The sequence below is a fragment of the Paenibacillus sp. FSL P2-0322 genome, from assembly GCF_037975315.1.
Taxonomy (GTDB): domain Bacteria; phylum Bacillota; class Bacilli; order Paenibacillales; family Paenibacillaceae; genus Paenibacillus; species Paenibacillus polymyxa_B.
Map to the genome: position 1 here is coordinate 245686 of NZ_CP150243.1, position 57671 is coordinate 303356.

43 protein-coding genes and 1 pseudogene (2 of these 44 only partly in view) are annotated in these 57671 nt (G+C 44.8%); 25 read left to right on the forward strand and 19 right to left on the reverse strand.

The window, feature by feature from the left end:
• Positions 1-1114: the 3' portion of an alpha-L-arabinofuranosidase C-terminal domain-containing protein gene (locus tag MKY24_RS01095; RefSeq protein ID WP_339201249.1), read on the forward strand. Its footprint begins 2636 nt before the window's first position; the window shows 1114 of its 3750 coding nt (coding positions 2637-3750); its start codon lies off the left edge, out of view; the stop codon is at positions 1112-1114.
• Positions 1115-1216: 102 nt separating this feature from the next.
• On the opposite strand, the gene MKY24_RS01100 is transcribed toward MKY24_RS01095, so the two are convergent.
• Together MKY24_RS01100 and MKY24_RS01105 are read right to left on the reverse strand one after the other, a co-directional pair.
• Entirely contained in the window at positions 1217-2614 is a 1398-nt protein-coding gene (locus tag MKY24_RS01100; protein ID WP_053324393.1) for a phytase, read from the reverse strand.
• 110 nt (positions 2615-2724) lie between these two features.
• Complete coding sequence (locus MKY24_RS01105; protein WP_339201250.1) at positions 2725-3600, reverse strand: helix-turn-helix transcriptional regulator; 876 nt, start codon at positions 3598-3600, stop codon at positions 2725-2727.
• A 192-nt stretch (positions 3601-3792) separates the two neighbouring features.
• On the opposite strand from MKY24_RS01105, the gene MKY24_RS01110 reads away from it, so the two are divergent.
• The 3 genes from MKY24_RS01110 (at position 3793) to MKY24_RS01120 (ending at position 8801) form a co-directional block, all read left to right on the forward strand.
• Entirely contained in the window at positions 3793-5736 is a 1944-nt protein-coding gene (locus MKY24_RS01110) for a beta-L-arabinofuranosidase domain-containing protein (protein ID WP_053324394.1), read from the forward strand.
• A gap of 27 nt (positions 5737-5763) precedes the next feature.
• On the forward strand, positions 5764-7134 hold the full coding sequence (locus tag MKY24_RS01115) for an MFS transporter (RefSeq protein WP_023986522.1): 1371 nt from the start codon (positions 5764-5766) through the stop codon (positions 7132-7134).
• Between the two features lie 275 nt (positions 7135-7409).
• Positions 7410-8801, forward strand: a complete 1392-nt coding sequence (locus MKY24_RS01120; RefSeq protein WP_053324395.1) for an MATE family efflux transporter — start codon at positions 7410-7412, stop codon at positions 8799-8801.
• A gap of 88 nt (positions 8802-8889) precedes the next feature.
• Here MKY24_RS01120 and MKY24_RS01125 read toward each other — a convergent pair whose 3' ends face one another.
• Complete coding sequence (locus tag MKY24_RS01125) at positions 8890-9879, reverse strand: zinc-binding dehydrogenase (protein ID WP_254349142.1); 990 nt, start codon at positions 9877-9879, stop codon at positions 8890-8892.
• Between the two features lie 135 nt (positions 9880-10014).
• Here MKY24_RS01125 and MKY24_RS01130 point away from each other — a divergent pair, with 135 nt between their 5' ends.
• Together MKY24_RS01130 and MKY24_RS01135 are read left to right on the forward strand one after the other, a co-directional pair.
• On the forward strand, positions 10015-10887 hold the full coding sequence (locus tag MKY24_RS01130; RefSeq protein ID WP_053326520.1) for a LysR family transcriptional regulator: 873 nt from the start codon (positions 10015-10017) through the stop codon (positions 10885-10887).
• The gene (locus MKY24_RS01135; RefSeq protein WP_053324397.1) at positions 10865-12013 is read left to right on the forward strand and encodes an RDD family protein; all 1149 of its coding nucleotides are present in this window, start codon (positions 10865-10867) and stop codon (positions 12011-12013) included. The genes MKY24_RS01130 and MKY24_RS01135 overlap by 23 nt, the downstream gene beginning before the upstream one ends.
• A gap of 160 nt (positions 12014-12173) precedes the next feature.
• Here MKY24_RS01135 and MKY24_RS01140 read toward each other — a convergent pair whose 3' ends face one another.
• The gene (locus MKY24_RS01140) at positions 12174-14432 is read right to left on the reverse strand and encodes a beta-L-arabinofuranosidase domain-containing protein (RefSeq protein ID WP_339201253.1); all 2259 of its coding nucleotides are present in this window, start codon (positions 14430-14432) and stop codon (positions 12174-12176) included.
• A 130-nt stretch (positions 14433-14562) separates the two neighbouring features.
• On the opposite strand from MKY24_RS01140, the gene MKY24_RS01145 reads away from it, so the two are divergent.
• The 7 genes from MKY24_RS01145 to MKY24_RS01175 all read left to right on the forward strand — a co-directional run bounded on the left by MKY24_RS01145 (position 14563) and on the right by MKY24_RS01175 (position 22291).
• Positions 14563-15456: an AraC family transcriptional regulator gene (locus tag MKY24_RS01145; protein ID WP_028541895.1), complete on the forward strand. Its 894-nt coding sequence runs from the start codon at positions 14563-14565 to the stop codon at positions 15454-15456.
• A 112-nt stretch (positions 15457-15568) separates the two neighbouring features.
• Complete coding sequence (locus MKY24_RS01150) at positions 15569-16024, forward strand: PTS sugar transporter subunit IIA (protein ID WP_025718799.1); 456 nt, start codon at positions 15569-15571, stop codon at positions 16022-16024.
• Positions 16024-16341: a fructose PTS transporter subunit IIB gene (locus MKY24_RS01155; protein WP_339201255.1), complete on the forward strand. Its 318-nt coding sequence runs from the start codon at positions 16024-16026 to the stop codon at positions 16339-16341. The genes MKY24_RS01150 and MKY24_RS01155 overlap by 1 nt, the downstream gene beginning before the upstream one ends.
• 99 nt (positions 16342-16440) lie before the next feature.
• Entirely contained in the window at positions 16441-17556 is a 1116-nt protein-coding gene (locus tag MKY24_RS01160) for a PTS fructose transporter subunit IIC (RefSeq protein ID WP_023986531.1), read from the forward strand.
• A gap of 44 nt (positions 17557-17600) precedes the next feature.
• Entirely contained in the window at positions 17601-20276 is a 2676-nt protein-coding gene (gene mngB, locus MKY24_RS01165) for a mannosylglycerate hydrolase (RefSeq protein ID WP_339201256.1), read from the forward strand.
• Between the two features lie 46 nt (positions 20277-20322).
• On the forward strand, positions 20323-21945 hold the full coding sequence (locus tag MKY24_RS01170) for a transcription antiterminator (RefSeq protein ID WP_339201257.1): 1623 nt from the start codon (positions 20323-20325) through the stop codon (positions 21943-21945).
• A gap of 7 nt (positions 21946-21952) precedes the next feature.
• Positions 21953-22291: a PTS sugar transporter subunit IIA gene (locus MKY24_RS01175; RefSeq protein WP_339201258.1), complete on the forward strand. Its 339-nt coding sequence runs from the start codon at positions 21953-21955 to the stop codon at positions 22289-22291.
• 38 nt (positions 22292-22329) lie between these two features.
• On the opposite strand, the gene MKY24_RS01180 is transcribed toward MKY24_RS01175, so the two are convergent.
• Positions 22330-22734, reverse strand: coding sequence for a type II toxin-antitoxin system death-on-curing family toxin (locus MKY24_RS01180; protein WP_023986534.1), 405 nt, complete (start codon positions 22732-22734; stop codon positions 22330-22332).
• Positions 22731-22994 (reverse strand): AbrB family transcriptional regulator, encoded by a 264-nt coding sequence (locus tag MKY24_RS01185; protein WP_013308294.1) that lies wholly within the window; start codon positions 22992-22994, stop codon positions 22731-22733. Before MKY24_RS01185 ends, MKY24_RS01180 begins: the two co-directional genes overlap by 4 nt.
• Positions 22995-23189: 195 nt before the next feature.
• Between MKY24_RS01185 and MKY24_RS01190 the strand changes: the two genes are divergently transcribed.
• Positions 23190-24128 (forward strand): DUF1963 domain-containing protein, encoded by a 939-nt coding sequence (locus MKY24_RS01190; RefSeq protein WP_339201259.1) that lies wholly within the window; start codon positions 23190-23192, stop codon positions 24126-24128.
• Positions 24129-24357: 229 nt separating this feature from the next.
• Positions 24358-25176 carry an alpha/beta hydrolase gene (locus MKY24_RS01195; protein WP_264454293.1) on the forward strand — a complete coding sequence of 273 codons (819 nt, stop codon included), beginning with the start codon at positions 24358-24360 and terminating at the stop codon, positions 25174-25176.
• Positions 25177-25368: 192 nt separating this feature from the next.
• Here MKY24_RS01195 and MKY24_RS01200 read toward each other — a convergent pair whose 3' ends face one another.
• From MKY24_RS01200 to MKY24_RS01235, 8 genes are all read right to left on the reverse strand, one after another.
• Entirely contained in the window at positions 25369-28413 is a 3045-nt protein-coding gene (locus MKY24_RS01200) for a glycoside hydrolase family 2 TIM barrel-domain containing protein (protein WP_339201260.1), read from the reverse strand.
• A 52-nt stretch (positions 28414-28465) separates the two neighbouring features.
• Positions 28466-29290 carry a carbohydrate ABC transporter permease gene (locus tag MKY24_RS01205; protein ID WP_028541902.1) on the reverse strand — a complete coding sequence of 275 codons (825 nt, stop codon included), beginning with the start codon at positions 29288-29290 and terminating at the stop codon, positions 28466-28468.
• On the reverse strand, positions 29287-30183 hold the full coding sequence (locus MKY24_RS01210) for a sugar ABC transporter permease (RefSeq protein WP_013308301.1): 897 nt from the start codon (positions 30181-30183) through the stop codon (positions 29287-29289). The genes MKY24_RS01205 and MKY24_RS01210 overlap by 4 nt, the downstream gene beginning before the upstream one ends.
• A gap of 101 nt (positions 30184-30284) precedes the next feature.
• Positions 30285-31574, reverse strand: coding sequence for an extracellular solute-binding protein (locus MKY24_RS01215; RefSeq protein ID WP_053324404.1), 1290 nt, complete (start codon positions 31572-31574; stop codon positions 30285-30287).
• A gap of 232 nt (positions 31575-31806) precedes the next feature.
• Entirely contained in the window at positions 31807-33627 is a 1821-nt protein-coding gene (locus tag MKY24_RS01220; RefSeq protein WP_028541903.1) for a sensor histidine kinase, read from the reverse strand.
• A 38-nt stretch (positions 33628-33665) separates the two neighbouring features.
• Entirely contained in the window at positions 33666-35225 is a 1560-nt protein-coding gene (locus MKY24_RS01225) for a response regulator transcription factor (protein WP_053324405.1), read from the reverse strand.
• A 260-nt stretch (positions 35226-35485) separates the two neighbouring features.
• Positions 35486-36121, reverse strand: coding sequence for a uridine kinase (udk, locus tag MKY24_RS01230; RefSeq protein WP_013308305.1), 636 nt, complete (start codon positions 36119-36121; stop codon positions 35486-35488).
• Positions 36122-36196: 75 nt separating this feature from the next.
• Positions 36197-36718 carry a ClbS/DfsB family four-helix bundle protein gene (locus tag MKY24_RS01235; RefSeq protein ID WP_071639122.1) on the reverse strand — a complete coding sequence of 174 codons (522 nt, stop codon included), beginning with the start codon at positions 36716-36718 and terminating at the stop codon, positions 36197-36199.
• 617 nt (positions 36719-37335) lie between these two features.
• Here MKY24_RS01235 and MKY24_RS01240 point away from each other — a divergent pair.
• Complete coding sequence (locus MKY24_RS01240) at positions 37336-37986, forward strand: Vat family streptogramin A O-acetyltransferase (RefSeq protein WP_339201263.1); 651 nt, start codon at positions 37336-37338, stop codon at positions 37984-37986.
• A 319-nt stretch (positions 37987-38305) separates the two neighbouring features.
• Here the strand turns inward: MKY24_RS01240 and MKY24_RS01245 are convergent, their stop codons facing one another.
• A complete protein-coding gene (locus tag MKY24_RS01245; RefSeq protein WP_339201264.1) occupies positions 38306-38767 on the reverse strand; it encodes a hypothetical protein in 462 nt (153 codons plus the stop codon).
• Between the two features lie 277 nt (positions 38768-39044).
• Between MKY24_RS01245 and MKY24_RS01250 the strand changes: the two genes are divergently transcribed.
• The 7 genes and pseudogenes from MKY24_RS01250 (at position 39045) to MKY24_RS01280 (ending at position 49040) form a co-directional block, all read left to right on the forward strand.
• Positions 39045-40586 (forward strand): TIGR02677 family protein, encoded by a 1542-nt coding sequence (locus tag MKY24_RS01250; RefSeq protein WP_339201265.1) that lies wholly within the window; start codon positions 39045-39047, stop codon positions 40584-40586.
• Positions 40587-40618: 32 nt separating this feature from the next.
• Entirely contained in the window at positions 40619-41848 is a 1230-nt protein-coding gene (locus MKY24_RS01255) for a TIGR02678 family protein (protein WP_339201266.1), read from the forward strand.
• A 12-nt stretch (positions 41849-41860) separates the two neighbouring features.
• The gene (locus MKY24_RS01260) at positions 41861-45964 is read left to right on the forward strand and encodes a TIGR02680 family protein (protein ID WP_339201267.1); all 4104 of its coding nucleotides are present in this window, start codon (positions 41861-41863) and stop codon (positions 45962-45964) included.
• A gap of 31 nt (positions 45965-45995) precedes the next feature.
• Positions 45996-47414, forward strand: a complete 1419-nt coding sequence (locus MKY24_RS01265; protein ID WP_339201268.1) for a TIGR02679 domain-containing protein — start codon at positions 45996-45998, stop codon at positions 47412-47414.
• Between the two features lie 13 nt (positions 47415-47427).
• Positions 47428-47949, forward strand: a complete 522-nt coding sequence (locus MKY24_RS01270; RefSeq protein WP_339201269.1) for a hypothetical protein — start codon at positions 47428-47430, stop codon at positions 47947-47949.
• A 13-nt stretch (positions 47950-47962) separates the two neighbouring features.
• Complete coding sequence (locus MKY24_RS01275) at positions 47963-48232, forward strand: hypothetical protein (protein WP_339201270.1); 270 nt, start codon at positions 47963-47965, stop codon at positions 48230-48232.
• A gap of 87 nt (positions 48233-48319) precedes the next feature.
• A pseudogene (locus tag MKY24_RS01280) lies at positions 48320-49040 on the forward strand (IS3 family transposase).
• On the opposite strand, the gene MKY24_RS01285 reads toward MKY24_RS01280, so the two are convergent.
• Positions 48961-49239, reverse strand: coding sequence for a hypothetical protein (locus tag MKY24_RS01285; RefSeq protein WP_339202427.1), 279 nt, complete (start codon positions 49237-49239; stop codon positions 48961-48963). The pseudogene MKY24_RS01280 and the gene MKY24_RS01285 sit on opposite strands and share 80 nt — an antisense overlap.
• A 375-nt stretch (positions 49240-49614) precedes the next feature.
• On the opposite strand from MKY24_RS01285, the gene MKY24_RS01290 reads away from it, so the two are divergent.
• Positions 49615-51708 carry a family 16 glycoside hydrolase gene (locus MKY24_RS01290; protein WP_339201271.1) on the forward strand — a complete coding sequence of 698 codons (2094 nt, stop codon included), beginning with the start codon at positions 49615-49617 and terminating at the stop codon, positions 51706-51708.
• Between the two features lie 91 nt (positions 51709-51799).
• On the opposite strand, the gene MKY24_RS01295 is transcribed toward MKY24_RS01290, so the two are convergent.
• The 3 genes from MKY24_RS01295 to MKY24_RS01305 form a co-directional block, all read right to left on the reverse strand.
• On the reverse strand, positions 51800-52144 hold the full coding sequence (locus MKY24_RS01295; protein ID WP_023986544.1) for a hypothetical protein: 345 nt from the start codon (positions 52142-52144) through the stop codon (positions 51800-51802).
• Between the two features lie 147 nt (positions 52145-52291).
• The gene (locus tag MKY24_RS01300) at positions 52292-55252 is read right to left on the reverse strand and encodes a DEAD/DEAH box helicase (protein WP_339201272.1); all 2961 of its coding nucleotides are present in this window, start codon (positions 55250-55252) and stop codon (positions 52292-52294) included.
• Positions 55249-56913 (reverse strand): SWIM zinc finger family protein, encoded by a 1665-nt coding sequence (locus MKY24_RS01305; protein ID WP_339201273.1) that lies wholly within the window; start codon positions 56911-56913, stop codon positions 55249-55251. The genes MKY24_RS01300 and MKY24_RS01305 overlap by 4 nt, the downstream gene beginning before the upstream one ends.
• A 270-nt stretch (positions 56914-57183) precedes the next feature.
• Between MKY24_RS01305 and MKY24_RS01310 the strand changes: the two genes are divergently transcribed.
• Positions 57184-57671, forward strand: the 5' portion of a protein-coding gene (locus MKY24_RS01310; RefSeq protein ID WP_339201274.1) for an alpha/beta hydrolase-fold protein. 169 nt of this gene lie beyond the right edge of the window; 488 of the gene's 657 nt are visible here — the first part of the coding sequence; its start codon is at positions 57184-57186; the stop codon falls past the right edge of the window.

Genomic DNA, 57671 nt, shown 5'->3' on the forward strand with positions numbered 1-57671 from the left:
GTTGGCTGCCTATGCACCGCTGTTTAACAAGGTGCTGACAGATGGAACCTACAGATGGACACCAGACTGCATCTGGTTCGATGACGAAACGGTGTGGTTTACGCCGAACTACTATGTACAGCAAATGTATGCTAAATATTTGGGGAATAAAGTATTGAGCACTTCTTTCTCTACTTACAAAAACGGCAAGCCAACGGATCTCATTCCTCAGGGTGGAATTGAAATCGCGACAGGCAACGCCGAAGTTATGATTAAGCGTGTGACTGTTACTTCCAACCAGGACGGCAGTGTTTTGCTGGATCAAGACTTTACCCAGGAATTGAATTCGGCCTGGCAGGTCATTCCCGGTTCCGGGGGCTCTACAGTGGAGGAAGGCAAGGGGCTTGTCCTCAAAGCTCAGGATAGCGGTTTGAATGGTCTGTACATCTTGAACGACAGCTGGAGCAATTACAAGGTAGAGGTGGTCGCTTCCCGTATTTCCGGCACGGACGGTTTTTATGTGGGTGCGGGTCTCACGGATATTTCTGCGGAGAAAAAGGACGTTGTCGAATACGCGATCGGTTATGGCGGCAAGGCTACCGGCGTGAAGGTTTACAAGCAAGGCATAGAAGGCTACACATTGGGTGACTACTCTTCCAGTACAGCGGTAGGTAACTTGAGAGCAGCTAGCTATGAAGAGTTGGCTGACAACACGGACTACACCATAACAGTGAACTACGGCGGTGAAACGGGCAGTAATCTGATTTGCTCATACACCGACGGCGAAACAACCAGCAAAGTGCTGGACTACAAGCTGGAGGCTTACAACAGAGACGTGTTCAACTCGGTAACCCAAGATGCTGAGCATGTATACGTGAAGCTGGTGAATGCTGACAACGTAGATAAGGTAATACAGCTGAATCTACAAGATTTGAGTGTTGAGTCCATCGCTAAGCTGGTTACACTAACCGGCGATTCCTCGCTTGTTCATGTACCTAACGTGAACAAGAAGAATGACGAGAAGGTAGTGCCTACCGAACAGCAGATCACGCTTGATACGAATTCTGTCCTTTTGTACTTACCAGCTAACTCGGTGAATGTGCTGGTGCTGGATCTTAAACCTTTTCCTGCTTAAAAACAAAAAGGGGTGTCCCAAGCAGCCGTTTTATGGCTTTTGGAACACCCCTTTTTTTCTATGAATAGAGTCGGAATGTTGAGTTGATTTCCCCGAAGGGCATTACTGCGTGCTTCTGTTTACTAATTCACGCGGGTTGATGCCATCGTCTATCGTTAGCGGAGTAGGGGCTCCCGTAGCGATTCGCTCCCAAGGCACCATTTTAAAGTTCTGATTTAACTTTTTGCCGTTTTGAAGATTTTCGTCATCTTGTGCAACGAAGATACCATGAGGGAAATTCTTGCCTAATCCGTAGCCAAGAACATCAATACCGTCTGTGACAGACGTACCGTCAACGGTAGGGCTCGCGCTGATCGTAAAGTTGCTTATATATGCATTGTCGCCTTGTCGTTCATAGATCGCATAGCTGCTGTTTCCTTGACTGGAGGCCATGAGATACCCCTTGCCATCTTTACCGTAATACAATGTAAGTCCTTCTATGTCATCGTGGAGTCTACGCCCATCTGCAATATCAACACGTCGCAGCGGCTCGGATGAACCGTCTGGCTCGGCACTATACTTCCAAATGGCGTAATCCTCTTCAGCGATGTAGATCGTACCATATTCATCATCAGCAACCATGCCCTCAGATTGCGTATCTAGCTTGAACTGGCGGACAAGCTTACCTGCAATTTTGCCACTTCCGTCATCAGTCAGCTCATATTGTTCAAATTCACCCTCTTTGCCCAACACGAGCGCGTAAAATTTATCTGTCTTGAGGCTATGGTATAAGCTGAATCCGTACACTTCTTTCATAGATGCTTTAATGGGTTTGCCAACCACGTTGGTCAGCTTTCCTGATGCACCGTCAATGGCAAAGATATCGATCGTGTTGTTGGTTCGATTGGTTGCCCCTGCGATATCAATTTTTTTGCCGCCCAACGTGAAACCGTAACGAAGATCCACGTTATTCATTTTTCCGACCTTCATGTTTTGCAGTTGCTTGCCTTCCAGATCATAGACTAAAATCCCGCCGCCTTTATTGGTTGCTAAAATTCTACTTTTCTCCGGATCGACCGGGTTGAGCCAGATTGCAGGGTCGTCGGCTGCGTCTTCTCCATCTTCCACAGCTTCTGTTTCGGCAGAGGGGATTACTTTATAGGTGGGAACTGCGTCCTTAGGATCTGCATATTTGCTGTTCTCTGCTTCAAGCGCTGTAAGAAGTTTTGTAGGAAGATATACATTTCCATTCACTATTTTAATTTCCCGGTCCGCTTTTCCGGTTAGTCCAGCTAGACGATATTGCTTCTCACCCACTGTAAAGGTCCCGACAATGCCATTTTTCAGTTTGACCAAAACAGACTGGTCATCACTGTCCCATGTAATTGTCGCCCCCATTTTATCTGCCTGTGCTCGTAGTGGTGCATACCCGGATGGCTGAATGTCTGCCGCATGGGTCAGTTCTGGTGATACCAGAATCCCTGTTAAAATGGCTAATAATGCGAGTTTAGTTGACTTCATATGTATGCCCCTTTTCTGAAGTGAAAATGATATAACCGACTCAGTATAAAGCGAGAATATCAAAAGGATACAATGAAAATGTAAAAGGAATGTAAAGGCGGTGTAAGCATTCAATGGACTGGCTTCCAGTATTGTTGTCTGTAATTCTTTGGAGACATTCCGAACTTTTCTTTAAAGCATTTGGAGAAATAGCTTGCTTGGGAGAATCCTGTTTCCTCGGTAATTTGTTGGACAGACCAGTCGGTTTGCAGCAAAAGACTGCGTCCTTGATCCAGGCGATAATCCATTAAATACTCAAGCGGTGTGCGCTGGAAGGCGACCTTCATACATCTGGCGAGATAGTTCTGATGTACGTGAAAATGGGTCTCCAAATCTTTATTAGTGATTGTATTTTTGTAATTCTGTTTTAGGTATATTTCGATCTGTTCCGCCAACTTAGAGGAGCTGTCTTTATTATTCTGATCATACTCCAAACTCTGAAAAACATTCACAAACGTCTGTTGGGCCTCCCATAGTGCCAGCTTTCTAGGTTTTAAAGTAGAGGCTAGTAAATAGTCTAATTTCGAAAATAGCTCATGCGGATTCACCACTTTTTGAATTTTGGGCAAATGAATGGTCGTATGTTCTGAATGAAAATGCAGCTCGGGAATGGGGGTGCTGGGTATAATAGGATTGTGCGAGGATTGTGCGCACCACATGCTATTGGTTTGAAAATGGAACCAGTAAAAGGAGGTTTGTTCTGTACATGCCTCAATGGGAAAATGATGTTTATCCGGTTCAAGAATGAGAGCGTAATTTTCAGTTACCTTCCACACTTCGTCCTCTTCGCCAATGTGCAGCAATCCTTCTTTAATGATTATTACGTCAAAATAACCCAGATTATACCTATTCGGGTGCCAATCCCCTTTTTGATATGTAGTAAAATTCCCCTCAATGAAATAAGGCAGCGGAGGGACAAGGAATGATAGAAAGTCTGTTTTGCTCATGGAAGCCAGCTCCTTTGTGTGTGAAATCGTATAAGTTTTAGTTAAAGATCGCGATTTTTTTTATAAATTCAGGTTGATAAAATAAGGACGTAGCAAGGGGAGCTCAGGTTAGCTTGTACGATATTATCATTACTTTATCCTTATTTTTTCAAAAATGAAAGCGTTCTATTTCCAGGAAGGGATGTTTATCCAATGAAAACGGCAAAGCCAGTTAAGCATGTCATCATTGATGATTTATTTTGGAAAAAGTATAAGCAGGTTGTGGCGGAAGAGGTTATTCCTTATCAGTGGAAAGCATTAAATGATGAATTACCAGATACAGAACCCAGTCATGCGATTGAAAACTTTAGGATTGCAGCCGGGGAATCCAGTGGGGAGTATTATGGAACCGTTTTCCAGGACAGTGACATTGCCAAATGGCTGGAGACAGTTGCCTTTAGCTTAAGGGATCATCCGAATCCTGCGCTTGAAGAGCGGGCTGATGAAGTAATTGAATTGTTGGGAAGAGCTCAAGCTGAGGATGGGTATCTGAATACGTACTATCTGCTGAAGGAACCCAATAATCGCTGGACGAACCTAAGAGATAATCATGAGCTGTATTGTGCAGGGCATTTTATAGAAGCGGCTGTTGCTTATTATGAAACGACGGGAAAAACGAAGTTTCTTCACATTATGGAGAAATACGTAGACCTGATTCAGCAGATTTTTGGTACGGAAGAAGGGAAACGGAAAGGCTACCCGGGACATGAAGAAATTGAGCTGGCCTTGATCAAATTATACGACGTAACTGCAAAGGATCAATATCTCAAATTAGCGCAATATTTTATTGAACAGCGGGGACAGCATCCTATTTACTTTGCAGAGGAACAAGAAAAGAGAAAACATATTCAAACAGAGCCCACCTGGAATGATGATAACAACATTAATTTTGGCTTAGGCTTCGAATACCAGCAAGCACACCAACCTGTGCGGGAACAAAAAGAGGCAGTCGGCCATGCGGTGAGAGCGGTGTATCTGTATATTGCGATGGCGGACTTGGCCGCGAAAACAGGGGATGCTTCCCTGTTACAAGCCTGTGAAACGCTGTGGGATGATGTAACGAATCATAAAATGTACATCACCGCAGGGATCGGTTCTACTGTAAACGCGGAAGCGTTCACTTGCCATCACGATCTTCCCAATGACAGCATGTACTGTGAGACCTGCGCCTCTGTAGGGCTGGCCTTTTGGGCCAATCGTATGCTGCGCTTAGCGCCAGACCGGAAATATGCCGATGTTTTGGAGCGTGCGCTATACAACGGAACGATTAGTGGGATGGACCTGGACGGGAAACGGTTTTTCTACGTGAATCCGCTGGAGGTTAATCCTTTTCAAAAATCCAGAAAAGATCAGGAGCATGTAAAAACAGAACGGCAAAAATGGTTCTTCTGCGCCTGCTGTCCGCCCAATTTGGCACGAATGATTGCATCGGTTGAGGACAATATGTACACCCAAACGGATGATACGTTGTATACGCATCTGTATATTGCCAGCAAGGTGAACATGACTTTATCTGGTCATGAGGTTGAAATTACACAAACTCATCATTATCCATGGGATGCGGATCTAACCTTTTCGATCCACGTAACAGAGCCGACTTCCTTCAAATGGGCACTGCGGATTCCGGGTTGGTGCAAGCAGGCAGAGGTGAAGGTGAATGGGGAAGCTATGTCATTAGACCATCTGGAAAATGGCTATATCGAGATTCAGCGTACTTGGAAGGACGGAGATGTGGTAACTCTGCATTTGGCTATGCCAGTTGAGCGCATTCGGAGCAATCCACTTGTCTCCATGAACCAGCAGCAAATTGCTCTCCAACGCGGCCCAGTCGTGTTCTGTCTGGAAGAAGTGGATAATGGAGCGAATTTGGCAGGATTAAGATTGACGAAGGATAGCCTCATTACGGAAGAGTTCAGCGAAAACCTGCTGGGTGGCATTGTAAAGTTGACCATAGAGGGATACCGGGTAAAAAATTCGAACGCATTATATAGCTCGGAGCCTCCTGAATTTGTTCCTCAACAAATTACCGCCATTCCTTACTACGCCTGGTGCAATCGGGCTAAAGGGGAAATGCGTGTATGGGTTTATGAATCATAATTCATTCGCATGGGGAGAGGAAAGATCATGAGTACGAGAATTGTGAGTACGGAATCACCGGAAAAGGCAGCAAGTACCGTTCCTTTTCATCGTAAAATCAGCTATTCATTAACGGATACAGCAGGCAATCTACTATACTGTGTCATTTCCAGTTATCTATTATATTTTTATACAGATGTATTCGGTCTTTCTATCGGGATTGCCGGGACATTACTATTTATCACCCGTTTTATCGATGCCATTGATGCCCCGATTTGGGGCATCCTGATTGACCGAACCAAGTCGAAATACGGCCAGAGCAGACCCTATTTTCTATGGTTAGCTATTCCGTTCGCTGTGTTCATGGTCCTTACGTTTACGACACCCAATTGGAGTGAGTCGGGCAAAATTGCATATGCCGCCATTACGTATATCATAGCAGGTATCCTTTATACCGGAATCAGTACGCCGATTACGTCTATTCTGCCTAATCTGAGCACCAATTCTAATGAACGCGTAGTCTTGAACTCCTTCCGCATGGTCGGGGGGAATGTGGGTTTCTTCATCGCCACGACGTTTACGTTACCTTTGGTCGCTTTCTTTGGACAGGGAAATGATCAAAAAGGATTTTCCTTAACGCTCGTTTTATTTGGAATCATGGCGATTATTATGTTTTTCATAGCGTTTGCCGATTTGCGAGAAAATGCAGCAGTGAAAACGAAATCCGTTCCCATTGCTAAAAGCTTTACAGCCATCAAACGAAACTGGCCATGGATGCTCGTTGTAGCTGCCAACTTGTGCTACTGGATTGGTTTGAATATTCGTTCAGCAACGCTAATCTTTTATCTGCAATACAATCTGGACAGTAAGGACTTAGTGCCTTTAATCAATGGACTGACCTCCTTGCAGTTGATCTCGATGGTTCTGATTCCGTTTTTCGCCAGAAAATTAAGTAAAAATGCGATTATGATTATCGGATTGATATTAGCTGCGCTGGGTCAAGTCGTGATTTTAATGGGAAGTACAGACTTAACCCTCATTATTATCGGCTGGATTATTGGTGCGTTAGGATCAGGCTTTGCATGTTCTATGCCGTTTGCGATGTTGTCAGATACAGTCGATTATGGGGAATGGAAAAATGGTATTCGGGCAAGTGGTTTCCTGACCTCGATTGGAAGCGCATTCTGTATAAAAGCGGGTAGCGGAATCGGCGGATTATTGCCAGCATGGATCATGGGCAGCACCGGTTATATCGCTGGGAAAGTTCAAACCCCTACGGCGTTGTCCGGCATTCAGTTTAGCTTTATCTGGCTGCCATTTATCGTCTTCTTGATCGGAATCATTCCTATGTTTTTTTATAAAAAATTCGAAAAGAATGAAGCTTCTATCCAACAAGATTTAATTGCGAGAAGATCATAGACATTCTTTTAACAAGGGTTTAATGATATATTAAAACATTATAATGCTGCTCCAAAACCTGTTCGCTGAGCTGAGCAGGTTTTTTTGTTTTTTTCTATTCAAATGTGAGTAAAGCCATTGACAGGATTTTCTTTTGGAGCAATACTTCTATGTAGAGAAAAGTGTACAGAATCAAGAACTAGACACATCTAGCCTTGCAACTTTATACATTTTTTCGCCATGAAGGCTCTTCTGTTGAAGGGTTTTTTTCAATTTGAGAAAAAGAATGTGATGATATGAGTCAACTGAGTGTAAGGATGAGAACACATGGCTTTCTGAATAAGCATTTTTCAGGAGAGTCTATTGATTATCGACAGATTATTGCGCTGTTTATCCCGCTTCTGATTGATCAGGCTTTTATTGTGGGTCTTAATTTGGTGAACACGGCAATGATTAGCTCGTCGGGGATGGCGGCAGTCAGTGCTGTAAATATGATCGATTCTTTGAATATTTTTCTGATTAATGTGTTTGTTGCAGTGTCTACCGGGGGAACGGTTGTCGTGGCACAGTATAAGGGGAGCGGTAACGACCTCATGGTCTCTAAAGCTGCATCCGGCACCATTTCCTCCGTTTCCTTGCTGGCCTTATGTATCAGTTTGTTTATGATGGTTTTGTACAATCCGATTTTAAGTGTTCTGTTTGGTTCGGCCTCGCCAGATGTATTAGCTAACGGTAAGGTATATCTGCTGGGAAGCTGTATGTCTTTTGTGGGGATTGCAATCGTTGAGGCAGTGTGTGGGGCGCTGAGGGGCATTGGGAAGACGAGGGCATCGCTGGCTCTTTCGCTCATCATGAACCTCTCGTATGTGCTTCTTAATGTGGTATTCATTAATGTATTGGATATGGGTGTGCTGGGCATGACGATTGCCGTCAATGTGTCCAGATATGCAGGAGCAGTATGCGCGCTGATCTATTTGGTCAGGGTAGATGATGACTTGCGTGTTCAGCTTAGAGATATGCTTTATTTTAATCTGGCTATGCTTAAAAAGATTCTGTTTATCGGGCTTCCCTTTGCAGCGGAACAGATGTTTTTTAATGGGGGCAAAATTTTAACCCAAATTTTCATTGTGAGCCTGGGGACAAATGCGTTGGCGACCAATGCCATTTGCTCATCCCTAGCTAATGTGTTCCAAATCCCTGCAAATGCTTTGGCTCTTACGATTGTAACTGTGGTCGGTCAATGCATGGGGCGTCGAAATGTCGCGGATGCCCGGAAGTTTACCAAATCGTTTATTTGGCTGTCGTCTTGTTCGTTTATTGTAATGGGATTAATCCTGATGCCTTTGTTTGAGCCGATGGTGGGGCTATTTCATCCGCCTGCCGAAATCGTAGATGACATTTTTGTTGTCATTCTGATTAATACGTTGGCCCAGATTCCGCTCTGGTCCATAGCCTTTATTACACCCTCTGCGCTTAGAGCAGCAGGTGATTCGAAATTTACGTCCCTCACCTCGATGCTGTCCATGTGGTTATGTCGGGTGGTGCTTGGATATATTTTGGGCATAGTCTTCAATCTGGGGATTGTTGGTGTCTGGTTGGCTATGGATATTGAATGGGGCGTGCGAGGGATCGTTTTCCTTTGGCGCTTCCGCGGCAACAAATGGGTCCAGCATCGTTTGATCGACTGAATAGGTCCACTACCATAAAATTGACTTCTGGATGAAGGCATTTTACGGTAGTGGATTTTTTTCTATTCCTATACTTCGTTCAGACCCCTTACTCCATCCTGATTCCTATATTGCCTAACTGCGCTCCCTGCTGCATACGGTGGAAGGCTTGCGGTGTGTCTTGTAGAGGAAATACGCTATCTATAATCGGATGGAGTGCATGGCGCTCCATAAACTGAAGCATAGCTGCGAATTCCTCGCCACTGCCCATAGAGGTGCCGATGATGCTGATTTGAGGGAAAAATATAGACCGCAGCGGAATCTCTACTCGATCTCCTGAGCTTGCGCCAAATGTAACGATCCGACCGTTCGGCTTGAGGATATCAAAATATTTATCGAATGTAGCAGGACCGATACTGTCAAGAACCAGATCCACAGTGTCTCCGTTCATACTTTCTTTCCATTCGCTATGGCTGTCGAATGCATGATTAGCGCCATGGGCGAGGGCAGCCTGACTCTTTGCTTCGCTGCGTGATGTGACGGTGACCCGTGCACCTGCCGCTAAAGCCATAAGCATGGCATACGTGGCTACACCACCGCCAATACCGGGAATGAGGACGTGCTCACCCTGCTGTAACTGGCCTCTTGTGAAGAGCGCGCGATAAGCGGTCAAAGCAGACAAAGGCAGTACCCCTGCTTCTTCCCATGAAAGGTATGCTGGCTTGCTGACGGCATTTTGGACGGGGATGATAACCGATTCAGCGAATGTCCCGTCCGAAGGTCCGCCCAGAATGGCTGGAACCAAGGGAACATGATGCGTATTCTCCCATCCGATACAGGGATTGATAATTACATCGGTGCCTACCAGCGAGGTTGGGACACTAGCACCCACAGCCTCAATCACACCTGCTCCATCCGATCCGAGAATGAGTGGAGCATCGTTGGCAGCTCGATCTGCCATGAGGAATAGGTCCCGATGGTTCAAGCCTGCGGCTTTGAGTTTTACTCTCACCTCATCGTGCCCTGGCTGTCTGTCCGTAACGTCTGTATACATCAGACCCTCAGGGCCATTTTTGCTGGCATGTATCACGGCTTTCATTTTAAAACCTCCCGTGGTGCGAATTTAGATGCAATTGCATGTATATTGAATTGTACAGAGCGGCAAGCATCCGGTAAAATGAACAAAATCGAACGTGAGTATCACAAATGATCATACCAAGCAGGTGACGTATACATGGAAAGCAGTGATTTGAAAATTTTTCGGGCCGTCGCTCGCGAGGGCAGTATCACAAAGGCTGCGCAAGCCTTGAACTATGTACAGTCCAATGTGACCTCGCGGATTCAGCAGCTTGAGGCACAATTGAACGTACCGCTATTTCGCCGATCTAACCGGGGAATGACGCTAACGCCAGCAGGAGAGAATCTGCTGGAATATGCGGATACCATACTGACCTTGCTGGACGAGGCAGTAAAGTCCACTCAATATTCAGACCAGCCTGCGGGACCTTTGCGAATGGGGTCGATTGAGACGACGGCGGTTACACATCTGACTTCTTTATTGACGGAATATCACGCTCAATATCCTGATGTCCATCTATCGCTTATGACAGGCAGCACACATGATCTCGTACAAAAGGTATTGAATTACGAATTAGATGGAGCGTTCGTCTATGGCCCCGTCGATGATCCGCATATAGAGTATGTTGCAGCTTTTGAAGAGGAACTGGTACTCATCTCGGAACCAGGGAAAAGGGACATGGGTGAGTTGCTTGCCAAGCCTATGCTGTTCTTCGACGTAGGCTGCACGCATCGTACAAGAGCAGAAAGCTTTCTGAGCGAAGCAGGTGTGGATGCGTATCAGGTTATGGAGTTCGGAACCTTGGAAGTCATTTTGGGTGGTGTAGCCTCTGGTCTAGGGGTGTCCATGTTACCACAATCGTCGATTGCAAAGGCAGAGGAGGCGGGAAGTATTGCTTCTCATCGTTTGCTCAAAAAATATCGCAAATTAGAGGTGTGGTTTGTTCATCGGCGGGATTCGGTTTACTCCAGTGCACTGTCAGGCTTGCTTCACTGGATGAAAAAGGATGCTATACTTAACCGGGATTAAATTGACAACAGAGGTGTATCATTTGGAGGAACATGGTGTAACGAACAATCCATCTACAGTCGTTCTGGGACCATATGCGACGACTGGCGGCTATCATCGACGAGAACCGGATAAGATGGCAGTATTATCAGAAACATACGGAGCCTCTATTTTTTTCAGAAGATGGGCGGCTTGGATGATTGACTTCATTCTTATCGTCTTTGGGTATGGAGGGCTGGTTTATTTTACAGCGAAAAAAGTATCTGAAGCGGAAACCCCAAATATGGGCATGGTAGTGATGCTTTTCCTGATTGGCTCCTTCTGCTATTATCTGTTACTGGAAGGACTTACGGGCTATACGCTGGGCAAATTTGTACTTCGAATTCAGGTCGTGAATGGAGAAGGAAGGCCGCCGGGCATTGTGAAATCGTTGATCCGCACCCTTATACAGCTGGTAGATACGAATCCTCTATTTTTTCTGGGACTGCCCGCGGGGTTATGTGTGCTGGTGACACCTCGGAAACAACGGATTGGGGATATGGCTGCGAGTACATATGTGGTTAAGGTAAGGGATTTGGGAAAGGCGGGCAGAAAGAAAACCGGGATTTTTGCAGGAGCAATCATCCTGATGACGATCATTTCGATTGTCTTTGCTGTATTTTTAATTTCTACGCTCATTACTCAAATCGTGAAGCCTGAGGTATTTACCAGTAAGGATAGCCAGTTTGCGGTTACGGCTCCGTGGAATTGGTCACGAGATAATATGATTAATGAGGAAGCGGATATTTCCATTAAAAATGAATTGACCGAAAGATATTTGATTGTATTATCTGAACCGAAAAGCGATTTTGACAGCAGTATGACTCTTCAAGAATATAAAGGAATCATTGAGGAACATTTGGTGTCAGGAATTACGGACTCTGAATTGGGGATTGCCTCCGACTTGGTGGTGAATGGATACCCAGCCATTGAGTTTACCCTAAAAGGAGAAGTAGACGGGACTCCGATCATGTATAACGTGACTACGATTGAAACGCCTTCACATTATCATCAGGTGCTTGCCTGGACCTACGCTTCCCGATACAGCAGGGCACAGCAAGAGCTACGCAAGATTAGAGACAGCTTCCGTGAAATGAACATGCTGTGAAGTGAACATGGAGCAATAACGATGAATCGAAGTTATAAGGCAGTAAGCAGAACAAGCAGACAGCTTATAGGAGCGTCTGCTTGTTGTTTTATAAGCTTCCTTTAAAAAACGAACATCAAAACGGAGTAGGCGAAATAGTAGATTTATATAGATAATTTGATCATACAATAGAGTGTCTAATCACTCGTAATCCAGCTACTTTCGCCACTTTACCTTGTGGATGGGCTGTGAATTGAATCGTCACTTCATTCTTCTGGCTCGTCACAGATAGAGGAAGCTCATAGGCGAACGTTTCGAATTTATTCATTTCCTCAGACTCCAGCTTGCCTTCCCCTAAAATCTGACCATCCGCAGTGATGTCAAAGTCACCATGAGGACGGCTCAAGTCCTTCAAATAAGTGACCGCCAATTGGACAGGCTCATCCGAAAGCACCTTCATGACAAAAGAGAACCAGCCCCCAGGCCAGGTATCGCGATATTTGCGGTTATAGATGGACCCCAGACCTACATGCTCGCCAGTAAAGGCATGATCCCGTTCAGGCTGCATTTCGGCAGGCTGCACAACGTCCACTGTAAGTCGTTCCAGCTCTAGCTGATACGCTAACGCGGTACGATATTCTGCCTCGGTTGCTGTCCATTCGTCCTTGGAAAAGAGATCCCAATAGACGGTATATGAACGATCATACATCTGATAAAACGGACGAAGCTTCAAGTCTCCGATATAGCCTAAGTCGGTCGTATGGAATGTATTGGGCTCGTTCCGGTCAGCAATCAGCTTCGTTGTTAATGAGTCGGCCGATCCGATCAGAACAGACGCAAGCAGACGTTCTTCGTTGGATTCCTGCTCAACAGGACCAAGGTCCCCAGCCAGCACTAGCGGCCCATACATAAAAGCAATTCGGCGTGGATTATCCGGCATTTCCTCGACTCTCACGGTCATAGGAATGTCATACTCGATCGTATCCCCATTGTTCCATTCCCGTTCAATTACAACGTAGCTGGTAGGACAAGCCTCTGTGACGTACTCTTCCCCGTTGATTTTAATCATCATCCCTTGCTCCGCCCAATGAGGGCATCTTAGCTTGATCGCGAAGGATTTGGGCTCCTTGCTGATGACGCGCAGCGTTCCCCGTCCATTTTGCGGAAAGAGAGTGTCTTGTTTGAGCTGTACGCCCATCTCGTCCCATGTCAAGGTAGAAGGGACATATTGATTGACATAGATCGTTTCTGGCGTATGAAAATAAATCGCAGTGCCGTACATGGAGTGGCTTTCCATACCGGAACCGACACAGCATGTAAAATCCTCATATTGAGAATTAAAGGACTTGTGTCCTCCCATTTCCAGCGATACAAAATAGCACACACGTCCATCTATAGGCTGCTGTGAAGCCAGAATATGATTGAACATCGCTCGTTCATAGTAGTCGGCATAGGCTGCATAGGCGTCCCACTCGAACATATGTCTTGTTAATTTCAGCATATTGTAGGTGTTACAGGTTTCACAGGTACCTTCGCCCAAGCGGTCATTCAGCTTCCCGGGTTCACCAAAATGTTCATTATAGCTATTGCCGCCGATCACGTAGGAATGCTTGTGAACAACCCGATCCCAGAAAAAGCGAGACAGGTCCGCATATTGCGGTTTTCCCGTCATTTCAAATTGCCGTGCAGCGCCAATGATTTTGGGAATTTGCGTATTGGCATGTCGCCCTGCCAGCGTATCTTGGCTATCTGCGAGATCATTGAGCACCTCTCCGTGATAAAAGCGTTCCGCAAGGCTCAAAAAGCGTTCTTCTCCCGAATGTTCCGCCAGATCGGTCAGCACCTCGTTCATACCGCCAAACTCGCAATGCAGCACCTGCTGCACCTGATCATCGTCCAGCCCTTGAAGTACATCCTCCAGCCAGTTGCCGAGTTTGATTTCTATAGACAGGGCCTTGGGATGATGCGCCAGCAGATGTGCATCACGCAAGCCCGCAAAAAGCTTGTGCATGGTATATAGCGGCACCCAGCCGCCGTTTAGATCAAAGCCCTGGGAGCGGATATCTCCGGCTTTTACTTCCTCAAAAATCTCTTTCCCACGTGGAATGCCGGAAATGTATCCGTTTCCATGACTGTTTTGGCATATTTCCAGTTCGTCGACCACATAGTTCACGCGTTCCAACAGTCTTTCGTCGCCTGTGGAGGCAAACATCAGTGCACAGCCGGACAGGTAGTGACCGAGTGTATGTCCGCTGATGCCACGCGCTTCCCAGCCTTCATAGTGAGCCGCTTTGGGCTCCAGTCCCGCATATTCACGAAAGCGCGATAGTAAACGGTCGGGTTCCAAACTCAGCAGGTAGGCCGTATTCAGTTCCATCGCATGTAAAAGTGGGCCGGAATCAATTCTTACTTTATGCAAGTCAAAAGCTTTAGCTTTCAAAATCATCGCTCCTTAGCTAAGATGAAAGTGTATATTTCTCCACTACATTAGCATTGCAATCGCGGTATGTCAGTAGCTTAACCATACAATGGGTGGACAAATCCGAACATGAACCTAAAGAGGCGATAACATGACCTATCTAAAAGTAAATGTAGATGCTCCGATTCAACTGATCTCGGCAGGCGAGTTTGTTAACGAGGTACCTTGGAAGCATATGAGTCGTTCCATTGAGAATTTTGAGCTGATCCTAGGTGTCCAAGAGACGGTATATATACGGGAGGAACGGGAAGATTTTGAAGTAGGCGAGGGAGATATTCTATTGCTTTACCCCGGTCGTACGCATAAAGGATACCAGGAGTCATTGCCAGGCGTGAAATTTTATTGGTTTCATTTCGATGTTCCCACGACCCCGAATGTATTATCTAATGAAGAAATGAAGCAGGAAACAAGTGCTATGGATGGGCTTTTGCAGCGTCACGGTGTGATGCGTGATATCTATTTACCGCAATGTGTACAGGCAGACAACGGAGATCGGATTCATATTATCGTCAATCAGATTTTGCATGTAGCCAACTCACATTACCTTACGTATCACAGTGCAAATTATTTGTTCACCTCGCTGCTGATCGAGATATCTGAACTGGCGCTTAGCCGCTTGCTTTCCAATCCTGTCAGTTCACAGGGGAATGTGAGTTTTAACAAAATTATCGAGTGGACTCGAATTCATGCTGAAGAGCCGTTGACTGTGACGGATTTAGCCCGAAAATTCAATTACAACAAGGATTATATCTCTCGTTTGTTCAAGCAAAATACAGGCATGCGTCCCCTGGAGTTCATTCATAGTATTCGCATTAACAAAGCCAAAGAGTTGATTTCCCGTACAGATATGAGCATTAAGCAGGTTGCCGAAGAGGCAGGATATACCGATGAGAAGTATTTTATGCGTTTGTTCAAAAAGAGAGCCCACATGACTCCTTCCCAATACCGGAATGCCTATCACAAAACATTTATGAACAATGTCTAGTGCATTTCCGCTTGGATAGGGAAATTTTATAGATAAAACATGGAGGAAGAGTCGGCTAAAATAAACTTGTAAGCGTTTCACCTATAGATAGAAGGGAGGAGAGACATCCACCATGATTACTAGAGAACAGATTTATTTGGATGAGAAGCTGGAGACCAAATCGGCTGTGTTTGAGTTTATTGCTCAAGAGGCTGAAAAGCTGGGTGTCACCGTCCATAGGGAGCAACTGGTGCAGGATTTGTGGGAGAGGGAAAAGGTATATTCGACAGGGCTTCAGGATCAGTTTGCCATACCTCATACGCAGAGCGAAGTGGTCACCAGACCAGCAGTCCTCGTGATCCGATTGGAACATAGCATTGACTGGGCCTCTCATGATGGCAAGCCTGTCCAGTATATTTTTAGTATTTTGGTGCCTAAAGGGTCCGTGGATGTATCCCATTTACAAATTATTTCCTCGCTCGCAACCCTGCTCTTAGAGGATTCCTTTAAAGAGGCGGTAGCGGGTGCCAATAGCAGCGGCGACGTGTATCATTTGCTGGAACAGTATACAGAAGGGTTGGTGTCATAATGAAAATTGTAAGCGTTACATCCTGTATCGCAGGGTTGGCTCATACTCCAATGGCGGCAAAAGCACTGGAAAAAGCAGCGGCACAGCTCGGTCACCATATTAAAGTGGAGCAGCAAGGCGCACTAGGCCAAGTGAACAAACTTACGGAGGAAGACATTGCAGCGGCGGAATTTGTACTGATTGCCTCGGATCAGACAGTGAAGGATGCAGAGCGTTTTGAAGATAAAAGAATCGTTCGCGTTAAAATCGGTCATGCGGTCAACAATGCGGAAGCGGTTCTTACCAAAGCGGTGGAGGCCATCTCTGCTCAAAAATAAGATTAGGGAGGCAACACGGACAATCAGCGGCGTAGATGATCTGAATGATATCCGATGAGCCTTTGAATAACAGTAGTATTCATGATGGGGGAGAACATGATGAAAAAATGGCTGAGTGAAGCTAAAAAGCATCTGATGACAGGTATTTCTTACCTGCTTCCGGTTATTATTGCAGGCTCCTTGATTGTTGCCGTGTGTAAAATTATCGGTCTGACAATGGGTGTCACTGACTTTGGTCCATATGCTGACAAAAGTGGATTTCTTCATATTTTATACTTAGTCGAAAATGTAGGCTGGCGCGGAATTGGACTGCTAAACATGGTTCTGGCTGGGTATATCGCCTATTCAATTGCCGACAAGCCTGCACTTGCTGCAGGGCTGATTGGCGGCGTGCTGGCACAGGAGACGAATGCGGGATTCTTGGGCGCTCTTGTTGCAGGTTTTTTCGCGGGGTATGTCACCCTCTGGGTGAAAAACAAAGTGAAAATCACAGGTCCGGCCGCAGGCTCTGTTCCGCTAATTATTTTGCCGCTCATTACGGTAGGCTTAACCGGGATTCTCATGTCCGTCATCCTAGGTGGGCCGTTGAGCGCGATTAATGAAGGACTGGTCAACTGGATTAAGCATATGAGTGAGAGCGGAACCAGCACCTTGGCGCTAGCCTTAATTTTGGGAGCCATGATTGGGTTCGATCTTGGGGGTCCCGTCAATAAAGCTGCCTGGATGGCGGGAAATGCGTTATTCCTGTCGGGTGTGTATTTACCCAATATTTTCGTAAACATTGCCATCTGTATTCCACCGCTAGGCTATGGAATTGCAACCCTAATTCTGAAACATCGCTTTTCCAAAACATATCGGGAAGCTGGAAAAGGCTCCGTGATCATGGGCATTATCGGAATTACGGAAGGGGCTATCCCGTTTACACTGCGTAACCCTGCCAAGCTGATTCCATTAAATATGATTGCCTGCGCAGCAGGTGCAGCATTGACGGCTTTGCTGGGCGCACATGTCATCATGCCTCCAATTGGCGGTTTGTATGGCGCCATCTCCGTAGGTACTCCGTTTGCATATCTGGCTGGAGGGGTTACAGGCGCATTAATCATTGTGGCAGGAACCTTGCTCGTCAATTTCCGTGAGGAAGAACAGCAGCAGGCTGAAACGAAAGAGGCCTCTGTTAAGAAAAATGGAGAAGACATTGAGCTTGTATTTGACTAAATATCACTAGATAAAGAATAGACAGCATGGAGGGAGAACGAGATATGAGCCGTACGAAAGTGCATGTCATACCACATACTCACTGGGATCGAGAATGGTATTTTACCACTTCCAGATCCAAAGTCTACTTGGTGAAGCATGTGAAAGAAGTATTGGATGCGTTGGAGAATGGGGACGGTTTTAAATACTATCTTTTGGATGCCCAAGGGTCCTTGCTTGACGATTATACCCGCTGGTGCCCGGAGGATGAAGAGCGCATTCGCCGTCTGGTAAGCGATAAACGCCTGATGACCGGGCCGTGGTATACGCAGACGGATCAATTGGTGATTTCCGGTGAATCGATGGTCCGTAATCTGTATTACGGTATGGAAACGGCGCAGAAATATGGTCATGCCATGAAGGTCGGTTATGTGCCGGATGCCTTCGGCCAGTCGGCGCAGATGCCGCAGATTTATCAGGAGTTCGGTATTCGGCATTTTCTATTCTGGCGCGGGGTAGCCGATAATACGAATCCTAAAACCGAGTTTTTGTGGAAGGGGTCGGATGGCAGTCAGGTGTTTGCGGTACAGATGCCGTTTGGCTACTACTATGGTGGGAATATTCCAGAGGAAGCGGGAGAACTTGAGGCGTATCTCGACAGCCAGATCGGTGCGCTGGAAGAAAAAGCGTCTACCCGCCATGTTTATTTTCCCAATGGCTTCGACCAAGCACCTATCCGCCTGAACTTGCCAGAATTGATTCGCACATTCAACGAGCTGGACCCGGAACGGGAATATGTGATGAATGAGCCGGAACGTTTCCTTGAAGAGATTGAAAAGGACAGCAACGACCTTCCTGTACTGGAAGGAGAGCTTATGGAAGCCAAGCATATGCGTATTCATAAGTCGATTTTTTCCACACGAGCTGACCTTAAGCAGCAAAATAACGAGATTGAACATTTAATCGTGAACACGCTGGAACCTGTACTGTCGATCAGCCATGCACTTGGGCATGAATATCCACATTATATCGTGAAGGATATATGGAAGCTGTTGTTTGAAAATGCAGCCCACGACAGCATTGGTGGATGCAATAGTGATACGACGAATCGGGATGTGGCTTTTCGTTATAAACAGGCGCGAGATATCGCGGAGAATGTATTGGAGCTGCACAAGCGACTGATCGCGTCGAAGATTAAGCAGGAGGAGACTTTTGCCTTCACCATCTTTAATACGTTGCCTTACCCGCGCAAGGGAGTGACAGAAATTGATGCTTACTTGCCGGAAGGAAGCTTTGTCATTCGGGATACGAACGGTCAGCAGCTTTTGTATACGATTACCGAGAAAGTGGAACAAACAGACTACGTGCTCGGTCAGCATATTGATCTGAATCCGAGCAAAAAGGTGTACCTGCCTGAGCGTGTATTCCGTGCCAAGCTGTTGGTGGAGCTTCAGGAAGTACCTGCTATGGGGTACACACAAATTATATTTGATTTTAGTGCAACAGGGGATACAACAGTAGAACGTAGCAACGGAAAACATATTGAAAATGAATTCTATAGCATAGCCGTACAGGAGAACGGGGCATTAAGCATCACGGATAAAATTTCGGGACGTGTGTACTCAGATCAGATGGTGTTCGAGGAAAACGGAGATGACGGAGATTCCTACAACTATTCTCCACCGGAACGTGATCTTACAGTTTCTTCGCTTGGTGCTGATGTGGAGACGATAACATCCAAAAGTACGGTATCCGAAGAATTGTCCCTTCGGATGAAACTGAAGGTTCCGTATGATTTAAATGAGCGTTCTGCTGCTGGGACTTCAGCTGAGTTGCCACTCCAGGCATCGGTGTCCTTGCGGAAAGGTGAACGCCTGATACGCTTCTCGGTGGATGTGGACAACCGAGTGCTGAGTCACCGTCTGCGGGTGCTATTTGATACTGGGATTGCCTCTAAGCTATCTATTGCAGATCAGCCGTTCGGAGTCATTGCCCGTCCAACTACGCTGGAGGAAGTAAAGGTATGGGAACGGGAGCAGTGGACGGAAAAGCCAATCACCATTGAAGCTATGCAAAGCTATGTTGCGTTAAATGATGGCTCCCATGGAGTAGCCGTGATGACTGAAGGAGTAAGGGAATATGAAATCATTGGACATGAACATGATACAATAGCGCTGACGTTATTCCGCACTTTTGGTTATATGGGCAAGGAGAATCTGCTATACCGCCCGGGTCGTGCCTCAGGAGAAAAGATCGTAGAAACGCCAGATGCACAGCTGCTCGGTGAGCTTTCATTTACGTTTGCTCTACATGTCCAAGAGTCCGGGTTTGACGAGGCGGGCATCGCTCAAGCGGTCAAGGAATATTTAACACCATTGTCCAGCTACCAGCTGTCTGATTTTCTGAACGGCCGTTTAATTTTTGCCTTCCGAGACGAAGAAAGAATATTTGAGCAAAACTACAGCCTGTTATCTTTTAGCAAGGATTCCAATGTAATCTTGAGTGCATTCAAGAAAGCAGAGCATAGTGATGGTTATATCGTCCGTGTATTTAATCCTTATTTAGAGAAAAATGCGACTGCACATATCACATACAGTGAATCGGCCCATTACGAGTTGGTTTCGCTGGATGAGCGTTCCAAGGGAGAAACATTGGTTTCGTCCGATACGGAAGGTGCACAATTGCCGGAATTGCAGCATTGCAAGCTGTTAACGGTACTGGTAACCCCGGAATTGAAATAACGTGGAAGTAAAATACGGTTTATCGGAAAGGAGGTCTTATATCTACATGATTTTTCCCTACAAACGCTTGAAAAAGCTGTACCAGCTCGTCAGTGGAAATGATCAAGGCTGGTCTTGGACCACCAAAGCGCTCGCTGAGCGGCTGGAGGTAACAGAGCGGACCATCCGCGATGATCTTAAGAAGCTGGACAGTATGCTGAATGAATATGGAGCATATCTGGAATCCAAGAGGGGTAGCGGCTATACGATTAGGGTTGATGATCGTGAGAAATACCATTTTTTTGCGGATGAAAGTCAGGAAGAAACAGAAGTAAGTCAGCGGCTACCGGGGGCTCCAGAAGAGCGCATACGGTATGAGCTGTTCAAGCTGCTGAATGCGAGGGAATACGTGAAGATGGAGGATCTCGCCGATGAGCTGTATATTAGCCGGGCCACGATGAATAATGATTCTAAAATCATCCGTCGGATTCTGGAGGATTATAGCCTCACTCTGCGCACCAAGCCGGGACATGGTGTAAAGGTGATTGGGGAAGAAAAGAGTATTCGTTACTGCCTGGCTGAATATGCTGACGTCCGCGATGAAGAGGGACAACGCAGCGATATGCCCTTGGAACAACAACAGCTGTTTCAAGGATTGGATCTACCGCAAATCCGGACAATTATTCTAAAGCATTTGCGGAGCGTTGGGACCAAAATGGCTGATTTGGCGCTCAAAGATCTCATCACTCATTTGGCGGTCATGGTGCTGCGAGTGAAGGAAGGTCATGGTTTAGAACGCTTTGAGGCGGTGGTGGGCAGTCCGCGGGATATTGAATTGGCTAGCGCCATGCTGAGGGAGATGGAAGAGGCCTTTGGCATCACCTGTCCTGAAGGAGAGTTCGATTATGTTCTGCTGCATGTCGTCAGCAAAAAGATGGCCGAAACCGAGTGGGAGCGCCTCCAGTCCGATCGTCTCTTCTTAGCAGTGCGCGGGATGCTGACATTCGTCTACGAACGCTTTACCTATGACTTGCGTGACGATGAACGGCTGTCCAAGGATTTATTTGTACATTTGAAGCCAATGCTGACCCGGCTGGAGCATGGTATGAACATGCGTAATCCACTGCTTGGACATATTCGCAAGTATTATCCGCTTGCCTATGAAATCACAGTTGGTGCGGTAAAAGAACTACAAAAATCGTTTCCGTACGACATCAACGATAACGAAATCGGTTATTTGGCACTTCATATCGGGGCTGCATTGGAACGCAAATACAATATCCCTCATCGGCGTCGCAAAACCGTGTTGCTGGTGTGCGGATCCGGCTATGGAACCGCCCGGATTCTAGAATCCAGGCTGCGTTCGCTGTTCGCTGAGCTGGATGTATCCCGAGTGGTTTCACTTCGGGAATACGAGGAGATGTCCACCGTCGATGAGGACCTCGTCGTTTCGACCATTCACTTGCAGCAGCGTAAGGATAAACCGTCCGCGGTGATTAGCCCGATTCCTTCGGAACGGGATATGGAGACAATGACGCGGATGGTACGGGCCAGCGATGAGGAACAGGAAACTTCACTGCTACGGTATTTTGACAAGCAATGGTTTATGACCCGATCCGATCAGCCGAGCAAAGATGCCCTGATTGAAGAAATGAGTGGTATTTTAAAAGCAAAAAGGAGTGGTGACTGACAAGTTTTTGCCAGCAGTCAAAGAAAGAGAGAAGCTGGGCTCTACTGCATTGGATCGAGGGATGGCCATCCCCCATCCCCTGGAGCTAAGCTCTAACCGAACGGTCGTAAGCGTGTGCTTGCTGGAAAATCCAATTCCTTGGGATGCCAACCATGAGGTTCATGTGGTATTCCTGCTTTCAATCTGCAAAGAGGACTACGAACAGGCCATGGGGATTTATGATTTGTTTGTAGAACTGATCCGCCAGGAAGAGACGCTGGAACGATTAAAGCATTGCCACTCCTTTGATGCCTTTATGCTAATCGCCCGTCAGGTGCTTGCAGTCAAGAGCAATGATTACCATTGAACCTAAAAAAGAGATCATTCGTGATCTCTTTTTTAGGTTCACACATGTAGTTTGGAAGAGTGGAGCTCGATTAATAAAGCCAGCTGATTCAACGAAAATTTATGATTAACCATATCTACAGTAAAGTCTTCGGCTGCTTTCTGATCCATTTTAAATTGAAAGCCATTGTAGCGCAAAAAAATGAGTAATGCAGTAAAAGCTGTTCGCTTGTTTGCATTGTGAAAAGGATGGTTTTGCCCTAGGGATTCGAATAATGCAGCGGCTTTGCTGAATATTGTGGGGTACGCATCTTCACTAAAAGCTGATGATTGAGGACGTAGAACAGCAGACTCAAGTAGACTGGTATCTTTGACGCCGATTTGTTCGCCTTTGCTGTATCTTTCAATCATAGCGACATTAATAGCTATAACTTCTTGAATGGTTAAGAAACGAATGCTGCTCATCTATCCTTAAGTCCTTTAAGGGTTTCGTCATATGAATCCATTACTTGAGAAAGATTTTCAAGAAAATCATCACTTAACCCTGAGGGCAGAGTTATTTTGTTCGATTTTTGTATAATGATTTGTCCGCTCTTGTGATCTACTTCAACCTGAACTGTATCTCCTTGGCCCAGTCCGAGCTGCTTAATGGCTTCTGTCATAGTAATCCCTAAGCTATTTCCGAATTTAGTAATTTTACGTTCCATTCCAATCACCTTACCCATCTCTTTATCCTCCTTATTATACTATTCAACTGTTATAACAATTATACATGGTTTCAGGGTATATAAACATATACTTTTTAATTCAACTTATATCTGCTAGAAAAATAGATAGTCAGGCTTTTATTTGGTAATCTGAGGTAAGGGTTTAAATGGTTGCAGGCTATTTTATTACTTCATGAAAAAGGGGCGAGCGAGATGCTACAACCACCATTAAAGGATGAACTGACTCGAATACTGGAAGGGCATTCACTGGATGAAGAATTAAAAGAAGAGATTCATCAGGAAGCTCAAGCTGCTATACAATTCCATGTGGAGCATGAGGAAAATTACGAACACATTGGAAATAGTCGGATCGCCGGCTACCCGGATTTGCCGCCCTCGATCGAGTGGCCGTGTGATTCAGACGGAGAATATTATACGTTTATTGCTCAAATCAATTTGGGTGAAATGCCTTTTTCCCCATACGAGGGGTTGCCTCATCAGGGTATTCTTTACTTTTTTCTTGGGCTGGATGAGCCCGCCTATGATATTGACCATAAAATCTTTTACTATAACGGTGACAGCAGCGCTTTGAAGAAAACCTTGCCACCGACCGGGAAGGTTGAAGTATGTGCTGAGAACAGGGGTTTCACATCTTATGCAATTTCTTTTCAGCCGATTGTTACCCTGCGGTCGGAGGGTGAGCTAGGAGATGTTCTTGTAGATCAGTATGAAGAGCTGTATGAGCTTGTTTGTGAACAAAGTGACACGGTGTGGGGTCAGCATCAATCTTTTGCAGGGAACACCCGGCGGGATGCTTATCTACGCCGAAACGGGCTGGAGGGTCTTCTGTTTAACTGGCATAAGAGTGAGAGTCAGATCCATAAGGAAATCGAGCAAGCTATGCATAGGGGAAGTACGGATTATGCGGAGCATTTACGATCCGAGGTGTTGCCTCAGCTGCAAGAATATCAGACGAATCGGGAAAAGCACGATCAGGCTTCGGAAAATTGGCATGTTCTGCTCTCGGTCTCTTCTTTGGACGAGGTTGGTATGTGCTGGTGGGACGCAGGGTATTTGGAATTTTTGATCGATCAAAGAGACTTGAAGAACCTTGATTTCACGCGAACGTATGTTAATTTGGCAACGAGCTAGCTAAAGTTCTAGACTGGGAAAATAAAGTATTAAAGCGACGTTGTTTTATTAAGCTAACGGGCAGGTTAGTTTAACTCCAGAAACAAGAATAGGGAACAAGTGTTCTTTACATGTATTATATATGAGTATATAATCAAAACGAACCGGAGATCTGGTTTGCTTGATAAAACAATGTAGATTCTTCTTTAGTGTAAGAATATTATAAATAAATCAATTTTGGAGGGTCTGTATGCCATATTGTAAAGTCAAGAATGCCAATATATATTACGAGGAAATTGGTAAAGGCAAACCAATTGTAATGATCCATGGTTTTACACCAGACCATCGGTTAATGAGTGGGTGCATGGAACCGATATTTGAAGATAATCCCGATTGGCGTCGTATCTATCTTGACCTGCCTGGAATGGGACAAACAAAGGACTACGATCAAATATGTAATTCAGATGATATGCTAGAAGCAGTTATAAATTTTATTGAAACTCTTGTCCCAAACCAAGATTATCTCATAGCAGGCGAATCGTACGGTGGATATATTACAAGGGGAATAATTAATAGACATAAAGATCGTATTGGTGGAGCTGCTCTGATTTGTCCATTAATTATTCCTGAACACAAAAGAAGAATACTGCCCGAGCATTTTGTTGTTCATTGTGATCGCGAGTTTATGGGCACCTTAAGTGAAGAGCAAATAAGTGATTTTAGCGCAAATCAAGTCGTTCTCAATGAATATAATTGGAAAAGGTATTCTGAAGAGATAGTGGCAGGTTGTAAGATCGCTGACTACGATTTTCTTAGCAAGATTCAAAGAAACTATGGATTTTCTACCAATATAGATAAATTAGTTTTTGATAAACCAACAGTATTTACCCTTGGGCGACAAGATGCAGTCGTTGGTTACATAGATGCTTTTAGAATTTTAGAAAATTATCCTAGAGCAACCTTCGTCGTTTTAGATCGAGCAGGGCATAATCTTCAGATTGAACAGGCTCTATTATTTGAGTCACTTATGCGTGAGTGGCTTGAAAGAGTAACAGAGTTTGGATTTTAGTTTTATATTAATCCATGGAACTAACGGGAAACGTTGATTCAATGAAACAACGACAACCTAGGACTTTATTTTCTGCTGACAGTATGATTGGAATGATAAAATACAAAAGCCCTTCCAGCTTTAGCTTCTCATGAGGGAAGCAGCGGAAGGGCTTTTGTTATATCTACTTGTCTATACAGTGAGCGTGCTTATTTATACTCGTTGCACGGTAAATTCGAATTCCAGCTTTTGATCGGCTGTAATTTGGTATTCTTCATGTACCGGAGCTCCCCAGCTATCGTCGCCGCCTACGCCCATTTGTTTACCGGCTATGGTGACAACGGTGTAATACACGTTTGGTAGCTCATACAGATGGTAGGCACTTTCCAGCTCAAACGCTGTAAACGGCGAAATATTGCATTCCACAGGTGCGGTGGCAGGAGCAGTAATGCGAATACCGCGTTGAGAATCGTCGGTAATATCGACACGGCGCACGCCTGTACGGTTACCGGATTCCTGCGGTACGACATACCCGGATACGTTATCCGCAGCTTCGTTACGGAATACGCCTAGTCTCGCGCCAAAGGCACGGTCGATGTAATTCTCTTCCGGTCCCATCGCGTACCAGTCCAGATGGCGGTAGTCTGCCGGAACCTTGAACGAAAGGGCAAAGATCGGCAGATTAGGCAGTCCTGAGACGCCTTCATAAGTCGATTTTACGTTCAGACTGCCATCCGCCAAGACGGTGTAGGCTACCGTTACCTGTACGTCGGCATGAATGCTTAGGGTGTAGCGGAACGTAATGGTCACACGGTCTGTCTGCTCTTCCGTGACCTCGATGCCTACACATTTACGCGTCAGGCTTGCAGCGAACCAGCCACCGGCTTCGAAGCCCAGAGCAGTTCCCCGATCATTGTCTGTGGTCGCCCGCCAGAACAATGGGGCAGGAGGCATGGCGATCATCTCACGTCCGGCGTAGCGAAGTGAAGTCAGGCTGCCTGCTCCTTTGGAGAACATGATACTGAAATCTGCACCGTGAACGCCAATGTTAACATCGCCATGCACCACTCGTAGGGCTCCACCTGTAGGAGCTCTCAGCGGATTTGGATCTTCCACAATGAAAATATGTTGTCCGAAGGCTACTTCATGCCCAGCCTCAGCCCAGAGCGTCGCTTCCTTCAATACGAGCGCCGTGTGAATGACATATTCCCCAGGCTTCTTGTCTGTGCTTGGGAACGTCAATGGAATATACGCTTCGGTCTGAGCCGCCACATCTACATGAATGGCATTACGTGCGATTTCTTGGCCTTCATGCAGTAGACTGTATACTAGCTCATAGTCGCCCGTTCCCTCGAACAGGCTTTCATTGCGAATGGTTACACCTTTGGTATCCGGGGTGAGCTTCAGATTTTGATACAGGAATTTGACCTCCTGCATCTTCGGCGAAACCTTCCGGTCCGCATAGACAATTCCGTCCGTACAGAAGCCATAGTCTGTGGCACGGTCGTCAAAGTCGCCGCCGATCGCGAGGTACTCGCGTCCGTAGCGATCTTTTTTCATAACAGCCTGATCAATATAATCCCATATAAAACCGCCCTGATACAGCTCATATTTGTTCTCCAGCTCTGTATACTTGTGCATGCCGCCTACGGAATTGCCCATCGCATGCATGTATTCGCAACTGATATACGGCTTTTGCGGATTGTCGTTTAGATATTGCTCGATATCTGCGGGTTTGGCGTACATCCGGCTCTCCATATCGCTGGTATCATCGTACGTACGGTTGTGAAACACGCCTTCGTAGTGTACCAAACGGCTCGGGTCGGTGGCTCGGAAATAGTTGGCTACATTGCGCAGCACTTCACCTGCATATGACTCATTGCCGCAGGACCAAATCAGAATGGACGCATGGTTTTTGTCCCGTTCCAGCATGGAAATGGCGCGATCCATGACGATATCCTGCCACTCAGGCAGATTGGCGGGAATATTCCACGATGGCTCGACGGCGCCGAGTTTTTGCCAGGAACCGTGTGTTTCCAAGTTCATTTCATCAATTACATAGACCCCGTACTCATCGCATAGCTCATACCACAGAGTCTGATTTGGATAATGAGAGGTACGAACAGCGTTCATATTGTTCTGCTTGAGCGTCCGGATATCCCACAGCATATCTTCACGGGAAATCGCACGTCCGGTGCGAGCGTTAAATTCATGGCGGTTCACACCTTTAAAGACGATGCGTTTGCCGTTCAAATGCATGACCTTGTTTATCAGCTCAAATTTACGGAAGCCAATTTTTTGTGGAATGACTTCCACGAGCGATCCACTGGCATCATAAATTTGAATGAACAACGTGTACAAATAAGGTTTCTCCGCGCTCCAGCGCTGCACTTGCTCCAAGGCTGCTGACAGCGAAGCTGTGCCATCAGTAAAGTCAGCTTTCAAAGAAGCTACAACATGGCCGGCAGCATCTTTCACATCGACAGTTGCATAGGCCGTTGCCGGCTTTTCCAAGGTCAATTTCAGCTCCAGAAGGCCCTGCGTGTAGGAAGCATCCAGATCCGCTTTGGCATGTAGGTCACGTACGTGAAGAGTAGGGATGGTATAGAGATATACGTCTCTGAAAATACCGGAAAAACGCCAAAAGTCCTGATCCTCCAGCCACGCTCCCGTACTTCTTTGATATACCTCTACTGCCAGCTTGTTTTCGCCTGCTTGCAGGAACGGTGTCAGTTCAAAATCAGACGGTGTAAAGCTGTCCTCGCTGTAACCGACAAATTGTCCGTTCAGCCATACATAGAAAGCCGACTCGACGCCTTGGAAAGAAATGAACACAGGCTGCGCGCCCGAAGCCATATTTTCCGGCAAAACAAAGCTTTTGATATAGCTCCCGACCGGGTTGTGGTCCTCCGGAATATGGGGTGGACGAACGTCCGAATGTCCGTCCCATGGATACATCGTATTCACGTACTGCATTTGGCCAAAGCCTTGCGTCTGAATGTGACCCGGCACCTGAATATCGCTCCAGCCGCCATACTCAAAGCCAGGAGTATAGAACTCTACCGGACGGCTGGCTGGATTCGTTGCATAGTTAAACTTCCAGCTCCCATTCAGGCTATGACGCCAAGCCATATCAGCTTGCTGCTCCGCTTCTTGAAGCGTAGCGTAATATTTGTGATCGGAATAGGCGGGCAGCCGATGTACAGCAAATTTGGTTACGTCGGTCAGCCAGTCCAGACTAGGGGTATGGATGGTCAAGGCGAACACTCCTTATTTTTAAAATGAAATGAAGATATTACACAGTAATTTGTTATTTTACCGAACCAACCATGCCCGCTACAAAGTGTTTCTGCATCAGGAAGAATACCAGTGCAGTCGGCAGTGTGGACAGGACAATGGCGATCATGATGACACCGTAATCCGGTGCATAGCTGGAGCCAAGGTTCGAGATCAACAGCGGAATCGTTTGATTCTCCGGCGTTTGCAACACAATCAGAGGCCAGAGGTAGTTGTTCCAGCTGGACATGAATGTGATGATTGCGGCAGCGGCATAGGTTGTTTTCATCGTAGGCATATACACCCGGAAGAACAGACCCAGCTCGGATAATCCATCCATACGACCTGCTTCCAGTAGATCCTTTGGAAACATCTTGGTGCTTTGACGGAAAAAGAAGATCAGGAACGCCGTAGTTACGGTCGGAATGACGACAGAAGAGAGTGTATCAATACCGATCCACGGTATGACATTAGAAATACCGCCGAACATCCGGTAGAGCGGGATCATGATCGCCGCAAACGGAATCATCATAGACATCAGCAGGATATTGAAGACAACGTCTTTCGCTTTACTTCTGTAAATTTCAAAGCCATAACCGGCCAGTGATGCGATTAGCATAGCCAGCAGCGTAGTTGAGATGGAGACTTTTGCAGAGTTACTTAGTGCGGTAACGATGTCTACTTTTTCAAGCAAATTGTGCATGTTATCCATCAAATGGGAGCCAGGCAGAAGCTTGCCTTTGGTCACATCGACCGACAGGTTCGTGGAGCTGGATAGCATCCAGAGGAACGGGAAAATCGAAACGAACGACACAAGGATCAGAAAGGCGTACGTAAATGCTCTTTTTGTTTTCATCATTTTTTCTCACCTGCCACTTTGAACTGGATAATCGACAAGATAATGATCATAATGACGATGGAATAAGATACGGTCGCCGCATAACCAAAGTCGGATGAATATTTGAAGGACAGATTGTAAATATATTGCGAAATTGAAGATGTCGCGTTCCCTGGCCCACCCTTGGTAATATTCATAATTTCATCGAAGAGTTGGAGTGTACCAATCGTTGATGTAATCGAAGTGAACAGGATAATCGGCTTAAGCAGTGGAACTGTAATGCTGAAAAACTGTCGGATAGGGGAAGCTCCGTCAATACGGGCCGCTTCGTAGATGGAACTGTCAATGTTCTGAAGACCGGATAGGTAAAAGATCATATTATAACCAGTCCAGCGCCATGTGATCGCGATAATAATCGTAACCTTGGCCCAGAAAGGATCTGTAATCCATTGGATGGGCGTGCCAATCACGTGCAGATTCAGCAATAAGGAGTTTACCAGACCGTCGGACGAGAACAAGTACTTGAAGACAACCGAATATGCTACAAGGGATGTGATACACGGCAAGAAGATAGCTGTGCGGAAAAAGCCCTTGAATTTCAGGTTTTTATCATTCAACAATACCGAAATGAACAGAGCCAGAATGACCATCAAAGGTACCTGGAAAATTAAATAGATAAACGTATTCTTCACGGCGGTTATAAACATTTTATCGGTGAAGAGTCGCTTGTAGTTATCAATGCCGTTAAAGCTCAGATTAGACCCTGTACCTGTCTTAAAGGACAAGATAAGCGCCTGAATCATCGGATAGAAATAAAAAGCGGCGATCATGATCACTGCGATGGATATGAACAACCATCCTGTCATACCTGCTTTGAGACGTGTTGTAGTTATTTTGGGCGCGGCTGTCTTCATACCATGTCAACTCCCTGTGCAGCAATAAAACCTTGAACTCGCAAGCCCAAGGTTTTAAGTGCTTATCGTTTTATTGTTTAGCCTTGGCTAGATGGACTGTCTTATTTAAGCTGTGCTTCCGCCTGTCCTTGAGCATCTTTCAGAACTGCGTCTACATCTTTTCCGTTCAGATAGTTTTGAATTTCAACGGTCATGATATCCTCAATGGCATACGTGTGCAGGCCATAATTGACTTTTGGAACTTGCTTAGTCCATTCTGCAAATTTCTTGTATACTTTGTCGCCTCCGAAGTACGGATCTTCCACGTCATAAGCTTTACCGCTGGAAGCTGCGTTCAATGAACCGACAATTCCAATTTTGCTCAGCATATCTTGATACAGCTCTTGATCTGTTCCGAATGTCTCTTTCAGGAAATCAGCAGCGGTATCTTGACCGTCCGAGTTAAGGACATACCAGGAGCTGCCGCCGAGGCTGGAAGCATTCACGGATTCAGGTATATTTTTCAGCTTAGGGAAAGGAACAACGGCCCATTTACCCGATTGCGAAGCTTCTGCTTTGATCGAAGGTGTAATCCAGTTACCTGTAGGTACGGAAGCAACTGCACCGCTGTTGAATGCGGCCAGGAACTGACTCCAGTCGGCATTCATTTTAACAATGTTAGCGTCGAACAAGGATTTGTACGTCAAGAGCGCTTCTTTCAGAGCTGGATTACCAGCCAGGTTTGGTGTTTTACCGTCTTCTTTCAGGTACCATGAACCTGCAGTTTGGATCATACCACGGATCAGACCGAGGTCATTTGGATCTTGAGTCAGCATTTCTTTGCCTGTTTTTTGTTTTACGGCTTTACCAATTTCAATAAATTTGTCCCAATCAATATTAGTCAGGTCCGCTACTTTGTAGCCGGCTTGTTCCAGATAATCCGTTCTTACATACAGTCCCATAACACCGGAGTCGAATGGAACACCATACTGCTTGCCGTTGTAGCTAGTCGGTCCGATTTTATAATCAGCGAAGTCGGATGCTTTGATCGTGCTGCTCATATCATGGAAAGAATCGGGATAGGCTTGCAGGAAGTTCTGTGCCCGATAATCCTCGATCAGAACCACGTTCGGCAATCCTTTGGTAGATCCGGAGTTAAGGCCGGCATTCATTTTTTGTACGATATCGTTTTGAGCATATTCAACAATGTTTACGGTTACATCTGGATGTTTGGCAACGTAGCGATCTTTTGCCAGCTTCAGGGCTGCGATATTAAAGTTCGGGTCCCAAGCCCAGACGGTGATTTCTTTTTTGCCTGAATCTGTGGTAGTAGCTGCTTTCTCGGAATTGCTGGAGCATGCGGATAGCAAGATCAAGCTTGCAATCAGCAGAAGGAAAGTCATTTTTTTCATTTTGTTCAACCCCTACTCTTTTTTTTATATGTTGCTTACTAGTTCTAAAGCTCTTAGATGAAAGCGGTTACCTCATTTATAAATCTAGTGTACCATCCATACTTTGTCGGTGTTAGGAATATCTTTATACGGATTGGTCTTATTATTATGATTTATCAAAAAAGGTACCGCTTACATTTGTATTTTGTTTTGGTTTAGGTACTTTTTTTAGGTTGAAGCTCAGTGTATAGATTTATTTAGTGGAGTCGTTGTCGTTTGATTTCAAAATCAATGGCAGTGTCATTCTTACTTTGGTGCCCTCGCCTTTTTTACTGGAGATGGTCACGCCATATTCTTCTCCATATAAAAGGGTAATGCGGTTGTGCACATTCTGGATGCCGATGCCTGTGAACAGTTGGCGCTTGCTCTTGGGATTCGGAAGTCCGTCTTGCGCCGTATGCCCGTCCAAATCCATACCGTCTCCATCATCGACCACCTCACAGATCAATGTATCCTCCGTTTTGGACACCAATATATAGATGTGCCCTACGTTTTTTTCATTAAACGCATGGAAAAAAGAGTTTTCGATAAAAGGCTGAATGATGAGCTTGGGCACATGGTACTCCAGACAATCGGGTGATACAAAATAATTCACTTGTACCCGCTGCCCGTAGCGCACATGGTTAATGAACACATAATTTTGCATGTTGGCCATTTCCTGCTCAATGGTGATCGTTTCACTCACATTGCTGATTGTATTTTGCAGTAAGGAAATGAGTGCATTGATCGTCTCGGCGGCTGTTTCCTTATTTCCTTTGAGCACCAGCATTTTGATCGAAGCCAGTGTATTGTACAGAAAATGCGGATTGATCTGCCGTTGTAGTGCAGCAAGCTCTGCGTTCCGTTGACCCTTTTGCGTCTCTAAAAGCTTACGGATATAGTCATTTAGTTCATCCAGCATGTAGTTGTAAGCATGACTTAATTGTCTAACCTCATAGCTGCCCGTTACCGGGATATAATTATCAAAATTTTTCTCGCGTATGGTCGACATTTGCTTCACCAGTCGAGTCAGGGAACGAATCAGTCGACGGGATATCAGAAAAACGATCACCAAAGCAATCAGTACGATGGCAATGCAGATCCATACAACAGATTTAACGTCAATAATTTGTCCAATCGCAGCTTGTCTGTCGATCATGTTCACCAGATAAAAATCAAATGAAGGGATATAGTTGGAAAGGAGGATACTTTCCTTATTCATCACATCCGCATTAATGTAGTTAAGCCCCTGTTCATTGATTTTTGTGGCATAGCCTAGCAGCTCACTGGAGCGTTGTCCGATCAGGTCCTGGCGGTTGCTCGATACAATCAGTCCCGACTTGTCCAAAATAAGCACATCATTGCCATTGCTTGTGAAATTGTTGTAGAAACGGCGAAATTCAGGTTCCCGGATAGCGATGTAGATCATGCCGTACAGGGTGCCGCTGGTCCGCTCCATAAATGGTTTGGAGGCGATAATATAGGGTGTTGGCTTTTGCGCGGTATTATTCATTTGTTGCTGAAATAATTCAGTATCCAATTGATACATAAGCTGTGCCGGTCGTGCTACACTTCGGGCTGTAATAGCATTGCTTTTAAGTTCTTCCGCAGTTACAGGCCAATAGGACGAGTCGGAGTAAAAGCTCCGGCCGTTCAGACCTGTTACAGCGACACCGACATCATAGGCATCGACGTTCGATTTAATTTGCTTCATTTGCTGTGCCATTCCGAAGTAAATTCTTGCCGAGTTAATCGAGTCAGATTGACCGCCAGTCAGATAGTTTTTGACCGTTCCATTTTCCGAAGCATGGGTTACGGCATTCACGATAGAATCATTGAAGGATTCAAAGCTGGATTGAATCTGGCTGAGTACCTTGGCATTTGTAATACTGAATGTCTCAGCAAAAAGTCGTTCAGACATCCGAATCGTCACCAAAGAGGTCAGCAAGGACACCGCAGTGATGCTGACCACCATAACAATAAAGATTTTGAAGAACAGACCTTGATATTTGATCTTATGGATGTATCTTTTCATATTCAATCTCTTTTCTGCTGGCAGATGTGGCTTACTCCCTAATAGAGATGCTCCCGGCGGTACTGACTGGGCGAGTAGCCCTTCACTTTTTTGAACACTTTGGTAAAATAGCTGGGGTCCGAATAGCCTACCGTGCTGCTAATATCCGAAATGGACATCGTCCCCGACCGTAGTAACTCCGCGGCTTTTTCGACCCGAATTTTGTTCAGATACTCGCTAAAACCCTCTGTATGGTGTGCTGTAAAATAACTGGACAAGTAGGAAGGGTTAAAATGAAAATATTGCCCAAGTGTCGTCAAATTGAGCGTTTCAGCATGATGCTCCTCAATATACTCCAGCAGTTTTTTCATGCTTGCGCTACTTCCTTGCTGCGTTTTAGCCATGATCTGTCTGTTCGCTTCCTCCAAAAAAGTCTCCAGAAGGCGCACGGCTTCATGTACATGAGGGGCATCATTAATTGTTTTGAAATAGGAATATTTCGCCGCATCCAGCTCCTTCATATCATACCCCTGATTCCCGAGCAAAATCGTAATGTTAAACACGATATTTCCGAGAAGCGATTTGAATTCAAAAGCGGTAGAGGTATAGTTGCCGGACATGGCGGCTACATAGGATCTCAAATCCTGAAAAGCTGTATCAAAATGCTCACGCTTCATCTCTTCTGTAAACTGTTTTAAGTTGAACGAGCTGTTCACCTGTATAGGCGGAGGGAGTTCGTCTTCTATTAGCAGCGCTGTTCCTGGGAAATAAAAGCGGTAACTCAGCAGTTTTGGCAGTTCATCCTGATAGACGTCACTAATCTGATTGAAGTCATCAAATAAATGGCTGACTGCCCAGCCTGTCTGTGGATCGACTCGCTTTGTCTCCTGAGCAACTTCCCTAACCGCAGCCATCCAGGAGTCTACTTCACGTGGATCAAGATTGGCTAAAAACACAGCCGCATAGACATCGGACGGCAGTTGTCGCAGTACGATGTGCTTACAGGCAGAGGACACTTGATCTGATAGCTTGGAAAATAGGTCCGAGGCAGAGATAGAGCGTCCTTTATTCTGCGGTGCTGACTGCTCCACGCCTATGAGCGCAAAACGGCTATAAGGAAATGCTTGGTTCAGCAACTCAGCGTCATAGTCCATGCTATACCCGGAGATCAGCTTTTCGATCACATGATCTATTGTAATTTGACTATTATTAGCATCTGCCTGATATTGAATGGATGGAATTTTGCGAGCGGTTCTCTGGAGCACTTGGAGTAGCTCATCCGTGTCCAGCTTGGGCTTTAAAATATAGTCAGCAACCCCTTGTTGAAAGGTGGATCGCACGTAATTAAATTCACCGTAACTGCTAAGCACGATGACTTCGATATCTGGATAGTTCTGTCTGACTATGCGCGTCAGCTCCTCGCCATCCATGATCGGCATTACGATATCTGTAATGACAATATGAGGGCGCAAGGTTTCAATCAGCTCCAATGCTTCTTTCCCGTTAGAAGCCTCACCTACAATTCGAAATCCATACTGTTCCCACGATAAATGGTGTTTAATCCCTTGCCGTACCAATATCTCATCATCGACAATCAAAATGTTGCATAGCTCATTCATGGCAGCACTCTCCGTAATTATACCTATTCGAGGATTTTCCAAAAATCCTGATTCAAAAAAGACCCCCATCACGTGGACGTCATATCATCTGAGGCACATATTTGACAACGCTTCCAACTTGGCTTAAATCTAAAGCATTTAATCTTTACATGCTAACATAAACCACACGGGGATTCCAAAATAATTTAGTCCAAATGGCATATAAAACAACAAAAAAGGCAGCCGAGAAAATCTCGACAGCCTAAACGACCAGGATTACCTTATACAGTACCCCATGTCCGATCTCCTGCCAAATATTTTTCAGTCAAAATAGACAGCAGTTGAATACCAACCTCATTGTGTCCTCCCTCAGGAAGGATCAGGTCAGCGTATTTCTTGGAAGGCTCAATAAATGCCTCATGCATCGGCTTAACCGTAGTCAAATAGTGATCGTGAATCGAATGGATGGTGCGGCCGCGTTCCTCAATATCGCGAAGAACCCGACGGAGAATGCGCACATCAGGGTCAGTATCCACAAATACTTTGATGTCAAGCAGGCTGCGGAGCTTTTCGTCTGACAGCACATGCAGACCCTCCAACATAACGATGTGATTTGGCAGAAGCTCTACCGTCTCGTCCGTGGAGCGTGCATGAACCGTAAAGTCATACACTGGCGCTTGTGTCGCTTGTCCTTTTTTCAGACATTGGAGATGCTCAATAAGCAATTCGTTGTCAAAGGCAAACGGATGATCATAATTGACCAAAGCACGTTCATCATAACTCAGATGTGAATGGTCTTTATAATAGTTATCCTGAGATATGAAAGTCACTTTATTAGATCCCAGACGCTCAACGACGGCGCGTGCTACCGTCGATTTACCGGAACCTGTACCGCCGGCAATACCAATAATAAGCATGGCGTTTCACTTACCCTTCCCTAAATGTATCCCGATACAACTCAAGTATTGTAGCACAATGCACACTTTTTTTCATCACTGTTGAACTTTGTATTTCTTCCATTTCCGTATCCTGGCTCTGAATGTTTTAAACGGTGCCACCGAGTTGATGTGAATCCATCTTGCCATGGGCCAGTTCGGGTTAGTACCCGTCCAGTTGTGAACGCCTTGAGTGAAGAGCTCTTCATGGCTAAGTGTGTCGATCCAATCCAGCCACTTTTGCTCAGTCAACTTGAACATATCACGTAATTCACGTAAAGATTGGTGGGAATAGGTCTTGTAAAATGATTGATATAGTTCGCCTAGTCTATTCCATTTATAATTGGGAGCGGGCATGATGACAGTTTTTCCTTCCCGTTCGTCCCTGTCCCATGTCATGACAAGATGAAGCCATCCGAGCTGGTAGGCGATCATTTCTGCGGGTGTTTTATCTACTTCGGGGATACGAATATCCTTTTGGCTCTCGTCGATCTCCTGGAATTCACCGTCAAATCGTAAGTAGGAGGCATGAATGGCTTCTTTTAACTCCAATTTGGAAGCGTAGTCGTAGCTGGACATCTAATCGCTCCTTTAAATGATATGGATGATACTCACTCCTTTATATGTACCATTCTCAATATGACAGCTGTATGTCTTATTTAAAAATATCTTTTTAGTTTTAAACAGCGTGCGGCGTGTTTTATTTTGGTGCGAATGTGAAGCTCCCATGAAAACCCCGGGTCCTTCGCATCTCAGATTTTGTCGAATACTTGTCGAATGTGAATGGAATGTGAACATAGATGGTATATTCTATCCCAATTAGGATGTTATGAATACTATTTTAAGCTAAAATAATAACGAAGTAGGTCTAATATGACCAATTTTCGCGTCGCACTCTACATGAGTGCGTGGATTGAAATTACTAAAAGATTCCATGTTTCTAATTTCTTTTACAATGTCGCACTCTACATGAGTGCGTGGGTCAAACTTACTATATAAGTTGAACTGGAACATACATGAAAACGGAGTAGATAGAATGGTGCTGTACAAGCGAAGCGGTCGCTTTTGTCCCCGGATTTCTACCCTAATATAACTTATTCAAGAAATCCGGGGGCGGTGGCGATGGGAAGCACCATCCAACTGCGTAGTGGCACCATATGAAACTTTTAAGCTCACCCATATTAGGAGGAACCCAAATGTCCTTTGCCCCAGACAAACACAAACTCCACCCCATTCAAGATGTAACCAGCGTCTGTTATATTCAGAATCTACCAGCTCGACCGAATGTCGAGATTGGCGACTATACTTATTACAGCGACAATAGCCATCCAGCAGAGCTTTTTTATGACCATATTCAGCACCACTATGAGTTTCTAGGAGATAAACTGAAAATCGGAAAATTCTGCGCCATTGCAGAGGGAATCACCTTTATCATGAACGGTGCCAATCACCGTATGGACGGGTTAACGACCTACCCATTTAATATCTTTGGCGGCGGTTGGGAAAAGGTAACCCCCAGTCTGGAACAACTACCTTTTAAAGGAGATACAATCATCGGCAATGATGTCTGGCTTGGTCAGTCCGTAACTATAATGCCAGGAATTACAATAGGAGACGGCGCCATTGTCGCATCGAACTCTACTGTCGTCAAAGATGTAGAGCCATATACAATTGTTGGCGGCAATCCGGGGAAAGTAATTAGACCCCGTTTTGACCAAGAAACGATCACATTACTACTTAAGCTCAAGTGGTGGGACTGGGAAGAGGAAAAGCTATTTCGCTATATGGATCAACTGGTATCCGTAAATTCTGCTGATGCAGTCAAGCAACTCCTAGCTGCCGAGTGACAGCTCATGGAGTGTGTTATCAATCGTAAAAGCTGCCTTCTGCTCAAGGTAGCTTTTTTTGTTTTTTATAATGGCTCACTCCGCCCTGTGAATTTGAGGAGTGGAAATAACAATTACTTACCGTTCATTATTATAAAAAGGGTAAAAATAAACGTAACTTGAGTGATACATAGGGGTGTATTAAATGTTAAAAAAATCTTATAAAGGAATGTAATGATGAATATAAGTGCGAAAAAGTGTGGTTTGGGATACTGCTAATTTTTTTTTACCTTTTTGAATTTGGCGCAAAAAGTAGGTGTAGTTGAGAAGTTAGCTGGTTTTAGCGTCTTTTTTTGAAAAATGGTTCAAGGAAAGGATGAACAGGGATGAGTCCTTTTTTCCATGAATAGTATGTACTTTTTGAAATCGGAAGTTCATCAATGATTTGAGTAACTGTTTTATCCGTCTTATAGATTAAGAAGATATAGTCGAATATATTTTTGTGATTGTGCTTTCTATAAAAAAATGAGGGAGTGTTCCAATGGGTGAGATAAGCTCGCTTACAATCCAAGCAGTAGGATCGTATCAACGAGGAATTGCTATGTTTCTTAGTGTTGCTACTGCGGCAATGGGGACATAGACTTGAGTTGTCTTTAGATGGAACTTCCTTGGCTATTCGCTTATCAATGTTGTGTAGAAATCCCCAAGCTATTCTGCGTAAACGTCTTAATTCTTTTTCAGATTCACATCCTTTTAAAATATAATCTAAATCTTCTGCTAAGTTCTCATTGAATTGCATCATAATTACCTCCTACATTGTTGTTGTACAAAACCTAAATACTATTGATTATATATAGACACAATATAACGGAATATTAATTTTGTCTATGTTACAATACCGTTGTTAGAAGCGACAATAATTGAATGACTTACTCATAAGGGAGTAGGTTAAGTTTATTTAAAAGGGCACTTAAGTACTGAGAGGAAGATTATCTGTAGCTTGATCGAGTTTACTAAGCCCATAAAAAAAGAGAAAATAACTTATTTACTTCATTCTTTTACAGAGTAAGGAGGTTGCTGTGAGGAAAATTACTGACTTACAGTCGCTGCGTGGCGTCCCAGAATTAAAGTATGTGAATGCAGATAATGTTACCCGTTATCGTGCCATCATGCGTCTTATTTATCAGCAGTATCAGAAGTTGAATTACTGGCTCAAGCCTGAGTTTATTTATGAAGAGCTAATGAAATGGAAACTGCATAAGAATTACACACTAGAGCAATGTCAGATTGACCTCAATCAATTGGTGGAATGGGGTAATTTAACTGCCCAGCACGACGGAGGAGAACGTGTAGTAACCGTTGAAGAGTATCTTCGCAAAAAATTCCGTTATCTGCTAACTCCCTATTCAATTGAAATCGAACGGATGCTTGAAAGCCTGGAATCAATTCGGGGCTACGGTGGTTCATTGGAACCCACCCTTTTTGACAAGATTGCAGATACATTAAATAAAGTCAGTGTTAATGTAGGTATATATGAGCCTGGAGAGGCACTGGAGTATTGGAAAACGTTATTCAACGTCTTCCAGACGTTACATGAGACATCTGTGGATTATATAGCAAGTCTGCAAACGGGGATGGCAGAAGAATTGATGGCTACGGATACTTTTTTGTTGTATAAGGATTCCATTACTCACTATTTACAGGACTTCATACAAGCGTTGCAGCGGCGTTCTTACAAAATTGAAGGTAGATTGCATCGTATAACAGCAGGAGTAAGAGAAATTTTCTTCTCAGCGGTTATGGAAGATGAATGGTTAATTCCTAAATTGGAACAGTCGATTTCAAAAGAAGAATATTTAAGTGAACTTCAAGATAAATGGAGCAGTTTAAATAGGTGGTTTCTGGGCGATGAGGAATCCATTAGTGATTCCGTGTTATTGGAGCGGGCAACAAAGGAAGCCATTGTAAAGGTCGTAAAGAGTGCAGTACGAATCCAGGAAAAAAAACGATCCAGCATCAGTAGAAAAAAAGATCTGGATCATTTAGGAAAATGGTTTTATAACATCAATGAATTGAATACTTCCCACAAACTAGCTGCTTATGCATTTGGTTTATTCCAAAGCCGTCATTTGCAGGGTGAAGATATAAGGGGATCTGATAGCAAAGAAATGTCAATGTGGCAAGAAACATTAATATCAAGGACGATTCGTTCCCGCAGCAGAAAAAAGAATGAACGGCAGGATTCAGATGCCGCTACTGATAACAGTAAGCTAAAAAAACAATTTAGAGAGGCATTCCTAATTAAACAGAAGCAAGAACTACAATTTCTAATTCAGATGGTGGCCGTTAGAACCATTAATATTGCAGAACTGGGTCCTATTAGCTCTATTACCCGATTGCAGTTGCTAGATTGGATTAGCCGTTGTAACGCTTCTTCTACTTCTTCTATTCAGACATCCGAAGGCGTCCAGATTGAGATGAACACGCCATTGGGGAATAACCGTACTCTTTTACATTGTGAGGATGGCACACTTGAACTACTAAACCATAATTTTGTTTTTACAGTTATGAATCATAAGGCATGGGAAGGTCAAGTTGCCTGGTTGAGTGCACAACAGTAGTCGACATAATAACCACTATGGAGGATATATAGGTGGAGAAAATAAAAGTAGGTAAGATCAACAGTGTCAGAAGACATCGAGTGAACCGTACGGGTCCGAATGAAATCGAAGAAAGAAAACAAATTTGTATGAATGCTTTATTAAATCGTTCGTGGATTGATAAGCATGAGGATGAGGAGCTCTATTACTGGATTAAAGAACAATATTTCGAGTTGAGAGACTGGTTTACGAATTATACAGGCTACACAATCATTATGAATCGCCATTTTATTAAGTTGGAGAAAGTACCTGCTGTTGCTTTTCCTTGGATGGGTTTTTCAGAATTTAGTAAACCACTTGATTATGCTCTGTTCACATATAGCCTCTGGTATTTGGAAAATAAAACAGAGAATGAACAATTCTTACTTACCCAGTTAGTTATTGAGATTAGGCAGCATATGGTCGAACAAGAGATGGAAGTGGATTGGGTCAATTATTATCATCGATTATCAATGGCTAGAGCGTTGAAAAAACTGAAGAGCTTGAAAATCGTTCAGGCTGTTGACGGAGAAGAATCAAACTGGGTGAATGATACAACACATCATGATGTGTTGTATGAGTGTACCCCTTATTCACGTTACTTTTTGCGGAATTTCCCCGTGGAGCTTTCTAGTTTTACAAATATGGAAGATTTAAAGGATACTATAATTTATGGATTGGATACGAAAGAGAAAGCTTTGCAACAGAAACACAATCTATATCGTCGATTTTTACTGGAACCCATCTTATTGAATTATCAGTGGCAGGGTGATATATCCTATCTTCGCAAAGAATCGAAGGAATTAGTGAGCCAAATGAAGATAATGTTTGGATGGGAAGGAAGCCAGTATCGTGAAGGCATTATTTTTTTCGAGCCGAATGTAACTTCTGAATCAGAGACATTTCCAACACAATCTGCTTTGTCAGACTTAGCCATGCTTGTATGTGGGGAAATCCGAAGTATGGTCACAGATCCAGTTACAAAGATGCAGGTAGAGCTAGACGGACTTGTGAGACTCACTAAGCATGAAATAGAGCGTATATTGATTCATTTAAAAGCGGAACATGGAGAGTTTTGGACGAATGAACATAAAAATATGGATTCTGCTGTACTTGCTGAAGCACTATGTAATCATTTGGAAGAGTGGGGATTCGGACACTGGGAAGATCATATGTTTTTTGTGTTAAGTGGGGCTGGGGGAAGATGGGAAATTAAGTATGTATTAACAGATCAGGTTGATTAGGGAGGGTATGGTATGGATCGTTGGCATATGAGCAGAGCAGGAATTTTTAATTTTTGGTACTACGATGAAGAAGAGTTTCACTTTGAGGAAGGTAGATTAATTTTACGTGGAACGAACGGTTCAGGTAAATCGGTCACGATGCAAAGTTTGATTCCACTCGTGTTAGATGGAGATAAGCGCCCCCAACGTCTGGACCCTTTTGGATCACGTGATCGTCGTCTTGAATATTATCTACTGGGAGATGGCAACGAGGGGCATACAGATCGGACCGGCTATCTTTGGCTTGAATTCTATCATCCTGCCAAAAAAATATATAAAACGATTGGGATTGGACTTAGAGCCCGGCGTGGTGTTACACAGATTGGTTTCTGGGGTTTTTTGCTTGAAGATAACAGAAGAATTGGTGAAGATCTTTATCTGTATGATTACAATTTATGGTTAGAAGAAGGCAAGAAGGTGCCCCTTAACCGTAAATCTTTAGAAGAACAAATAGCATCCGGTGGACAAGTAGTTCAGGGGCAGGGTGCCTATCAAGAAATGGTGAATAAAGCACTATTCGGGTTTAGAGAGATAGAATCTTATAAAGATTTATTGAAACTGCTGTTGGAGCTACGTAGTCCAAAATTATCTAAAGATTTCAAACCTTCATCTATATATGAAATTTTAAATAATTCATTACCTCCGCTTATGGAAGAAGATCTGAGTTCGTTATCTGACGTTCTGGAGGAAATGGACCAAATAACAGATCGGCTGGATGAGTTACAGTTACATCTAGAGGAGATCAGTCGGATTGAAAAAAGTTATAACAGCTATAATCAGTTCCTCTTACAACAAGCATCCACTGATGTGATTCAAAAATGGAAGGCGTATAACAAGAATAATAATCAAGTTGAACATATTCAAACGGAATTAAAGCAATTAGAAGAAGATCGTCAGAGGGTTGTACGCCAACTAGACGATTACCATCAGCGCCTTGGAATTGTGGAGATGGAGTTGGAAACTTTAAACCAAGGTGAAGCAGTTGGAAAACAACGGGAATTGGAACTTGTTGAAGAACAGTTGAAGGAGGTACACAAGCAGCTTCAGAGCCTTGCACACCGTCTTAAAACCAATGAGGATAAGCTGGAACGTCTAAAGAGGGAGATTTTACAATTAAACAACTCTTTAAACCAGATTGTCAACGAACAGGATGAAACGATCAGTGAATTGGAAGATATAGCACGCATCATCGAATTTCACGAGCACGATATTTATCATGGACTGTGGAACCGTGCCATTCCTGAGGAAGAGCGCTGGCATAAAAGCTGGTTGCAAGACCTTGAAGCTCATAAGAAAAAACTGGCTTTGGCGCAACAAACAGCGAGAGAAGAAGGGGAGGCTTCGAGAGCCGTCAAAGAAATGGAAATTCAACTTGGAGAAGTCCACAAGGAACGGCATCAGGCCGAAGGTGAGCAAGCAAAACAGGCTGAGCATGTGGAGTCAACAAAAGAAGGAATGAGAGAACTGTTGGTCCGCTGGTATCAAGAGTTGAAGCATATCCCTGCGCAAGGAGAGCAATTGCGAGAAAGTTTACGTGCTTTAACTTCGCTCACTACTCGTAACCGTCAATATGAACCCGTACGTCAGCCCGCTGTACAAGCTTATGAACAAAAGAAAGAAGCAATTATGCAGCAAAAAGTTCAATTAAATCAGGAAAGACTTTCTGTACAAGCCAAGACTACTAGACTTGAAGAGGAACTTAATCAGTGGAGAGTGACTAGAGAACCAGAGCCCAGAAGGACTGACAATAGAGATTCCGCCCGCAAACACAGAGGGACAGGGAGAGGGGCGCCACTCTATACGGTGTGTGAGTTTAATGAAAATTTAACAGACATACAGCAAGCGCAACTGGAAGAAACATTGGATCAAGCGGGTCTGTTAGATGCATGGATTTTACCAGGTGGTCAGGTTGGTGTACTAGACCAGGAGCACAATGAAGAAGTGTGGTTTCAACCTGTAAATCGGATAAAGGGGACAACGCTAAGTTCTGTACTGTATGCAACACCTACGGAGAAGAGTGGGCTGTCAGTGGAGGATATTACAAGTGCGTTAGATTCGATAGGGTGGAACCAGCAAATAGAGCCATCCATAACTCGTATTGAAACGGCAGGTGCATTCATTGCTGAAACGGGAGAATTTAACCTGGGACCTATCTCTGGCAAGAATAGTTCCAAATCACGTTCTGAATTTATCGGAGAAGCAAATCGCTTACGCACAAAAGAGTTAGAGATGGCGAAGTTGCAAGTAGAAATACAGTATACAAATGAACAACTTCAAGTCATCAGCCAGCAACTTGAGTTATTGACACAACATCAGCAGGAAATGGATATTGAATTCGAAACTTTTCCTCAGGATCTTGAGCTTCAGAAGCAATTGGAAAGCCTGATGAAAATAACATTTCGGCTGGAACAATTCATGATTCAAGAGCAGAAAGTGGAAGAGCGTTATAAAGAAAAGGTTTCAGACTGGAGAGAGCTACAATTAAGGTTAACTGAACAAACCGCAGAGTGGTCCTTACTGAAAAAAGAGCATCAAATAACTGAGGCGATTGAACTTAGTTCTGCTTATCAAAGCCGCATATCTGACCTTTACTCTTACTGGGAGCAGCATCGTAGTACATTGCAATTAAAGGATAATCAAGAGGAACAACAAGCCGAATTGCTCATCTTCGTTGAGGGAGATCAAATGGAGGTAAGGGATCGGGAAGATCAGAGAGTAAGGATGACAGCTCAAGTAGATTTACTCAATAAACTAGTCAAAAACATGGGAATTCAAGAAATTCATGAACGAATTACGAAGTATAAAGAAGAAAAAGATACAATTAAACGCAATATTATTCAATTACAAAATGATAAAGAGCAACAATACAACAATTTAGGGAAGGTAAGTACAAGCCTTAAAAATGAAGAAGAAAAATTGAACAAAATTCAAAGTGAATTGGATGATGTAATAGCCCTCTGGAAAATGGAAATAAACTTAGCGCTGTTACCTATCTGGAAAACATTTATTGGCCAGATAGAAGCCGAAACTTCTATATTAGAAATTGTGAAATGCTGCGAACAGATTACAAATGAATATGCGAATCTCTTCACAAATCTAACTCGAGAGCGAATGGTTAATGACTTGACGCAGGAGTTTCACAAAGGGAAAACAAATTTACAAGACTATGTATTAGAGATGGATCATGGGGGGGGGAACTCGAGCCGAATCATTCTTCTTTCCAAAAGAGATCGTATGAACCCGATGACTCCAACGGCGGTATTACAGGAGTTAACTCAACAAATTGAGGAACAGCAGGTTCTACTTACAGCCAAAGATCGCAATTTGTATGAGGAGATCATTATCGGGAGCGTAGGAAAGGCAATCCGTAAAAGAATTCACCAAGCAAGAAATTGGGTGGAGGAAATGGATCAATTAATGAAGCAAAGAAATACTTCCAGTGGGTTAAAGCTCTCGTTGAAATGGGAACCTCTCAAACGTGGTAGTGATAATGAATTGGACACAACGGATTTGGTGGATTTATTGATGCTAGATGCCAATCGTATGGACGATGAGCAGATTGAAGAGGTCATTACTCATTTTCGGACAAAGATATCTCGGGCAAAAGAGGAAGCTCAAAAGGAAGACGGAGTATTACGTAAGTACATTTACTCACAACTCGACTACCGAAGCTGGTTTCAATTCAGACTGGAGCATTTAAAAGGAGAACGAACTAATTATACGGAATTGACGGATCGTAAATTTAATGTGCTGAGTGGTGGCGAGAAAGCCATGGCTATGTATATTCCTTTGTTTGTCGCTTCTTATTCCAGATACAGTGATGCTGATACAGAAGCGCCTAAAATTATCTCGTTGGATGAAGCGTTTGCAGGCGTGGATGACGCTAATATGAGAGATATGTTTCATTTACTGACTGACATGGGCTTTGATTATATAATGACTTCTCAAGTTCTATGGGGCTGTTACGATACGGTGCCTAATCTGGCGATATATGAAATACACAGACCCAAAGATACGGATATCGTTACATTGTTCCATTATCGGTGGGATGGTGAAAGTAAGATACTCATGGATTGAACTAAATCTATATGCAGCGTAGAGGTGTGTTATGGAACTTGCTAATCGGAAAACAGCCAAGCAATATTATGCCGATCCTAGCTTTGAAAACTTATTGACCACTGTTTTCAATAAATATCAAGGTCTTAATGGTGTGAAAGGGAACGCTCGGATCATTGTAAAGACGGTGGCTGAAGCAGAGAGATTGCAAGACTATTTTGGCTATCGCACACGACGATTAATTCGTCCTGGTTCAGAAGTTGAAGTTCATTTAAAGATTTTTGCTGAGGAATTGGAACGAGGCTATAAACTAACAATACCGGATTTATATGATGTCTTATATGGTAAACAGCTATTGACGAGACACGAACAAAAAGAATTGAAATTAACAGCCTGGATGGATCTTTTTACAAAAGTGAGGCAGGATTTTAAACGTGAATTTAATATTTCTGAAGCGGAGATTCAAACATTTAATCAAAAAACTTTTAACTGGTTCAGTAGGTTACAGGCGGGAGACGCTAAGGGCTATGGAGTATTGAGGAGTACCTTCAATAAAGGAGAAAATGCTTACTCTGATCTGCTTGATTGTTTAAGCGCTCTATGGCATTTACTTATTAAGAAGAAAGAAATGTTTGCAGAAAGGGGGGTATCCACTGAGAAAATTACTTTACCTGCATTCGCTGCACATGTGACTCAGGATTCACATGCCTTTGATAAAAAAAGGTCACTTGGAAGACTATTAGGGCATGCTTTATATGATATAGATATGCGAAGGGTACTTGCAAATGAAACGCTAGAGAGTGATCGTACGGTGGTTCCTGAATATTTACTAGAGCGTCAAGTGTATAGAAATTTCGGTGTCAAGGATGACGATCTTAGCTCTATATCTCACGTTTTTGTACCAAACTTAATCAAAGGTACTTCTCCTCGTACATTGAACTTGCGAGAAATAGAGGAAATGGAGCATTTACCGAGGTACTCGGCATTATACATTGTTGAAAATCCTTCTGCGATCTCTCATCTGGCAGATGAGACTATTCACTTCCTGAATAAAAACGGACTCTCCTTAGAGCAGCTCCCAGAGAGTTTTCCGGCTCTTATTTGCACCATTGGACAAGCAAGAACTGCTTCTAAATTATTTATAGACAAGTGTCTAGCTTCCAACCCTGATTGCATTATTTATTATTCGGGCGATCTGGATTGGCACGGTTTGCAGATGATGCATGGGATAGAGGGACAATTTACAGCACAGTTTCATGCCTGGAGGATGGATGTGTCCATTTACCGCAAATATATCTCTACGCGAAGTGTAGCTTTATCCAATGAAGATTTAAAAAACTTAGGACAATCCATCAATGTCTTAGAGCAGGAAATGGTGAAAGTTGGAGCTAAAAAAGTATATCAAGAATTATTTGGTAAGGAATTACGTGAGGACTTCATTGAAGTGATCCATGAAGCTGTCAGGGTTTGAAACCGATTATTGAATGGCTAATAAATTTAATCTGATAGGTGCTGAGGGTATGCCTGCTTGGCAGTTGAAGCATATAAAGGGAGAAATGTTCGCATCTGAAGTTATTCCAATGAATGTGGATGAATCCAAGAATCTGCATCGCTTAGGATGGGAGCAAGGATTTCATTGGGAACGGTATCTTCAAGAAGATGGAGAATCAAGTGCTTATAAATTAAGTATCATCGGTGACAAAAGCATGCAGGGAGCCATCGCATACCGAGTGGCAGAGGATCATGTGTATATTGATTTATTGGAAAGCTCACCACATAACCGATTTAACAATCCTGAAAGACAATTTATTAATGTAACAGATGTTTTACTAGGAGCTGCTTGTTTAAAAAGCTTTGAAGCAGGAAAAGATGGTTTTGTTGCATTTACACCTAAGACAAGGCTCTACAGTTATTATGCAGACAGATTCAATGCTAAAAATTTAGGCTCCCGTATGTACCTTAACGACATTGATGCATATCGCCTTATTGGGTTATACTATAAATAAGGAGATGATAATCATGTCCAGACTCGCTCGTAATAAAGCTCTAGGTATAAGAACTGTGAACAAGGGTATAAGTGCATTTAAAACAAGAAATTCTATGAGAGAACTTGAGGGTACTATGATTGTCCCTGCCCCTAAAGAAGCTCGAGAAGAGATAGACCACGACATGAAGAAAGTTCGTATAAATTTGATCCAAGAGCTTGGACAAGCGGAATATGATCGACGAATTCAGAATTCCAATAAAATATTTAAAGACCTTATGAATGAAACGGAGGCTGGGGACTGACCCCATAACGTGAGACAAATCAAAACACCTTCAAGAGAATCGAGCCATGTCGTAAGATATGGAGATAACCTTGGAGGTGTTTTTACGTTGGCAACGAGAGTGAGTTACCCCTTAGAAATAAAGATGAAAGCTATTGAAATGAGATTAGCAAGAGTTCCGGTAAGAGAGGTTATGGAGAAGTTGGGAATACGGAATAAAACACAGCTAAAAACATGGATGAGGTGGTATCGAAAAGGCGAAGGGCATCGTCTGGAGCAGCCTGTGGGTAAACAATACAGCTACGGAAAAGGTCCGGAACACTCTTCGGAGCTCGAAAAAGTAAAAGCAGAGAACCGGTTCCTGAAGCAGCAACTGGACCTGCTAAAAAAGTACAAGGAACTGGAAAGGAGGTGGAACCTCAAGTCGTCATTGCCTGGATCGAGTCCACTTTGTGGCTTACAGTATAGCGGACAAGCAAGATACGTCCTTGGTTTTGGATACGCTGAATCAACTTCCAAAACGGACAAGCATGCTGCTCCATAGCGACCAGGGAAGCGTATATACGTCACAGGCTTACCAAGCTGCAGTAAAGGGAAAAGGCATTACCATGAACATGTCCCGTAAAGGAACGCCCGCTGATAATGCCCCCATCGAATCGTTTCATTCCACACTAAAGTCTGAAACGTTCTACCTCGAAGATCTCATGTGTACAACGACTGCAATCGTTGAACAGACCGTTCGAGACTACATCACCCACTATAACTCAATTCGGATTCAAGCGAAACTAAATAACCAGTCGCCGGTAGATTTCCGACGACTGGCTGCTTAAACTTGCAAGGTGTTTTGATCCCTGTCTCACAAACGGGGGTCAGTCCCCCGTCCCCATTTGCAGGTGTTTTATCTACTTCGGGGATACGAATATCCTTTTGGCTCTCGTCGATCTCCTGGAATTCACCGTCAAATCGTAAGTAGGAGGCATGAATGGCTTCTTTTAACTCCAATTTGGAAGCGTAGTCGTAGCTGGACATCTAATCGCTCCTTTAAATGATATGGATGATACTCACTCCTTTATATGTACCATTCTCAATATGACAACTGTATGTCTTATACAAAAATAAAAAAAATATCGTTTTTTGTGATTTTATGAAACAGCATTTGGCGTGTTCACGAAACAGGATGCAAAATTAATAGAAAAATTAAGACAAAAGATAAGTAATTAGACATATTTTAATATTTATTTAAAAGCCTATAATTATTGGAGTATAGCGCTTGGGGCCCTCATTGGTGTTGGGATATTATTCCCTTCAACAGTACGTTATATACCGTTTGGACATGTCATGTCTGATGAACGTTGCAACCTTTGCTTTAGTATTCATGAATCTAATCAAGAAGGAGATTGTTATATGAAGTCGAGTTTGTTAAAAAAATGTGCAAGTGTAATGTTAAGCAGTACGTTGGTACTGTCTTTATCATTACCGTTGCTAGGTCATGCACATGCAGATGGGAATTTACAGATAAGTGATGATTTCGAGCAAGGAGAAGCTCAAGGCTGGACCGCAGATTCGGGGAACTGGTCTGTGGTCAAGGATGGGAATGGTTCTACATACCAACAATCTAGTCGAAGCGAAAGCCATTCCGTCAAAGGTAATGCCTCATGGACGAACTATAGCGTGCAAGCAGATGTATATGTAAATGATTTTAATGGCTCTAATCGAGTCTACGTTGCAGGTAGATACACAGATTCCAACAACTTCTATGCAGCATCGTTGTACAACAAGAAAGACGGAGCTCTTGAGATTCGAAAAAAAGTCAAAGGCTCTATGAAGACACTGGCTACCAATAAAAAATACAAACTGGACACGAATACATGGTACAGAGTCAAGCTGGAACTATCCGGTTCGGAAATCAAAATGTATGTCAATGATCAACTGGAGCTGTCCGCAACAGACACCAGCCTCACTGCTGGAGCCATTGGTTTGGTAACTTCTAAAACAGCTGCCCAATTCGATAATGTGATTGTATCCGGTGCTTCTTCTGAGGGAGAACCAGGAACACCGCCTGTGAATCCGACACCAGGTACAGAGAAACCGACTCCTGGAGTGGATCATAACGCAACCTCCAAAAATAACTATAATTTGACTGGCTTTTCGTATGGTAATACAGGTGGTGGCAATATTGCGGATACAGATGCCAACTACAAAAAAGTTTATAACGCTGTAGATCTCAACGAAGCACTGAAGAAAGGCAGCAAAGTCAAAGTGATTGAGATTATGAACGATCTTGATCTCGGTTGGAATGAAATTCCTAGTGCTGCCAAAGTAATGCCTTTTAGTGCCAACAACCCTGTACAGACGCATCCTGTTCTGAAAAAGACAGGTGTGAGCAAAGTCTATATCGAAAATATGAATGGGGTTACGATTTTCTCTGCCAATGGTGCGAAAATCAAACATGCCGGCTTTGTTATCAAAAGAAGCTCCAATTTGATTTTCCGTAACCTCGAATTTGATGAACTTTGGGAGTGGGATGAAGCAACCAAAGGGAACTATGATAAGAATGACTGGGATTATGTTACCATCGAAGGTACAAGTTCCAAGGTATGGATTGACCATTGCACATTTAACAAAGCCTATGATGGTCTGGTAGATGTGAAAAAAGGTAGTAACGGAGTTACGATTTCTTGGTCTTTGTTCAAAGGAGATGACCGCAGCTCCAACAGCTGGGTAACCCAACAAGTCAACGCGATGGAAGCAGACAAGTCTTCCTATCCTATGTACGCTTATCTGAGAAGCAGTGCAGTAGGCATGAGTAAAGAAGATATCATTGATATTGCAGCAGGACAAAAGAAGGCTCATCTGATTGGTGCTACGGAAATGGCTTCCGACAATGCAGACCTAGAGGTAACGCTGCATCATAATTACTACCTGGATATTCAGGATCGTATGCCTCGTCTGCGTGCTGGTAATGCTCATGCATATAACATCGTTATGGACGATGCTGGATTGGCCAGAGCCAAAAAAAGAATCACTTCTGACATGGCTAAAGCAATTGCCGCAAAAGGATACCATTTTGACGTCGTGGGTAACGGTGCGATTTCAACAGAAAACGGTGCGGTGTTGCTAGAAAAGTCTTATTTAATTGATGTGTTTTCTCCAGTGCGTAATAATCAAAAAGATCCTAAAAAAGATGACTACACAGGAAAAATCAAGGCTGAAGACGTCATCTTCTCCGACAACGGTACCGTATTCAGAGGAGGCAGCGAAGAAGCGAATAGCCCATTAGCCCCTTATCCTGCGAAGGCCAAGAGCTTCTCGTGGAATGGATTCACAACGTTGCCATACAGCTATACTGCCGAAGACCCTGCTAACCTGGTTGCTCAATTGCAGGCCAAGGATGGAGCGGGTGCAGGCAAGCTGAACTGGTCGAGTGAAAGCTGGCTCAAAACGGTGTACAATACGTCCGTTACGAAAAATGCAATAGTGGAAGAAGATTCCGAATAGGTAGGCCATATAAAAAAGCAGCCAGGACAGATATGCTCTGTTTCTGGCTGCTTTTTTGGTTACCTACGTTAAGGCTGCGTTCGGTACGAACTTAACCAATAACGACAAACGAGGACACGCCAGCAGGTACGGTTCTAACCCGGAATAGCGTTCCATCGTCTCTAAAGGTACGCAGAATAAAAGCCTGGTTCGTAGGTGTACGGACTCTGCTGAATCGGGCAGTACCAAAACCATCGAAGCCTGCAGCTTGCACAAAGCTTCCATCTAGACGCCGGAGTATAGCAAAAAATCCAGTTGTGTTAAAAGGAACACCGTTTGTGTTAGCCCAGATGACCGTAAATCGGCGCAGGGTTTGTGTTGGACTCACATTGCGATATCTCGTAACAGGAACCTTCCTGCCCGTAGATTTCAATGTTTGTGGAGGACGAATGGCCACTTCAAATCAACTCCTTTGTTGTGATGAGATAGTAAATGCAAACAAAGGAGTTTTGGACTGTGTTATAAACTACGACTTCTTAAAAATAGGTATATATCGAACTCAAAATGGCATTCCATGTACATTATAGTTCGATTTTGGACCTCCTTATGCCCAATCGCGTCGTAGCGTAAAGAGGTCTTTTAACGCGTCTGTAGACAGCTCAGTAATCCAGCCCTCGGTACTGGTTATGATTTGGTCGCTAAGCTGCTGCTTGCTCTCCAGCATTTCATCAATGCGTTCCTCAAGCGTGCCCAGCGAGATAAATTTGTGCACCTGTACATCCTTCGTTTGCCCCATCCGGTAGGCGCGGTCTGTGGCCTGATTTTCAACAGCTGGGTTCCACCAGCGATCAAAGTGAAAGACGTGGTTGGCGGCTGTCAGATTCAGGCCCACCCCCCCGGCTTTGAGCGATAAAATAAACACGGATGGCTGCTCGGCAGGGGGTAGCGTGTGAGATTGGAATTGATCAATCATTCGGTCACGCGCAGTTTTGGATGTGCTGCCGTTCAGATAGAGCACGGGCTCTTGCAGCTCCTGAGCGAGTACCCGCTGGAGCATCTGCCCCATACCAATATACTGTGTAAAAATAAGGCAGCGCTCGCCCTCTTCCCGCAGTTCCTTGACCATAGCCAGAATGCGCTCCAGCTTGGATGAACGGCTAATGACCGCTTCAAGATCGGCCTGACTATAACCGGAAGCCGCGGTATCTGGGAGCGCCTCCTTGGTTAAGAGGGCAGGATGGTCACAAAGCTGCTTCAACTGGGTAAGGGCGGATAAAATGGCTCCTTTCCGCTCAATCCCTTCCAGCTTCTGCATCCGTTCCATCAACTCTTTGACAATCTGGTCATAGAGCGCGCCCTGCTCAGAGGTCAGATGAATGTAGGTTTTCATCTCATTCTTGTCAGGCAAATCAAGCTGTATAGCAGGGTCCTTCTTCTTGCGCCGCAGCATGAAGGGCTGAACCAGCTTTTGCAAATCTAACGTGCGCTGCTCGTTATGTTCCTTCTCAATAGCATTAATGAAGCGATTGCTAAAGGCGCGTGAGCTGCCCAGATAACCTGGATTGATAAAATCATAAATGGACCATAGCTCGGACAACCGATTTTCAATAGGTGTCCCAGTCAACGCAATCCGATGACGTGCAGGAAAGCTGCGCACGGCTGTGGATTGCTTGGTTTGCGCATTTTTAATGTTCTGCGCTTCATCCAGGCAGACTGAATCCCAGGTCATGCTTTGTAGCAGCTCTTGATCCAGGGTTGCCGTAGCGAAGGAGGTCAGGATGACATCGGCCTGCTCGACTTCTTCGCGGAACAAGTCTCCCTGCTCCCGCTTGCTTCCATAGTGCAGCATCACCTTCAATGAAGGGGCGAAGCGGCTGAGTTCCTTCTGCCAGTTGCCCAGCACCGAAGTCGGGCAAATCAGCAGCGAACTAGAGCGGACGCCCGTCTCGGCGGCAATATCCTGTAGGTGCAGTAAATAAGTAATAAACTGCACTGTTTTACCGAGTCCCATATCATCGGCCAGACAGGCACCCAGTCCAAAACGCCGTAAAAAAGCAAGCCATGCATACCCGTCCCGCTGATACGTCCGCAGCTCGGCTTGCAGCCCGTCCGGCACGTCCAATGCAGGCCATTCCGACTGCCGTCCGAGCTGGCTGATCAGCTTCAGCAGATGGGCATTCAGCTCGACTTCCAGTCGGAAGCGTGCCGCATCCTCCGGCTGCTCGCCCGAGGCGTCGCCTTCAGGCTCGTCGGCGTTGCCGAGCAGGTGTAGCTGCAGGATGTCCTGAAAGGACAATCCCTGAGCACTGTCGATCCCGGCCATGGCCCGGCGGATCTGCGCCAGCAACGCGGGGTCGAGCGCGATCCATTGCCCGCGGAAGCGCACCAAGCGCTCGTTGCGAGCGACCAGCTCGGCGAATTCCGACTCGCTGAGATCGGCATCACCGATGGCAACACGCCAATCGAACTGGACAATCGAGTCCAGTCCGAACAGCGAGCTACCCTTCGTGCGCTCTCCCGCCCCTTCGCCCGGGCGTACCTTGGCCCGCAGCTTTGGCTTCTTGCGGGTAGCTGCCTCCCACCAAGCCGGGAGCAGCACCTGCCAACCGCTTTCCAGCAGACGCTGGCTGTCGGTCGTCAGGAATTGCCACGCCGCTTCGTCGGAGAGCGGGCGATTCAGCACGTCATCGCGGCTTCCGGCACGCTGCCCGGCGGGCAAAATCGAGGTCAAACGTTCTAGCCACCCGGCAGAGCGCTCACGGACATGTGCTGTCCAGGCATCGGGCCATGAGCCGGATGCGTACCCATCATCGGCGAGCTGTACAGACACCAGCAACGCCGGGTCTTGCTTGTCCTGCAACACAAGCTTGAGCTGCCAGGACGGCTCGTCGTCCTCCAGCTCTGGCTCTAGCAGTTGCAGAAGTGGCCGAAATGGCGCGGTATCGGCTTTCCAGCCGATGGCGGTGAGCCAGGCCCGCGCGTCCAGACCCGCCGCCGGGCGATTGGGGGCGAAGAGAATCGGATATTCTCTTCGCAAATCGGCGGCTTCCGCTTCGGTGCCGTACCAGCGCTGAAATACGGCAGCCGAGAACGCCGCTATCAGCCCTTCCTGCTCGTCCTTCTCCAAGCTGCCTAGCAAAGCAAGCTCTGCCGGTTGGATGTTTTCCAGTGCTTCCGCATCCCACTTCCATTGCAGCTTCCCCGCCTGGAACGCTGTGAAGCTGGGCACATATGCTTTTGCCTCAATACAGTGAGCAAGTAAAGGGATCAGCCGGAGCCACGGGGCATTGGCCTCGTCCCAGACCCATTCGATATGCTTCAGAAGCTCGCGCTCTGCCAGAAAAGGAATCACCTGCTCCGAGGGCAGCAGGATAATATCCGTGTCTTGAACATGTTGAATCTCCAGCTCAGTGCCATAAAACGAAGCCTCATGCCAAGCAAACAAACGCTGCTTCAGAATTTGGCCGGAAATGCTATAGTTCATGGAGGAATCGCCATAGATCAGCGCGTCTCCATAGGTAGTTAATTGGATATGGACGGTAATCGTTTCGGTATATTGATTCATGATAACAATTTCCCTTTCCGTAATTCTTCCTGTAGCGCCCGCAGGCGGCTATGACGGCTGGTGAAGGTCGTAAAGAACAGCTCCCAGCGTGATTCCTGCTTCATTTTCTTGTACAGCTTGAACAGTCGCTTTAACAGCTTGACTGCTGCTTTATAGCTGGCCCTGTTTTTTTCTAGCACATAACGTTCTACCGCCTGATGGTAAAAGGGGAGTAGTAACTCAGGCGCGTTCTTTTCAATGGGCTGCAACACACTCACTCGAAAACTCAAAGGCTCACTGCGTATGCTTAGCTGATAGTCGATCCATGACCGCCATTTTTCGTGAGCAAGCAGCGCCTCTTCATACATTCCCCCGGCAAATGGAAGCATACCCACCAGCGTGTCCCACATGTCCTGCTCCGCTTCTGGAAGGTGCTGTAAAACCAGATCCCAATCATGTATATAATCTTGTAAATGGTCATCCCGATGACTGTGAAGCAGGGGGCCGATATGTCGCAGTCCGTCCTTGAGACGTGCCCAATCCTCGGCTTTACGCAGCGCCTGTAAGAACAAAAGCAATTGACTGGAAGAAATTTTTAGTGGAAAAGCTCGTTCCGCCTCCTGAAGCAGTGCCCAGGCTTCATTATCGTGCGATTGGAAAATATGCATCCAGCTGCGAGCCAACATCCACGGAAGCCGTGCTAAAGTTGTGCCGAGCTCCTCTTCAGCCGCCTGTAAATGCTGTAATTCCTCCGTATATATGCTGGAGTCCTGCCTTTCGTGATGCACCCTGTGCACCCAGTGCAGCCATAACTGATAATACGCGTCTGAAAAATAAGTACCGTTACGCGATTCTGTCAGCATTTTTTGGCGTAAATAGGCTAAGGTTTCTGCCATACGGGCTTCTTGCATTGGTTCATCGGTCAGCTCCAGTGGACTCTCAAAATCACGCTCGATAGCTTCTTTAAGCTCATCGGCAGCAATTTGCGTGTAATACCCCATATAGGTATGAGAGGGATAGCCCGGCATGGGAGACTGAGGCACCAGCTTTTCCAGCACACGCAGATGAGCATGCAGTCCGTATAGCTGTTGCATGCCGGGTGAAAGCGGTGGCTTCACAGCATAGATCGAGGCTAAAGCGCTTTGGACATATTGGGAATTTTGTGTGTTCACACGGTTAAGGGCGATACACTGATCGAACAGATCATGCCACTCTGAAATGGGCATGTCTGGTATTTGGCTTGCAGTTTTACTGAGAGCGTTTCTTGTTGTTTCCTTGTGATCCGGTGAAAGGTTCGACCGGGAAGGAGGTACAGTACCCGTGTCAGCTTTTGCCGCCAATCGAGTGAATCCCGCCGAATGAGCGTTCACTAAAGCATGTACAGAACGTTCTTGTTCATTCGCGTAATTCAGTAGTACGGCGATCATATGCTTGCAGTTGGTGTGGACAGGGCACGTACATCTGCTGGCAGCAAAAGCGCTTAAGTGGAGATCCACCTCGTATAGCTCGCTTCCATCCACGACAGCTGCAATATGATCGGCATCAGGCATTGCGAACTCTTTTACCTTTCCTTGCTTAAAATACTGGAAACCTCGTTTGATCGTCACGTCATTAAAATGGTCAGCCACATTTTGAATAAGCTGTTGCCACTGTGTATCATCCATAAGATAGGTTGGTTTCATATGCATTAGTCTCCTAAGAGAGAATAGTTGATCGGGTAGTAGCTTAACTCTTCCATTATATCAGTTCACAAATATAAATTGAGTGGAGGGAGCAGTTGGAAAGTTTTCATACGGGTTGACATGTTTCCTTTTGAAGAGTACATTTCTATTATAAATATAAAATAAATATTACTAATATTTTAGTGTTAATGATTTTGTATAGGAATGGTTTGTAGTGAACTGTATCCGTGGAGGTATGCAATAAACTTATTGTTAAGAGGGGGAAATAATATGTCGTCTTTATATAGCTATGATATTCACCTGCCCAGCCAGCTTGATCCCGACCGTACGTATCCAACCATTTTTACACTGCATGGGAAAGGGTCCAATGAGCAGGATATGTTCGGAGTCGTGGAGCTGCTGTCAGAGGAATTTATTATCATCGGCATTCGTGGAGACCTTCCCATGAGTGGAGGATTCCAATATTATGAGCTGAAAAGTCTGGGTAATCCGCTGCGTGAGCAGTTTGATCGGTCTATTGAACAGCTTCAGGCGTTCGTACAGTATGCCACAGATAAATATCCGGTTGATCCTGAGAAACGGTATTTCCTCGGCTTCAGTCAGGGAGCGATTTTGTCGATGTCACTTGCGCTTACCCTGGGCAATCAGTTGAAGGGGATTGTAGCGTTGAACGGCTATGTACCTGATTTTGTGAAAACAGAATACGCGCTGCAAAGCATAGAGGACGTGTCCGTATTTATTTCCCACGGCGAATACGA

Coding starts and splice junctions, on each gene's coding strand:
- MKY24_RS01305 (WP_339201273.1), bottom strand. CDS start 56,913: ATGAAACCAACCTATCTTATGGATGATACACAGTGGCAACAGCTTATT.
- MKY24_RS01265 (WP_339201268.1), top strand. CDS start 45,996: ATGGAACTTGCTAATCGGAAAACAGCCAAGCAATATTATGCCGATCCT.
- MKY24_RS01120 (WP_053324395.1), top strand. CDS start 7,410: ATGAGTCAACTGAGTGTAAGGATGAGAACACATGGCTTTCTGAATAAG.
- MKY24_RS01125 (WP_254349142.1), bottom strand. CDS start 9,879: ATGAAAGCCGTGATACATGCCAGCAAAAATGGCCCTGAGGGTCTGATG.
- mngB (WP_339201256.1), top strand. CDS start 17,601: ATGAGCCGTACGAAAGTGCATGTCATACCACATACTCACTGGGATCGA.
- MKY24_RS01135 (WP_053324397.1), top strand. CDS start 10,865: ATGCTATACTTAACCGGGATTAAATTGACAACAGAGGTGTATCATTTG.
- MKY24_RS01220 (WP_028541903.1), bottom strand. CDS start 33,627: ATGAAAAGATACATCCATAAGATCAAATATCAAGGTCTGTTCTTCAAA.
- MKY24_RS01225 (WP_053324405.1), bottom strand. CDS start 35,225: ATGAATGAGCTATGCAACATTTTGATTGTCGATGATGAGATATTGGTA.
- MKY24_RS01210 (WP_013308301.1), bottom strand. CDS start 30,183: ATGAAGACAGCCGCGCCCAAAATAACTACAACACGTCTCAAAGCAGGT.
- MKY24_RS01240 (WP_339201263.1), top strand. CDS start 37,336: ATGTCCTTTGCCCCAGACAAACACAAACTCCACCCCATTCAAGATGTA.
- MKY24_RS01145 (WP_028541895.1), top strand. CDS start 14,563: ATGACCTATCTAAAAGTAAATGTAGATGCTCCGATTCAACTGATCTCG.
- MKY24_RS01115 (WP_023986522.1), top strand. CDS start 5,764: ATGAGTACGAGAATTGTGAGTACGGAATCACCGGAAAAGGCAGCAAGT.
- MKY24_RS01270 (WP_339201269.1), top strand. CDS start 47,428: ATGGCTAATAAATTTAATCTGATAGGTGCTGAGGGTATGCCTGCTTGG.
- MKY24_RS01215 (WP_053324404.1), bottom strand. CDS start 31,574: ATGAAAAAAATGACTTTCCTTCTGCTGATTGCAAGCTTGATCTTGCTA.
- MKY24_RS01205 (WP_028541902.1), bottom strand. CDS start 29,290: ATGATGAAAACAAAAAGAGCATTTACGTACGCCTTTCTGATCCTTGTG.
- udk (WP_013308305.1), bottom strand. CDS start 36,121: ATGCTTATTATTGGTATTGCCGGCGGTACAGGTTCCGGTAAATCGACG.
- MKY24_RS01100 (WP_053324393.1), bottom strand. CDS start 2,614: ATGAAGTCAACTAAACTCGCATTATTAGCCATTTTAACAGGGATTCTG.
- MKY24_RS01190 (WP_339201259.1), top strand. CDS start 23,190: ATGCTACAACCACCATTAAAGGATGAACTGACTCGAATACTGGAAGGG.
- MKY24_RS01150 (WP_025718799.1), top strand. CDS start 15,569: ATGATTACTAGAGAACAGATTTATTTGGATGAGAAGCTGGAGACCAAA.
- MKY24_RS01160 (WP_023986531.1), top strand. CDS start 16,441: ATGAAAAAATGGCTGAGTGAAGCTAAAAAGCATCTGATGACAGGTATT.
- MKY24_RS01290 (WP_339201271.1), top strand. CDS start 49,615: ATGAAGTCGAGTTTGTTAAAAAAATGTGCAAGTGTAATGTTAAGCAGT.
- MKY24_RS01170 (WP_339201257.1), top strand. CDS start 20,323: ATGATTTTTCCCTACAAACGCTTGAAAAAGCTGTACCAGCTCGTCAGT.
- MKY24_RS01275 (WP_339201270.1), top strand. CDS start 47,963: ATGTCCAGACTCGCTCGTAATAAAGCTCTAGGTATAAGAACTGTGAAC.
- MKY24_RS01155 (WP_339201255.1), top strand. CDS start 16,024: ATGAAAATTGTAAGCGTTACATCCTGTATCGCAGGGTTGGCTCATACT.
- MKY24_RS01185 (WP_013308294.1), bottom strand. CDS start 22,994: ATGGGTAAGGTGATTGGAATGGAACGTAAAATTACTAAATTCGGAAAT.
- MKY24_RS01105 (WP_339201250.1), bottom strand. CDS start 3,600: ATGAGCAAAACAGACTTTCTATCATTCCTTGTCCCTCCGCTGCCTTAT.
- MKY24_RS01260 (WP_339201267.1), top strand. CDS start 41,861: ATGGATCGTTGGCATATGAGCAGAGCAGGAATTTTTAATTTTTGGTAC.
- MKY24_RS01110 (WP_053324394.1), top strand. CDS start 3,793: ATGAAAACGGCAAAGCCAGTTAAGCATGTCATCATTGATGATTTATTT.
- MKY24_RS01285 (WP_339202427.1), bottom strand. CDS start 49,239: ATGTCCAGCTACGACTACGCTTCCAAATTGGAGTTAAAAGAAGCCATT.
- MKY24_RS01195 (WP_264454293.1), top strand. CDS start 24,358: ATGCCATATTGTAAAGTCAAGAATGCCAATATATATTACGAGGAAATT.
- MKY24_RS01130 (WP_053326520.1), top strand. CDS start 10,015: ATGGAAAGCAGTGATTTGAAAATTTTTCGGGCCGTCGCTCGCGAGGGC.
- MKY24_RS01235 (WP_071639122.1), bottom strand. CDS start 36,718: ATGTCCAGCTACGACTACGCTTCCAAATTGGAGTTAAAAGAAGCCATT.
- MKY24_RS01180 (WP_023986534.1), bottom strand. CDS start 22,734: ATGAGCAGCATTCGTTTCTTAACCATTCAAGAAGTTATAGCTATTAAT.
- MKY24_RS01245 (WP_339201264.1), bottom strand. CDS start 38,767: ATGATGCAATTCAATGAGAACTTAGCAGAAGATTTAGATTATATTTTA.
- MKY24_RS01300 (WP_339201272.1), bottom strand. CDS start 55,252: ATGAATCAATATACCGAAACGATTACCGTCCATATCCAATTAACTACC.